Raw genomic sequence first — 57,671 nt, 5'->3', positions numbered from 1 at the left:
CAGTTGGTCGGACTCAAAGAGGCGGAGCTCATCGGCCTCACCCCCTGGGATGTCTATAGTCACCCTATTGCCGAACGCGTGGTGGAAACCGATCGGCAGGTCTTCGTCCAGGATAGTCACTACACCTATGAGCAGTGGATGGTCTACCCGGATGGCCATAAGGTCTGTTTCGAGATGCGCAAGGTGCCGCTCTACGATGGCCGCGGCAAGCGACTTGGCCTATTGGGCTTTGGTCGGGATGTGACTGAACGCAAGCGCTATCAGGAGCAGTTGGAGCAGGCGAGCCGGGATAAGACCACCTTCGTCTCGACCATCAGTCACGAGTTGCGCACCCCGCTCAATGGCATAGTGGGGCTGAGCCGCATACTGCTGGATACCCCCTTGAGTGGCGAACAGCGCCGCCAGCTCAATACCATTCACCTGAGTGCCGTCACGCTGGGCAACATCTTCAATGACATCATAGATCTGGACAAGCTGGACCGGCACAGATTGCAGATCGCCCCGGCGCGCCTGGATTTACCCGCCTTCTTGCATGATCTGGAGCTGTTGACTCGGCTGATGACAGAGCAGAAGGGTCTCTACTTCAACTACGATCTGGATGGTGAGCTGCCCCACTGGGTGCTGGCCGATGGTACTCGTCTGCGCCAGGTGTTGTGGAATCTGACCGGGAACGCCGTTAAGTTTACCGAAGAGGGCGGCATCAGCCTGCGGGTGTATGCCACAGAACTGGCGGAGCGGCAGTTGTTACTGCGCTTTGAGGTGGAGGATACCGGTATAGGTATTCCCGAGTCTGAACTGGAGAAGATCTTTGCCATGTATTACCAGGTGGGTGGTCAGAAGCATGCGGTCGGCACCGGCATTGGTCTGGCGGTTTCCCACCAATTGGTGGAGGCCATGGGGGGGTGCATGGAGGTGGACAGTGAAGAGGGACATGGCAGTTGTTTCACGCTCGAGCTGCAGGTGGAGCGGTTGGATGACATTCAAGAGGAGCCGCCTATGCCCATACCCTCATTACGCATTCTGATGGTGGAGGATGTGGAGCTCAATATCACGGTGGCGACGGCGCTGTTGGAAAAATTTGGTCATCAGGTGACGGTCGCTCGTAATGGGCAGGAGGCGTTGGCCCTGGCTAAGCCAGAGGAGTTTGATCTCTTCTTGCTGGATATCCAACTGCCGGATATGACCGGCTTTGATATTGCCGATACCCTGCTTGCGCGTTATGGCCGGGAGGCCTTGCCGCCCATGGTGGCCTTGACCGCTAATCTTATTCGCGACAAAACCGAATACTATGACCATGGTATGGTGGCGGTGATCGGTAAACCCCTGGCGGTGGACAATCTTAACGCTACCCTGCGCAGCCTCTTTGTCAGTTGTCCGCTGAATGGAACCCAAGAGCCGATGGTGGATGATGCCATACTGGAGCGAGCCTACATCGAAGAGTATGCCACCATGGTGGGCAAACCTGTGCTGCTGCAGGCCGTCGCCCTGTTTGAGCAGATGATGCCCGGTTACCTGGCGCTGCTGAATTCCAATCTGGTGGCCCGGGATCAGGCGGGCATCGCCAGCGAGGCCCATAAGATCAAAAGCGCGGCCGGGGCCATTGGCCTTAAACGTATTCACTTGCTGGCCAAGCAGGCCCAGAGCCCGGAACTGCCCGCCTGGTGGGAAAACATAGCCGACTGGATAGAGGGCATTCGCCACCACTACCCGGAAGACATAGCGCAGCTTAAGCTCCTGCTACAGGCGTGAGGGCTGTTGACACCTAGAATAAGGATACGAGCGCCATGGCAGAGCAGCCGCAGATGAGTTACCAGCAGCTACTGCAGGCCGAGCGTTATCGGGCTGTGAGTGGTGAGAGCCTGTTGGCCGCCACGGAGAGCGATCGGGCCCGGGTAGTGCAGAGCGCGCCGGTGCGTCGCCTGCAGCAGAAGACCCAGGTCTTTCCGTTGGATGTAAAGGCCTCGGTGCGCAGCCGACTGACCCATTCACTGGAGGTGCAGCAGGCGGGACGCGAGGTGATGTTGGCGCTGCTGCCGCGTCTGGGCGCCGAGTTACCCCAGGTGCCCCTGCTCAATTTGATGGAGATGGCTTGCCTGCTCCACGATGTGGGCAATCCCCCCTTTGGCCACTTCGGCGAGTCTGTGCTGCGGGATTGGTTGGCCAATCATCTACCGGCCCTCTATGGCCGAAGCCTGCAGCGCCCCCCCTCTGCTCAATGGCAGAACTTGCTGTTGCCGGACCTGCTGGCCTTCGATGGTAATGCCCAGAGCCTGCGCCTGGTGCACTCGTTACAACGACTCAACCTGACCTTCAGCCTGTTGGCTTCCCTCATCAAGGTGCCCATGGGGGTGATGGAGGTGGCGGCTGGCCAAGGGTCCATGCCAACCAAGGTGGGCTATTTCTTTAGCGAACGTCAGCTGGTGGCCGCCGTGCGCCAGACCCTGGGGTTGCCCGCCGGGGCGCGCTTCCCTCTGGTCTATGTGATGGAGGCAGCTGACGATCTCTGTTATTGCATCGCCGATCTGGAGGATGCCGTCGATCGCGGCTTGTTGACCCTGGAGCAGTTGCAGGCGCATCTGTTGGCGCAGTGGCGTGGGGAGGAGTATCTGGCAGGGCTGCTCGCGTTGGGTAATCAGAGTGAGGAGGGCTTCTTTCCGGCATTTCGTCGTCAACTGAGCCGGGATCTGGTGCAGGTACTGGCCGATGCGTACCAGCAGCAGGAGCCTAAGATACTGGCCGGGCAGTTTGCCTCGCCACTGCTGGCCGATCAGCATCCGGCCGTGGAGACGCTCTCTTTGTTGCGGCGCCTGGCCCGGGAGCAGATCTTCACCCGTCGTGAGGTGGAGGCCCTGGAGCTGGAGGGGTATGCCGCCCTGTGGGGCGTGCTGGAGCGCTATGCCCGTCTACTGGCCTTGCCGCGCCTTGACTTCAGCGAGCTGCTGGCAGGTAGGGGACTGGGTCGCCATCCCTTCGAGAGTCGGCTCTGCCATCGTCTGTCGCGCCGCCACATCGAGGCCTATCAGCAGGCCCTGCAGCAGGATGAGGCCGGCTTCGAGCGGGCCGACGAACATGAGTGGTACTACCGGGTACGACTGCTCATCGATTATATCAGCGGCATGACCGACACCTATGTGCTGGAGGAGTACCGCCTGCTCTCGGGGATCTGACTTATCCCGATATTTCCAGCCAATAAAAAGCGGGGCCATCAGGCCCCGCTCTGCTTTGAGTGCGGCTAGCGGTTGTTAGACGGCCTCTTCTGCCACCAGGGGTGGGGTGCGCTTGCCCAGATGGTAGCTGAGCAGCAGCAGGCCCATCAGCCCCACCAGTAACAGGCCGAAGGCAAACACCTCCTGAGCCGGATTGAGCCACTGGCTGGCCAGATAGTGCAGGCCGACGAAGGCGGCTATCAGCAGATTTTCACAGAAGTTCTGTACCGCTATGGCATGGCCAGCCCCGACGCTCACCTGGCCGCGAGTCTGCAGCAGCGCATTGAGGGGGACCACGAAGAAGCCTGCGGCGGCGCCTAGCCCCATGAGCATGGCCCCGGCATGCCATAGTTCACTGGCCCAGCCCATGAACAGCAGAGGGAGACCGATGCACAGCCCGGCCCACAAGGCCCGAGTCGCCTGCTCCAGCTTGATGCAGCAGGCGGCCAAACCGGCCCCCACTATGATACCCACGGATACCACACCGCCCAAGTTGGTGGCAGAGCTGGTTTCGGTGAGGCCCAGGGCAAAGGGAACCCAGGCAAACAGCACCAGGCGCAGGGTAGAACCTGAGCCCCAGAACATGCTGGTGCCCAACAGGGAGGTGCGGGCCTGACGATCCCGCAGTAGCGTGGTCACGGCTCCGGTAAAGTCGCCTATCATGACCCAGATCGACACCCGCTGATGAGGGTGAACTATGGGCAGGCGGGGGATGAGCAGGGAGAGCCCTACCGCCAAGCCATAGCAGGCGGTGATCACCGTCAGCAGGAGCACCAGCGACACATCGGCCAGCCAACCGCCGCAGACAAAGCCCAGCAGTATGGCCACTATGGTCGAGCCCTCCATCAAACCATTTGCCTGCACCAATTGCCGGGGAGCGCAGAGCTGGGTGAGGATGCCATATTTAGCCGGCGAGTAGACCGCGGCCCCTATGCCGGTCAGCACATAGGCGAGGATCACCCAGAGTACGGTACCTTGTGAGCCCTGCAGGGCGATGAGCAGCATGGCACAGCCCGAGGCCAGCTTGACGGCGTTGGCCAGCCACATCACTCGTCCCTTGGGTAGGGCATCCGCCAGCAAGCCAACAAAGGGGGCCAGCACTATATAGGGCAGCACAAAGCTGCCCTGCAGCAGGGCGTCCATCCCCTTTTGTTGCGATAGGGTGATCACCAGCTTGATGGCCCCCACCAATATGGCGTTGTCGGCAAAGGCCGAGAGAAACTGCGCTATGAGGACGGCGCTCATGCCGCGGGAGAAGAGCGGGGCATCCGGTTGGCCTGTGGCCAGGGTGTGTGCTTGTCGTTCCATGAGTAAGCTCCTTGTTTAGGCCGACTGGGCGGCCATGGCCTTGAGACTGACATAATCGGTTTTACCCGTGCCCAGCAGGGGCAGGGCAGTGACCAGGCGGATATCGCGGGGGATGGCCAGGGCGGGCAACCCTTGCTCCCGGGCCAGTTGGCCCAGCCGCTCGCCGTTGAGGGTGGGGTCCGTGGTGAAGAGCACCAAGGCTTCCCCCTTGCTCTCATCGGGTCGTGAGCTGGCGGCATGCTGTTGCTCCGGGGTGGCCTGGGTTGCCAGTTTTTCTACCACCTCCAGCGAGATCATCTCTCCGGCTATCTTGGCAAAGCGCTTGAGACGACCGGCAATCCTGACAAAGCCCTGCTCATCCACAGTCACTATGTCGCCTGTGTTATACCAGCCCGCCCCCAGCTCGGAGGCGGTTGGCTCCAGCACACCCGGCTGGGTATCTCGTAGATAACCCGCCATGACATTCGGCCCCTGCACATGGAGCAGGCCACCCTGATCTATGCCGGGAACGGGCTCCAGCTGCCACGCTATTCCCGGTAAAAACTGCCCGACTGTGCCGCTGCGGTAGGCCATGGGGGTGTTGACCGCCAGGACCGGGGCGGTTTCGGTGGCGCCATACCCCTCCAGGATGCGGATCCCAAACTTCTCGAACCAGAGTTCACGTACCGGTTGGGCCAGCTTCTCGGCACCGGCTATCACATAGCGCATGCGGAAGAAGTCATAGGGATGGGCGTGCTTGGCATAGTTGCCGAGAAAGGTACTGGTACCAAACAGCACAGAGCAGTTGCGATCGTAAACCACCTCGGGGATCACCTTGTAGTGCAGGGGGGAGGGGTAGAGGAACAACTTGGTCCCGGTGACGACGGGCAGCAGCGTCCCCGCAGTCAGGCCGAAAGCGTGAAAAATTGGCAGGGCGTTCATGAACTTGTCATCGACCGAAAAGTCGATCACCGCCTGGATCTGGGCCAGATTGGCCAGCAGTTGACGGTGGGTGAGCACCACGCCCTTGGGCACCCCCTCCGAGCCGGAGGTGAACAGGGTGACGGCCTCGTTATGGCTATTCTGGGCGGGAAGCAGGGCTCGGGGCAGACAGAGGGCGGCCAGCACCCAGAGCTTGTCTTGCCAGCTCATTTGGGCGCGCAGATCTTCCAGATAGACGATTTTCAGCGTCTCGGGCAGGGCTGCTACTACTTCGCCCAGGCGCGCCGTCTCGATAAAGGCTCGGGAGCTGATGAGTGTCCGGATGCCGGCGACCCGGCAAGCCGAGGTGATGCCCTGGCGACCGGCTGTGTAGTTGAGCATGGCCGGGACCCGAGCAAAGGCGCCTGAACCTATCATCAAGGCCAGGGTGGCGGTGAGGTTGGGCAGCAGCAGACCGATGCGCTCGCCGGGGGCGGCCAGGCGGGTGGTCATCCGTCCCAGCCCCAGCGTCATCTTCAGCAGGTCGCCGTAGCTGTGCTCCACTTGGCGCATATCTTCAATCAGACCATAGCGGCGGCCATACAAGGAGATGGCTCCCAGTAACGATTCATACAGCGTGCCCTGGGGGCGAGTGGCAAACAGCATGTGCTGCATGATGCGGCGTAGCGCCTCACCGGCCTTGGCGCGTCGTTCATGGCCACTGCAGGCCTCGGGCATGGCAATCCTCTGGCTGGGCATGATGGTGATACGCATCTTGGGCAACCAGCGGCGTGGATAGTGGCCACCCATGCGACTGAAGTAGGTACGGGCCGGGCCATCCAGATGCACCGGCAGCACAGTGGCGCCGGTCTTGGCGGCAATGAAGGCCGGGCCGTTGTAGATCTTCATCAGGGAGCCGGTGACGGTCAGGCGTCCCTCGGGAAAGATAACCACGGGGCGGCCGCGCTCGATAAGGCGGATCACCTGCTTCATGCCCATGGGGGCGGTAGGATCGACAGCCAGATGGTCGATGAGGCAGAGCAAGGGCTTGAATAGCCAGTGCTCGGCCACCCAGGTATGGACCACGAAGACGGGGTTGCCTGGCATGAACAGCGCCAGCAGCATGCCATCCAAAAAGGATTCGTGATTGGCCACGATCAGCAGCCGTTGCTCCTGCATGGCCTGCCAGTTGCCGCGCACCTCTACCCGGAACAGCAGGGTAAACAGCAGGCGCAGTAGAAGTTTGATGATGGGCATAGGTTCCTTCCTTGCGGGTAAATTCCAGTAGTGGGACGAGTGTTATGCCTCGTCCTGCAGATAGGTCTGCACACTTTGCAGGGCCTGGTTAAGAAAGGGCTTATCGATCCAGAAGTAGATCTCCTTGCCCTTTCGTTCATGTTGCAGTACCCCGGCTTGGCGCAAAATCGTCAGATGATGGGAGACGGTGGGGCGCGAAAGCGTCGATACCGCGGCCAGTTGGCCAGCGGTCAGCCGTTCACCCGGTTCGAAGGTGAGCAGGAGGCGCTGACGATGTTCATCCCCCAAGGCATTGAAGACCTTGGCGATCTGCTGCCAGGTAGCGGGTATGGCGCGAGAGTAGTCGTGATGCATGGACTCATTTCGACTTTATTAAACATGTCGACATGATAACCAATACTCAGGGCGTGTAAAGGGGGCTTTTTGTGCTCTAGCGCAAATTACTGCGACTCTCATGAGTCGTGTTGATGCGACGGGGTTGGCCACCTGGCAGAACAGTGAAGGGCGGGAAACAGGTTGAGTGTGACCTGTTTCCAAAGCGGAGGATTAGGACTGGATAGGGGAGAAGCTGCGGTTGTCGCAGGCGTGACGCACTTCGCTCTGCAGCATGTCCAGCAGCAGTATCGAGCGCTTATCGCCATCCGGCTCTTGGTAGATGGCTTCGAGTCCCTGGAAGGGGCCATCGTGGATCAGCACCTTGTCGCCACAGTTAGGCATCTTACTCAGCTTGCTGCGCAGTTCGTCTGAGTCTTCATGGCACATCAGGTTAAACACCAGCTCCTTGGGAATGGTGGTCCACTGGCCACCGAAACGGATGATGTGACGCAGGCCACGGGTGGAGTTCAGGCGAGTAGCCGGAAAGGTCTCCAGATCGACGTTGACGAAGAGATAAGAGGGAAACATGGGCTCCATGCGAGCAGTGCGCTTACCCTTAACGAGTCGGGTAACTTCAACCATGGGGTAATAACTCTCAACGCCTTGATTTTTAAGGTGTTGATAGGCGCGATCCTCTTCGCGAGGGCGGCAATAGGCTAGATACCAACTATTCATTATTAGTTCCGTGCTGCTTTTTAATGTAACGATAACCTCTGCATAGCAGAAAGGCCACGCAAACGTGGCCTTTCGATTATTGTCCCATACTGGGGCTAAATAGCCATCAGACGGAATTACCAGCCCTTAATCACTCCACCATTGAACAGATCGGCGGCGGCCTTGTAGACCTCCTCGCTCTGATAGGCCTGAACGAACTGCTTCACCTTCTGCGCATTCTGGTTATCTTCGCGGGCAACGATGAGATTCACATAGGGTGACTCTTTGTCTTCCACGAACAGACCGTCACGGTTGGGCAGCAGGTTGATTTGTGAAGCGTAGACAGTGTTGATGATGGCCAACTCTACATCTTCCAAAGAGCGGGGCAGTTGTGCCGCTTCCAACTCGACTATCTTCAGTTGCTTGGTGTTCTCGACTATGTCCAGCACGGTTGCATTCAGGCCTACGTCCGGCTTGAGCTTGATCAGCCCCTGCTTTTGCAGCAGCAGCAGGGAGCGACCCAGATTAGTCGGGTCATTGGGCACAGCCACTTGCGCACCGGCTTTCAGATCGCTCAGACTCTTGATCTTCTTCGAGTAACCGGCAATCGGGTAGACAAAGGTGTTACCGACAGAGACCAGCTTGAAGCCGCGATCCTTGATTTGAGAATCCAGATAGGGCTTGTGCTGGAAGGCGTTGACATCAATGCTGCCATCATTCAGCGCCACGTTGGGGGTGGCAAAATCGCTGAAGGTGACCACTTCAACTTCCAGGCCATATTTTTCTTTGGCGACTTTCTTGGCTACTTCGACCACCTGAGCCTCAGACCCGGCGATGGCGCCGACCTTGATGTGGTTGTCTTGTTCGCTCTTGCCGCAACCTGTGATGAGCAAGGCGGCGAGCAGCGCGGCGGCAGCGGATTGCAGGGATAACTTCATGAAAACCTCCTAGGGGTGAATGAGTTGGGATCAGCGATGGTCAACCTGTTTGACTAAGCGATCACCCAGGCTCTGAATGAGTTGTACCAGTATGACCAGGATGGCGACTGTGATGAGCATGACCAGGGGGTCAAATCGCTGGTAGCCATAACGTATTCCCACGTCACCCAGCCCGCCGCCGCCAATGGCACCCGCCATAGCCGAGTAGTTGACCAGGGTTACCAGGGTAATGGTCAGAGAGTTGAGAATGCCGGGCAGGGCCTCAGGCAGCAGCACCTTCTGGATGATCTGCAGGGGCTTGGCGCCCATGGCTTGGGCCGCCTCCACCAGACCTGATGGCACCTCGATCAGGGCTCCCTCTATGAGTCGAGCCACAAAGGGGATGGCCCCGACCGTGAGCGGCACTATGGCGGCGACGGTACCGATACTGGTGCCGACTATCAGTCGGGTCAGGGGGATGATGGCCACCAGCAGTATGATAAAAGGCACGGAGCGGCCCAGGTTGATGATGGCCCCCAATACCCGGTTCAGCACGGGATGCTGCAATATCTGCCCTGACTTGGTTACATGCAGGGCCACGCCTAACGGAATACCTATCAGGCCGCTGAACAGGGCTGAGGCCAGCACCATCAGCAGGGTTTCTCCCAGAGCCTGCAATAGCAGATTAATCATCGCTTCGGACATAGCCCAGCACCTCTACCTGTACATGATGGTCACGGAAAAACGCTATGGTTTGCGCCGAGGCTGCGCTGTCGGCGACCAGCTCGGCCAGCAGAAACCCAAATTTGACGCCGCCGGCATACTCCATGTCGGCACTAAGAATGCTGATATCGACCCCATAACGACGGCTCACCTCGGAGATGAGCGGCGTATCCACACTCTTGCCGGTAAAACCCAAGCGTAGCAGGGGCCAACTGCCGGCACTGGGCTCCTGGCTCAACCTGGCCTGGAACTCTTCGGGAATGGGCAGATGGATGGTGGAGTGGATAAATTCCCGCGCCAGTTCAGTCTGGGCATGGCTGAAGAACCAGGCGACTTCCCCCTGCTCTATCAGCTCACCCTGGTGGATGATGGCCACCTTGTGGCAGAGGCTCTTGACCACCTCCATCTCGTGGGTGATGAGCAGTATGGTCAGCCCCAGCTTGCGGTTGATCTCCTTGAGCAGGGCCAATATGGATTGGGTGGTGTTGGGATCCAGGGCCGAGGTGGCCTCGTCACACAACAGCACCTTGGGATCCGGTGCCAGCGCGCGGGCTATCGCGACCCGCTGCTTCTGTCCTCCTGAGAGTTCAGATGGATAGGCATGAGCCCGTTCGCTCAGCCCGACCAGGGCCAACAGACTGTTTACCTTCTGCTGGATCTGCGGGCGAGCCAGGCCGGCCAGCTCCAGCGGAAGCGCCACGTTTTCGAACACGGTGCGAGAGGAGAGCAGGTTGAAGTGCTGGAAGATCATACCGATCTTGCGGCGAGCCAGGGTGAGTTCGGCCTCGCTCAGGGCGGTGAGCTCCACGCCATCCACCTCGACACTCCCGGCCGTGGGATGTTCCAGCAGATTGACGCAGCGGATAAGGGTGCTCTTGCCCGCCCCCGAGGCGCCAATGACGCCAAAAATTTCGCCCGGAGCGACTTGCAGGTCCGTGGGCTGCAGGGCAACCACGGCCTGGGCGCCCTGACCATAGGTCTTGGATACTCGGCTTAGTTTAATCATGAGTGATTCCGCGGCAATGCCGATATTCTGGCTGCTGTAGTGGGTTAACGTCAGCGGTTACGGCTATCGTTTCCCCTGCTTGATGGTAAAAGATGCTAGGGGGCGGCGGCGGGGATGTCAATGGACTTGTCTATGTCTGGATGGCTAAATGGCTAATATCTTATGCCAGTTATTGTATAAGGGGGGCTGAGTAGTGTGGCGGCTGGCGGTAAGGAAGAAAGCAGTCGGGGCGCATGGCGCCCCGATTGAGATTAGAGTTTTCCGAAGGTGCCGCAGAAGCGGTATCCCTCGCCATGTATGGTGGCGATGATCTCCGGTGTATCGGGGAAGGACTCGAAATGCTTACGGATACGGCGAATGGTGACATCGACCGTCCTGTCATGGGGTTTGAGTTCTCGGCCTGTCATCTTCTGCAGCAGATCGGCGCGGGTCTGGATCTGGCCCGGATTCTCGCAAAAGTGTAGCAGGGCGCGAAATTCGGAGCGGGGCAGGCGGTAGCTCTCCCCTCTGGGGTTGATGAGGCTGCGACTATTGATGTCCAGGGTCCAGCCATTGAAGCTGTAGTTTTCCACCTGATCGTTCAGGAGTGAGCTTTCGTCGCGCATGGTGCGGTTGAGCAGGTTGCGGGCGCGGATGGTCAGCTCTCTGGGGTTAAAGGGTTTGGTGATGTAGTCATCGGCGCCAATCTCCAGCCCCAGTATCTTATCTACCTCATTGTCGCGACCGGTGAGAAACATCAGCCCAGTTTGTCCCTTCTCCCTGAGTTCCCGGGCCAGCAGCAGACCATTTTTGCCCGGCAGGTTGATGTCCATGATCACGAGGTCGACATCATTGTCGCAGAGCTGGTCGTGCATCTCATCGCCATTATTGGCTTCGAGCACGGCGTAGCCTTCGGCTTCGAAAATGCTCTTCAGAGAGTTGCGCGTCACTAGCTCGTCTTCGACGATCAATATTTGAGGTGTATGCATGACCAATACCCGAATGTTAACTAATTGTTTAAATTTATCGCCTAGCCCAGGCCGAAATGGAAGGGAGTTGCATGTTATTTTTTAATCTCGAGCAACAGCGGTGGGAGCTCTTTGACCCCAGTGCGCGAGTTAACAACTTGTTGTGGAAATCGTTTCGGACGAGGGGGCAATCTTGAGCATGGAATCTATCAAGTAACAGCGAGTTAACAATGGGGTGCTAACAAAAGGTTATGACTTTCTGGGGCTTGTTTGACATATGTCAACTTTAGTTTGCAGCCTGTGGGGGGATGTGAAAAAGCTGGGCCCGTTCGAGACAAACTGCACTCCCATGAGCCGGCATGCTTCTATCTGGCGGCTTACGCAGCAGCAGACGAGAGTAGCAGATTAGAAATGGTAGGAGACGCCCAGCTTGACGGCCTGTTGCTTCTCTTGGGAGAGGCCATATTCGGCCAGCATGGAGAGGCTGGGCAGTAGCTGATAAGCGGAGCTGAACTCCAGCTGGGTATCATGAAGTTCGGTATAGACCTGGCGTACCCGGCTGGTGAGCAATAAATTGCTCCATTGATAGCTAACCCCTGACACCAGTTGAACGGCCGAGCTGGGGAGTTGTGTCTGAGACTGCTCTGCGGCGGCGGCTCCGGCCTCCATGAAGGTGCGCCAGTTTTGCCACTGCTCCTGATAGCCGCCAGTAAACTGCCAGTCATAGACAGAGGATTGACGTTGCTGCTGATGTTGCTCCAGCAGGCTGGGATGATAGTTATGGGTATAGAAGTTTTCACCCAATGCGGTCTTGCCTGGCTCAAGCGGTGCGACGGCAGCCCAAGTCGAGCCGCACCCCAGCAGGGCAACCGACAATATGAGTGGCTTGAGCATGGTGAGACTCCTATCAATAACGTCTACCAAGCATGGCATAGCGGAGGGGTCTGTAAAGTGAGCCAGCTGCTCTTTTTTACACCACAAATACTGATTTTTGTCTGATGAGCCAAATGAACACATACCGGCTTCAGGCTGGAATTATGCCGATCGGACGGGTACATTGACCGCCCCAAATGCGTGGAGGTGAGGATGGATCTCTATTTTGTTCTGATGGCCCCGGCCAGAGCGGAAAATGTCGGTGCGGCGGCTCGGGCGCTGAAGACCATGGGGTTTTCTCATTTACGCATTGTGGCCAGCCAAGTGCACACCAAGGAGGAAGCCTCCTGGGTGGCGCATGGTGCTCAGGAGCTATTAACTGGCGCCGAGAGTTTCGACTCCCTGCCGGAGGCTCTGGCCGATCTGGATCTGGTGGTGGCGACCACGGCCCGGCAGCGGGGGCAGCATCAGTGCTATCTGACCCCAAGCGAAGTGCGCAGCCAGATCCGCAATAAAAGCGGGTTGGCCAAGGTGGGCATACTCTTCGGCTGCGAGGAGTCTGGGCTCTCCAATGCCCAGTTGGCACAAGCCGATCTGGTCAGTTACCTGCCCCTGCGGGTGGGGTATCCCTCTCTCAATCTGGGGCAGGCGGTGATGCTCTATGCTTATGAACTCACCTCCCTGCTCGATGAAGCCGAGTCCGAGGTTGCGGCGCAGGAAGTCGCGGTGGGTCAGGTTCGAGCCCTGCAAACCACATCAGCACAAATACTCGATAAAGTCGGAGTTGAACAGGATGAAAAGCTAAGAAAGTGGGTAAAGGATGGGGTGTCTATGCTGGGTCAGCGGGATCTTAACCTGTTGCATCTGCTGTGCAAGGACTTGGCCAGAGCGTTGGCCAACACAAGAATAGATTGACAGCCCTACCCTCAATCCGGTATTGCTAGGGCCGTTTATTCATTCAGGTTTGATTTCCAACATGTTGTCAGTGATCATCCGCACCATCACGATTACCATTACCGGCACCACCTTGGGTGGGTTCGGGGCGGGCTGCTGAGTGCACTGACAACATGTTCAGAAATTCCAAAGGCCCGTACCCACAAGGTACGGGCCTTTTCGTTACAGGGAGATGTGTATGCGTGTTTTGAAATTTGGCGGCTCCTCGCTGGCTGATGCCGAGCGTTTCTTGCGGGTGTCCGACATTGTGGTCAACAACCAGCAGCAAGCCCAAGTGGCGCTGGTGCTCTCGGCTCCCGCCAAGGTGACCAATCACCTGGTGGCGCTGGTGGAGCAGACCAGCCGTGGCCTGGATTCTAACGGTACGCTGGTTGAGATCGAGGCCATCTTTACTCGGCTCATCGCTGGGCTAAAGGCGAAATATCCAGCGCTGGATGATGCCAAGCTCAAGGTGCGCATGGAGCAGGAGTTCGGTGTGGTGCGTCGTCAGATGCAGGGCATCACGCTGCTGGGGCAGTGCCCGGACAATATTCAGGCGCAAATCTTGAGCCGCGGTGAAGCGCTCTCCATCGCCTGTATGCAAGAGTTGTTGATGGTTCGGGGTCATGAAGTCGTATTGATCGATCCGGTCAAGCTGCTGCTGGCCGAAGGGGGGTTCCTGGAATCCCACGTCAACATTGATGTCTCCCGTGCCCGCTTCCAATCCGAGCCTCTCAAGAGCGGTGCCATCTACCTGATGGCCGGCTTTACCGGCGGCAACGCCAAGGGCGAACTGGTCCTGCTGGGGCGCAACGGCTCCGACTACTCAGCGGCCTGTCTGGCGGCCTGTGTCAGTGCCGAGTGCTGCGAGATCTGGACCGACGTGGATGGGGTCTACAGTTGTGACCCGCGCCTGGTGCCAGATGCTGTGCTGCTCAAGCGCATGTCCTATAAAGAGGCGATGGAACTCTCCTATTTCGGCGCCAAGGTGCTGCATCCGCGCACCATAGCGCCTATCGCCCAGTTTCATATTCCCTGCCTCATTAAGAACAGTTTCAATCCTCAGGGCGAGGGCACCCTCATTGCCGAGCAGGGTGATGACGAACTGCCGGTGAAGGGGATCTCCGATCTGGCGGGCATCTCCATGATCAACGTCAGCGGGCCAGGGATGAAGGGGATGGTCGGCATGGCCGGACGTATCTTCACTGCCGTGTCGCGCGCCGGCGTCTCCATTACCCTCATTACCCAATCCTCCTCTGAATACAGCATCAGCTTCTGTATCCATACCTATGATGCGCAGAAGGCGCGCAATATCCTGGAAGAGGAGTTTGAACTGGAGCTCAAGGCCGGTCTGCTCGAAGAGATCGAGATGCGCCACGATCTGGCTATCATCTCGGTCGTTGGTGATGGCATGCGTACCAGCAAGGGCGTTGCCGCGCGCTTCTTCCTCTCTCTGGCGCAGGGCAACATCAATGTGGTGGCCATAGCTCAGGGCTCTAGCGAGCGCTCCATCTCGGCTGTGGTGCCCAAAGAGAAGGTGAATGAGGCCATCAAGGCGTGTCACCAGAACTTCTTTACCAGCATGCAGTTCATCGATCTCATCCTGGTCGGGCTGGGCGGTGTGGGCGGGGCTCTGCTGGAGCAGATCCGTCGTCAGCAGCCGGTATTGGCTGATCAGGGGATAGGTCTGCGTGTGGTTGGCCTGGCCAACTCCCGCAAGCTGGCTCTGAGCCGCGATGGTCTGGATCTGGCTAACTGGCAGGCAGAGCTCGACGCCGCGCAACAGGGCTTTAGCCTGGCGGCGGTGAAGACGCTGGTGGAGGAGAGTCACCTCATCAACCCTGTGATCGTCGATTGCACCTCGGACGAAAGCGTCGCCAACCAGTATGCCGACTTCCTGGCGGCGGGTTTCCATGTGGTCACCCCGAACAAGAAGGCCAACACCAGTTCACTGGATTACTACCGCGAGTTGCGCAAAACGGCGCAACTGACCCGTCGTAAGTTCCTGTACGAGACCAACGTGGGTGCCGGTCTGCCGGTGATTGAAAACTTGCAGAACCTGATCAAGGCGGGTGATAAACTGAAGGCCTTCGCCGGTATTCTCTCCGGCTCTCTCTCCTTCATCTTCGGTAAGCTGGATGAGGGGATGAGCTTCTCCGAGGCCACGCTGACCGCCAAGGCCAAGGGTTTCACCGAACCGGATCCGCGCGATGATCTGAGTGGCATGGATGTGGCGCGCAAGCTGCTGATCCTGGCCCGGGAAGCCGGTATGCCCCTCAATCTGGAAGATGTGCAGATTGAACAGGCGCTGCCCCCAGGCTTTGATGCCAGCGGCGATACCGAGAGCTTCATTCGTCGCTTGCCCGAGGCGGATGCCTGGTTTGCCGAGACAGTGGCCCAGGCCCGTGCCGAAGGCAAGGTGCTGCGCTATGTGGGCTCCATTCAGGATGGTAAGTGCCGGGTGGCGATCAAGGCGGTGGATGAGAATGATCCGCTCTACAAGGTGAAGGATGGCGAAAACGCGCTGGCCTTCTTCTCTACCTATTATCAACCCATACCGCTGGTGTTGCGCGGCTATGGGGCGGGAACTGAAGTGACTGCGGCCGGGGTATTTGCCGACCTGCTGCGGACTCTGAACTGGAAGCAGGAGGTTTAATATGGCGGTTGTTGCCTACGCACCCGCATCGATTGGGAATGTCAGTGTCGGTTTCGACGTACTCGGGGCGGCGCTCGCCCCGATTGACGGCAGCTTGTTGGGCGATCGGGTCGAGGTGCATGCCAGCACCCAAGCCTTCTCCCTGGAGTGCCGTGGTCGTTTTGCCCATAAGTTGCCGAGCGATCCGCAGAAGAATATCGTCTACGCCTGTTATCTGGGCTATGCCGAGGCGTTGAAGAAGAAGGGGAAGTCGATCCAGCCGCTGCACATGGTGCTGGAGAAGAACCTGCCTATCGGTTCAGGGTTGGGCTCCAGTGCGTCGAGCATAGTGGCCGCCTTGGAAGGGTTGAACGGTTTCCACGATTTTGCCCTGGATAAAGATGAGCAACTGCTGCTGATGGGGGAACTGGAGGGGAGCATTTCTGGTTCGGTCCATTTTGACAATGTGGCGCCCTGCTACCTGGGCGGCATCCAGCTGATGATCGAAGAGGCTGGCGTCATCAGCCAGTCGATCCCGGATTTCGAAAACTGGTACTGGGTCTCTTGCTACCCTGGCATCAGCATCAGCACCGCCGAGGCGCGGGCCATTCTGCCGGCCCAATACCGTCGCAGCGACTGTTTGACCTATGGTCGTCGTCTGGCCGCCTTCATCCATGCCAGCTATACAGGTCAGGAGCAGCTGGCCGCCAGTGTGCTCAAGGATGTGATCGCCGAGCCCTATCGTCAGGCCCTGATCCCCGGTTTCAACCAGGTGCGGCAGCATGCGGCGCTCTCTGGTGCCCTGGCCACCGGCATCTCAGGCTCTGGCCCCAGCGTGTTTGTGGTCATGACCGACAAGCAGCAGGCCCTGCGTATGCAGGAGTGGCTGGAAGCCAATTTTATTCAGAATCAGGACGGGTTCTGCCACGTGTGCCGCATCGATCGTGCCGGCACCACGGTCAACGTCATCGAGTAAGGGAAGCAGTAGCGTATGAAGCTTTACAATATCAAGGATCACAGTGAACAGGTCGATTTTGCCCAGGCAGTCAAGCAGGGGTTGGGTCGTGAACAGGGGCTCTTCTTCCCGGAGAGCATAGCGCCGCTGGCCGATGTGGATGGCCTGTTGGCCAAGCCGCTGGTAGAGCGTTCCGCCATTATCCTGCGTCATCTGCTGGGTGACGAGTTGCCTGAGCTGGCGCAACTTATTGCCAACGCTTTCACCTTTCCGGCACCGCTGGTCAAGGTGGGGGAGAACCAGTATGCCCTTGAGCTGTTCCATGGTCCGACCCTGGCCTTCAAGGATTTTGGTGGCCGCTTCATGGCCCAGTGCCTGACGGCTATTGCCGATGGTAATAAGATCACCATTCTGACCGCGACCTCTGGCGATACCGGGGCAGCGGTGGCGCACGCCTTCTATGGCTTGCCCAATATCGAGGTGGTGATCCTCTATCCCAAGGGCAAGATCAGCCCGCTGCAGGAGAAACTCTTCTGCACCCTGGGTGGCAATATCCGCACCATAGCCGTCAATGGCGCCTTCGATGATTGCCAGGCTCTGGTCAAGCAAGCTTTTGATGATGAAGAGCTGAAAAAAGCCATCGGCCTCAATTCAGCCAACTCCATCAACATCAGCCGCTTGCTGGCTCAGGTCTGCTACTACTTCGAAGCGCTCGCCCAGCTGCCTGCCCAGAAGCGTGCCGAGGCCGTCATAGCCGTGCCCTCTGGCAACTTCGGCAACCTGACTGCGGGCCTTATCGCCAAGGCGCTGGGTCTGCCGGTGAAGCGTTTCATGGTGGCCACCAATGCCAACGATACCGTGCCCCGTTACCTGCAAAACGGCAGCTGGGATCCGAAGGCTACCGTCGCAACCCTCTCCAATGCCATGGATGTGAGTCGTCCCAACAACTGGCCGCGGGTGGAAGAGCTGTTCAAGGTGAAGGGCTGGGATCTCAAGAGCCTGGCTTCCGGCTCGCGTAGCGATGCCCAGACGGAAGATGCGCTCAAGCGCCTCTATGCTCAGGGTTATCTGTGTGAGCCCCACGGTGCCATCGCCTGGGATCTGCTGCAAAGCGAACTGCAAGCGGGTGAAGCGGGGATCTTCCTCTGTACGGCTCATCCGGCCAAGTTCAAGGAGAGCGTCGAGTCGATCCTCAATATTGAGCTGACGCTGCCTGCTCCGCTGGCTGAGCGCGCCGATCTGGCCCTGCTCTCCGATGAGATGGATGCCGATTTTGCCGCCTTGCGCGCCTATCTGCTGAAGGCGTAACGTCGCCACTCTCTCGACTCACGGGCGGCCTAAGCTGCCCGTTTTTTATTTACGCCTCTCTTTGTGGTTTTTCAATCCACTACCGATCTGCTAGCCTTCGCTCCACATTCGTGGTTTGCGAGCAAGCATATGACTCAGGTACTCAATAATCTCCTCTCGCTACTGGCGCTAGAGCCTCTCGACGCGGGCCAATTTCGCGGTCAAAGCCAGGATCTGGGTTTTGGTGCCGTGTTTGGCGGTCAGGTGATGGGGCAGGCACTCTCGGCGGCGCAGCAGACGGTGGAGCCGGAGCGAATGGTGCACTCGCTGCACTGTTATTTTCTGCGCCCGGGGGATGTGACCTGCCCCATCCTCTATGAGGTGGAGCATATTCGCGATGGTAATACCGTCTCGACCCGGCGGGTGCAGGCCAGTCAGCATGGTAATGCCATCTTCTATCTAAATGCCTCCTTCCAGCTGGAAGAGCCGGGTCTTGAGCACCAGGATGTGATGCCCCAAGTGGCTGGGCCTGAAGGGCTCAAGAGTGAGCTAGCCTGGGCTGAGGAGCTCAAGGCGTTCATTCCGCCTGTGCTGCACGATAAGTTGTTGAGTGAAAAGCCCATCGAGATGCGGCCCGTCACCTTCGTCAATCCGCTGCGGGCTGAAGCCTGTGCACCGAAACGCTATGTCTGGTTCAAGGCGAATGGTCAGATGCCCGCCGAGCAGGCGATACACCGTTATCTGCTGGCCTATGCCTCGGATTTCAATTTTTTGCCCACCGCGCTACAACCTCATGGTGTCGCTTTCTTCGATCCAAACCTGCAGGTCGCCACCATAGATCACGCCATGTGGTTTCACCGGGAGTGTCGCTTCGATGAGTGGCTGCTCTATGTGGTGGAGAGCCCCAGTGCCTCGGGGGGGCGTGGTTTGGTGCGCGGCCAGTTCTTTAGTCGGGATGGCAAATTGGTGGCCAGCACAGTGCAAGAAGGGGTGATCCGTAAACGGGGTTGAGTCCGGATAAACCTGAGGCCTGTGGCTCGATTGGTTAATTTTTGTAAAGTTCAGCCGATCGTATGATGGTGGTAGTTGTTAAATTGGTGTTGAATTGTGACGCCAATCACATCGACCCAGGCAGGGATGCTAGCCATGTTAAAAAAACAGACTCTATTTATCGGATCAATCATGTTACTGGTCGCTAGCCATACTCAAGCGGCTGTGATTTCCCCCCTAACCGGTACCACTGAAACCAACCAGCTTAAGCTGGGGGAGTGGTTTTCCCGTTATTCTGATCTACTGACCACAGCTCAGTTGCAGGCGCTCAAGAGCGCTCCTGCTTCTAGCTCGTCTAGCGATCTGAAGGCGACGGCCAGCACCATGAAGGTCACTTACCTCGGTACGGGCGCTGCTCGCGATACCAATCTTTTCCTGGCCTCCGCTGGTACTGGTGCCTTCAACACCGCCAACTTTTGGAACCCCATCTATACCAGCGGCGGAACCAATAACCTGAATAAGTACAACCCGGTCAACAGCGCCAATACGCTGTTTGAGAGCCGGGCTGGTTGTAGTTATGCTCAGGCCAAGGCTGGCAACAGCTGTTTGGCGAGTCAATTGGGTCTAAGTCGTGAGGTCAGTGGGCTGACAGTAGGCGACAATCTGGTCTTTGGGCTCCAGGCGCTAAATCTGGTTTATGGTAAAGAGGTCAATCTACCCAATACCAATTACTTCTTCACCGGCTCTGTGGCGAACAACAGTGACAGCAAGGGGTGGGCCGACAAGACAGTGCATACCCATGTGCTGACGCTGGCTGATGGCTCATACATGGTCGGTTTTGAAGATACTTGGGCGGGTAAGAGTGACAGCGATTATAACGACATGGTGTTCCTGCTCTCTCCGGTTCCCGAGCCAGAAACCTATGTGATGATGCTCTCCGGTTTGGGCCTGCTGCTGGCGGGGGCGCGCAAGCGCCGCAATCAGAAGGTTGCCGTGCCAGCTTGAGTTCGATGAGTTGTTAGCAGAAAAGCACGAAAAAAAACCGGAGCCCAGGCTCCGGTTTTTTTATAGAAGAAGTAGAACTTACTTCTTGATACGCATCACGGCAGTTTCACCCACTGTGACACTACCCGTGAGCTTGATCAGCTCTTTGATGTCATCCATATTGGAGATAACAACGGGCGTCAGGGTAGACTTGGCCTTGGCTTCGAGTACCGCCAGGTCAAACTCTATGATGGTATCACCCTTCTTCACGCTTTGACCTTCAGCCGCAATGCGCTTGAAGCCTTCACCCTTCAGCTCAACGGTATCGATACCGAAGTGCACGAAGAGTTCGATGCCTGAGTCAGACTCGATAGAGAAGGCATGATTGGTTTCAAAGATCTTGCCAATGGTGCCATCACACGGTGCGACCATCTTGTTACCGGCTGGCTTGATGGCAATGCCATCACCAACGATTTTCTCGGCGAAAACCACATCCGGAACATCCTCGATCGGCACAATTTCGCCAGACAAGGGGGCAAAAATCTCGATGCCACTAGTATCAGAACTGTCGTCAGATACCAGCTTTTTCAGTTTGTCGAACAAACCCATAGCGTTAGCTCCTAAGAGTTATTTTCAGCTTTTAGCCAATGATATTAACAGACAGCCTGATGCTTAACAAAGTCATCTACAACGGCTTCTACTTCAGCGATGGTGGCGCTCTCCAGTGCCTTCTCGGCCATGGCTTTTACCGCCGTATAGTTGGCCGCCCGAACCAGTTGCTTGACGCGAGGTATGGACATGGCGCTCATGGAGAATTCATCCAGCCCCATACCCAACAGCAGCAGGGTGGCTCTATCATCGCCAGCCAGTTCACCGCACATCCCAGTCCACTTGCCCTCGGCATGGGACGCATCAATGACCTGCTTGATCAGGGTCAGAACGGACGGTGAGAGTGGATTGTAGAGGCCGGAGATCAGCTCGTTACCACGGTCAACGGCCAGGGTGTATTGGGTCAAGTCATTGGTGCCGATGGAGAAAAAGTCGGCTTCTTTGGCCAGGTGACGGGCGATGACGGCCGCGGCAGGCGTCTCTATCATTACACCCACTTCGATGCTCTCATCGAAGGCCAAGCCTTCTTGACGCAGTTCGGCCTTCAGATCGCTGATCTCTGCTTTCAGGGCGCGCAGCTCTTCCACAGAAATAATCATGGGGAACATGATGCGCAGCTTACCAAAGGCGGAGGCGCGCAGTATGGCGCGTAACTGGGTGTGCATGATGTCTTTGCGATCGAAGAAGATACGCACGGCACGCCAGCCCAGGAAGGGGTTCATCTCCTTGGGGAACTTCATGTAAGGAAGTTCCTTGTCGCCACCAATGTCCATGGTGCGGACTATGATTGGCTGATCCGGCATGGATTCGGCCACTTCCTTATAGGCTTGGTATTGCTCCTCTTCGGTGGGCAGGGCGTCGCGATCCATGAACAGGAATTCGGTACGATACAGACCCACGCCTTCGGCACCATTGCGATGGGCTCCATCCATGTCTTTGATTGTGCCTATGTTGGCGCACACTTCGACACGATGGCCATCGGTAGTGGTGGCGGGCAGTTCCTTGAGCTTGGCCAGTTCGGCCTTTTCAGCCAGGAACTTGGCCTGTGAATCTTTTAGCTGTTGTACTAGCTCAGCACTGGGATTGATCAACACCTGATTATGCAGCGCGTCCAACACCAGGAAATCCCCTGAGTTGACCTGTTTGGTGATGTCGTTAGTGCCGACTATGGCCGGCAGCTCCAGAGAGCGAGCCATGATGGAGGTGTGGGAGGTTCGGCCGCCGATGTCGGTGACGAAGCCTCGGACAAAGTTCAGATTGATCTGGGCCGTCTCTGATGGTGTCAGGTCATGAGCCACCAGGATGACTTCTTCATCTATGGTGCTCAGGTTGACAATTTCCATGCCTAGGGCGTTTTTCACCAGACGAGTACCGATATCGCGGAAGTCGGTAGCGCGCTCACGCAAGTAGGGATCGTCCAGCTCGGCCATCATGGAAGCATATTGTTCTATGGCATGGTGGATGGCTTTTTCTGCGCTGAAACGCTCTTCGCGGATCAGGGTAACAATGTCGCCTTCGAGCTCTTCATCTTCCAACAGCATGATATGCCCTTCGAAGATCGCCTCTTTTTCTTCACCAAAGGTGCGACCCGCCATCACCTTGATGGCTTCGAGTTGCACTGAGGATTTAGCGCGCGCGTCAAAGAAGCGAGCCACTTCGTTCTCGATGTTGGCTGGTGAAACTGATTCGTTGTTGATGACGATTTCGTCTTCTTTCAGCAGCAGAGCCTTAGCAAAAGCAATGCCCGGAGACGCCAAGATACCTGAGATCATAGCCGTACCTGTAATAAGAGAGTGGATACCAGATCGTTAAAGCGGTGTAAGCGTAATGGTCGCTGGAATTAAACCAGCTCGGCCATCAGGGCTACCAGCTTATCAACGGCCTTTTGTGCATCCGGGCCATCGGCCTGGATAGTCACAGTGGTTCCCTTGGTCAGGCCCAGGGTTTGCAATTTGAACAGACTCTTGGCACTGGCGCTCTTGCCACCGCTCACCACGTTAATGTCGCTTTGAAACTCTTTAGCTTCTTTGACGAATTGAGCAGCTGGACGAGTATGGAGACCATTTTCAGCGGTAATAACTACAGATTTCTCAAACATTTTTCACCCCAATGTTGTTGATTGTGGCTGTTGCTGGTGTTCAGCCGATAGCCTGTGTAGCGATAAAGTGGCGTCTGCAGTTCACGGTCTTGTAGTTGATACTTTATTAATTACCGAAACTGCATTGGCTCGGGATTATGCCTTGCTCTGGCCAGCGGCAAAAGGCCATACCCTTAAGGTGCAACAAAAAATATCTGTGCGTTACTTTTTGATACGTTGAGCTTGAAAACCCTTGCGCCAAGTCAAGGAACCTAAGATAAGCGTTTTTATGGCCAATAAATAGCCATGAATAGCGATCATATTTTATATAAAAAATTAAGTGGCGGAAAAAAGCTCCCTTTGAGTATAGCGTACAAAAAAAAACGCGCCGGTTATCCGGCGCGTTTTTATTAGAAATATAAGCAATATCAAGCTTGTAACTCTTGCTCGCCAAATTGCCCCTGAAACAGGACGCTGGAGAGATAACGCTCACCTGAACTGGGCAGTATGACCACTATCGTCTTACCTGCAAACTCGGGCAGGGCGGCAATGCGATTGGCGGCCACGACGGCGGCGCCTGAGCTGATCCCGGCCAGAATGCCCTCTTCTTGCATTAGACGGCGGGCCATCTCTACGGCCTCATCGCTGGTGACCTGTTCGACGCGATCCAGCAGGCTCAAATCCAGGTTGCCAGGAATGAAACCAGCACCAATGCCCTGGATCTTGTGGGGGCCTGGCTTAATCTCTTCTCCGGCCAGCTTCTGGCTGATGACGGGCGACTCCTTGGGTTCTACCGCCACGCTGGTGATAGCCTTACCCTTGATCTGTTTCAGGTAGCGAGAGATACCTGTGATGGTGCCACCGGTACCGACCCCGGCGACAACGACATCGACTTCGCCATCGGTCGCATCCCAAATTTCTGGGCCTGTGGTCTGGACGTGAATTTCCGGGTTAGCCGGGTTTTCAAATTGTTGCAGCAGCAGATATTTTTCAGGATCCGAGTCGCGGATCTCTTCGGCCTTGGCGACGGCACCCTTCATGCCCAGCGGGCCTTCGGTGAGTACCAGGTTGGCGCCCAGTGCCTTGAGCAACTTGCGGCGCTCGAGACTCATGGTGGCAGGCATGGTCAGGGTGATGGCATAGCCGCGAGAGGCTGCGACAAATGCCAGCGCGATACCTGTGTTGCCACTGGTGGGTTCGATGATCTCCTTGCCTGGGCCGAGCAAGCCCTTTTTCTCGGCATCCCAAATCATGTTGGCACCGATGCGGCATTTAACGCTGAAGCTGGGGTTGCGACTTTCCACTTTGGCCAGGACTCGGCCAGTACTGACGCGGTTAAGTTTAACCAGCGGAGTATTACCTATCGTAAGAGAGTTATCTTCGTATACCTTGCCCATGGCGGGTTTCCTATTATGTAGTGTCAGCAGTTAGGATTTAGCTTAATCATAAAAATATCTATGGGAAGTGATGTTTAGTTATAACTATATGTTCTGGATAACTATACGCCATGCCCGCCCGTAGGGTATGGCAATATGGTGGCGATCACATCAGGCTGAGGAAATGCGTATGTACCAGGTGGTGTTAACGGGAAGTGGCTTTCATGTTCCGCCTTATGAAGTAACCAATCAGCAGTTGGCCGACGTCTACAACCGCTATGTTTCCCAGTTTAATCAGGAGAATGGTTCCGCGATCGAGGCCGGGCAGATTGCGCCCCTCAAGGAGAGCAGCCCTGACTTCATCGAGGCGCTATCGGGTATTCATAGCCGTTACTTCCTGACTCGTGACGGCATTCTGGATCCCGATATCATGCAGCCCTTGCTGCCTGCAACCGGGTTGGAGCGTCCCTCGTTCCAGTTGCAGTTGGCGGTGCCTGCCATTCAGCAGGCGCTAGATGAGGCGGGGGTGCGGCCTGAGCAGATTGATGCGCTCTATCTTGCCTCCAGCCTGTGCGAACGGACCTTTCCCTCGGTAGCCATCGAGCTGCAGGCCTTCCTCGGGGCCCAGGGAATGGCGAGTGCCATCCATATGGCCGCCAGCAGCGCCCTTTATGCCTTGCAACAGGCCCATCTGCTGCTGCAGACCGGGGCGGCACAACGCGCCTTGATCGTGGTGCCCGAGATCAACTCTGCCCAACTCGATTTTCGGGATCGCTTCTCTCACTTTCTGTTTGGGGATGGTTGCGCTGTCTTGTTGCTGGAACGCGAGGACGTGGCCGTCGGTAAAGCCGGATTTGTGGTGCACTCCTGTCAGGTGGCGAGTCACTACAGCACCCAGATCCACAATTTGAATGGCGATCTATTGCGCACCCATCCAGAGAGTCGTTATCTGCTGGAGCGGCTCTATCGTCAGTCGGGGCCTAGCGTAGGAGAAACCTTGTTGCCGCTGGTGTGCGCGCACATTCAGCAGCATCTGGATAGTGCCGGCCTAGCCGTTGGGAATATCACCCAGTTCTGGCTGCATCAGGCTAACCAGCACTTTCAGTCGGCCATCGCCGCTAGCCTAGGATTAGCGCCGGAGCGATTGCCCAGCCTGCTGCAGCAGTATGGCAATTTGGCAGCAGCCGGAGCACCTGCTTGCTTTCACCACTTTAAACATATACTGGCGTCAGGTGAACATGGCATCATGGCTGCGTATGGTGCAGGTTATGCGATGGGGAGCGTTCTGTTAACTCGTCGAGATGGGTATGATAGCGCCTTTAGCAAAGAGTGATTCAAGGCTGACTCGTCTCTTAGGCTGCTCATAGGCCGCTGCAAGGATGGCGAGGCGGGAGCAATAATAATGGGGCAAGCGGTGTTTCCAGCAGGAGGCGGGATGTTCGGCAAAGTAGTCAAGGTTACCATGCTCTCATTACTGGGAGTCAGTCTGTCGGGTACGGCCATAGCCGTTGGGGAATCATTGGCTCAGACCTCGTCTGCTGCCAGCATGGTGACGGTGCAATCTTTGCCTCTACCCAGTGAGGCGATTCGCATCGAATTAGCTCAGCAACTGCTGGAGCTGGCCTTAGCGGATGTTCATCCCGCCATCAATCAACTCTGGCTCGCCTTGAGCAAGAGCCGCGATCCTCATGAGCAGAGCCTGCTGTTTGCCGAAACGTTTATCTTGCTCAAGCAATTCCGCACCCAGTGGCACCAGTTAAGCCTGGATGATCGGGAACGGATCCAGCTTAAAAGCATCAAGTTTTCCTCCTCACCTCAACTGCTGCAGGAGTATGCCCAAGCACTGCAAGGGGGCACCCTGGCTCAGGATGTGGCGCAACTACAACCTGCCATGGGGGATTATCAGGCTCTGCGTCATCAACTCTCCCTACTGCTGGATATGGCCAGAGAGGGGGAGTGGGGTGAGCTAGGCACTTTCGTCCAGCATCCAGGTGAGAGTCATCCGCAGCTACCCCAGGTTAAACAACTGCTGATGCGGTTGAAGCTATCAACTGAACCGCTATTGGCCGATGAATTGTATGACCCGTTGACTGTGGCGGCGGTGGAGCAGTTTCAGCGGCTCCATGGTTTGAACCCTGATGGGGTGATAGGGCCTAGAACCCTGGCTTGGATGCGCATTACGCCTGCCCAGAAAGCCGTCATTCTTGCCCGAAGCTTGTTGCGTGGGGATGTGAACGACCGCCTGGATCAGCGTCGTCTGGTGGTCGTCAATATTCCGGAATATCAACTCAGGGTGTTGGAAGGACAGCAGCAGATCTTCTCCAGCCGCGTGATAGTCGGCAAATTGAAACGGCAGACGCCAATCCTGGCCAGCGAGATTGCCAGCATAGTGCTCAATCCAGCCTGGCATGTGCCAACCTCTATCTTGACGCAGGATATAGTGCCCAAGCTGGCGCGGGATCCGCAATATTTGGCTAAGGAGCGGTTTGATATCTATGACTACTCTGGGGCTAAGATTGATCCTAGTACGATCGCGTGGCAGCAGGCGCTGGATGCCGGTTTTCCCTACAAGCTGAAGCAACAACCGGGGGATCATAATGCCCTGGGGCGCTATAAATTCTACCTGCCCAATGATGAATCCATCTATCTGCACTCCACGGCTAATCCGCGTCTGTTCAAACTAGATCAGCGCGCCATGAGCTCAGGTTGTGTGCGGGTGGAGATGGCGGCTGATTTTGCCAACCTGTTACTGCAAGGCTCCAGTTGGACTGCGGAGAAGGTGAATAAGACCTTGGCTGCGGCAGAGACCAAATGGGTGCGCCTCACGGCTCCGGTCCCGGTCTTTACCGTCTACTGGCGTAGCTGGTTGGATGATAAGGGTCAGTTACAATTCCGGGATGATATTTACGGTTTTGATGCCAAGTCTCAATCGAGCAATAGTGCCGTACTAAACAGCGTGTTACAGGTCAGAAAGTCCTAAGTCTTATCGGAAAGTTCCGTAAAACGCTCCTTCGGGAGCGTTTTTTGTTAGATAGCTGACTGAGGTCAAATATTCGTCAATTCGGTGTTCATTTTGGTATTCATTGAAATCCTTATATTGAACCCTTGTTTGACACAGGGTGTTGTCAGTCGTTATCTTCTACTGGTTTTAGTGAGCCTCGCCTTGCCATTCATTTGGCGTGGTGGTTTCGGATGGCAACCAAGCTAGGAGATCATGATGCTGGATGTGGAGATCAGCCGTCGGCGTTTACTCTTGGGCGGCGCCTGTCTGATGGCGACAAGTTTACTGCCTGATGTGGCCTTGGCCAGCCCGACTGCGCCGGCCCGTTTGCTGCGTTTTTATAATCCCAACACAGGCGAGCGCGCCAGTGCCTGCTACTGGGAAAAGGGTCGTTACGTGCGGGATGGCCTGTTGGAGTTTAGTTGGTTGTTTCGAGACTATCGGGCCGATGATGCCCAGATCCTGATCGATGCCAAGTTATTTGATCAGTTGTTTGAGTTGCAGCGAAAACTGGGTAGCCAAAAAGAGATCCATGTGGTGTGCGGTTATCGCTCCGAGCAGACCAATGCCATGTTGCGGAAGAAGAATCGGGCTGTGGCCAAGCAGAGTCTGCACATGTCTGGGCAGGCCGTCGATATTCGCATTCAGGGTGTCGAGGTTAGTCGTATCCGTAAGGCAGCTTTGGCTCTCAATGCCGGTGGCGTTGGTTACTATCCTCGTGCCAACTTCGTGCATATGGATACGGGTCCTAAGCGTCACTGGTAGCCCAGTGGCAGCCAGAGCCCCGCTGGGGGCTTTTTAGGTTGCTAAGCGTCACTCTCCGGCCATAAAAAATGCCTCCCATTGGGAGGCATTTTGCATTCAGAGCGTCAGCGGGAGGGCTTACAGGCTCTGAGTGAAAGTCCGGGTGATTACGTCGCGCTGTTGCTCTGGGGTCAGGGCATTGAAACGTACCGCATAGCCAGAAACACGAATGGTCAGCTGTGGGTATTTCTCAGGGTTTGCCACGGCATCTTCCAGAGTCTCACGGCGCAGCACGTTGACGTTCAGGTGTTGACCACCTTCAACGATCGGCTCCAGCTTGACCGGGATTTCGCGATATTCAATTTGACCCAGAGTGGCCATGGCCACGGTTTGGTCTTCTATATACTCGCCTTTGGCACACAGGCAACGCGCTTCCTGCTTGTCATCGTCCAGCAACCAGAAAGAGTTGAGCAGTCCGTCATTTGCTGCCTTGGTGATTTGGATACCCTTAACCATGCTTGATCTCCTATTGGATGATGCGGGGAGCGCGGTCCGACAGTCGCCATCCCCAATTCAACAAGCTACGACGCTTTGCTTCGCAGCTGCACTTAATCATGTATCGTGATTACAACATTAGTAAATTTACCAACTTCGATCAAGCGGAAAATCCCTACAAGGGGTGGGTGATGGGGTTATTTTATTGATATAAATCAACAAATGCGCATTTTTGTAAAATTGAAGGTTATCCTGTTACTGGATATTTATCACTTCGTTGTAAATTTACTACAAAAATACAAGCCTGTGCGGCTGTGCTTGCCCTGGCGCGGTGAGCTGTTTATGCTCTTTTCTTTGATTTCCTTGGTGAATTTTAAAAATGGCTACCTGGACTGACGTCATAGGCGAAGAGAAAGAGCAAGAGTATTTCAAACAGACCCTGGCCTATGTGCGTCAGGCTCGGGAAGCGGGCAAGGTTATCTACCCGCCGGCGGCCGATGTATTCAATGCCTTCAAGTACACCGAGTTTGACCAGGTCAAGGTGGTGATCCTGGGGCAAGACCCCTACCATGGCCCGAGCCAGGCCCATGGCCTCTGCTTCTCCGTGCTACCCGGGGTCAAGGTGCCGCCGTCGCTGGTCAACATCTACAAGGAGTTGGCGCGGGATATCCCCGGCTTTGTCATTCCCCCTCATGGCTATCTGGTCTCTTGGGCGGAGCAGGGGGTGCTGCTGCTCAATACCGTGCTGACGGTGGAGGCGGGTCAGGCTCACTCTCACGCCAATCTGGGTTGGGAGCGTTTCACCGATCAGGTGATAGCTCGCCTTAACTGCGAGCGGCAAGGGGTGGTGTTCTTGCTCTGGGGCAGTCACGCCCAGAAGAAGGGGGCCATCATAGACAGAGAGCGTCACCATGTGCTGACGGCCCCCCATCCCAGCCCACTCTCCGCTCATCGGGGTTTTTTAGGCTGTGGTCATTTTTCCCAGACCAACCAGTTATTGAGTCAGCAAGGCAGCACGCCGGTGAACTGGCAACTACCTGCCGGGTGTCCCTTGCCGTGAGCCAGCTCGCTAAAACTGGCCATTTTTACACCCGTTGCGCGATCAGGGCGTAGCATGGCTATACTTAGGGTTCATTCTCGATCCTGTTTTCGGAAGGTTAGGTCATGCTGGATGCACTTCATCAGGAACATCTGAATATCGCTAAGCTGCTGGATGTATTACGGCAGAAGCTGTTTGCCATTCGCGGTGAGCAGCCGGTGCAATACCGGCTGCTGAATGATGTGCTCTGTTATCTGAGTGAGGTGTCGGATCAACAACACCACCCTCAGGAAGACCTCATCTATGACTACTATCTCAAGTATCGTTGTCAGGATGAACAGCTCTCCCGGCGCCTACAGCAGGAACATGAACGGGTGGTGGCATCCGGCAAGGAGTTGCGCGAGATGGTGGAGATGATCCTCATGGATGCCGTGATCCCGCTGGATACCCTGGTGGCCAAGCTGGAGGCCTTTATTGTGCTGCAGCAGCAACACATGGATTTCGAAGAGGGTGAACTCTTTCCTGAGCTGCGCAAGAGCCTGACCGAAGATGATTGGCGTAACCTGGAGCAGCAGTGGCAATTCAAGATCGCCGATGATCCGCTGTTCGGGCGGCAGGTGGCTGAGCGCTATCGGGATCTCTTCAGCCGGTTGCGTCTGGCGCGCAGTTGAGCGTAAGCAAGGTGGAAACAAAAAGCGGGCTCAAGCCCGCTTTTGCCGTTATGGGGAGAGCGTTGTAATTAGAAATCTAATTCGGCGACATCATCATAGGCGACGTCGATCGATGCCAACTCCTTCTGCAGGCGATACTTCTCTTTCAGGGCCTCTATTTCGCGCCATTTGCGTTTCTTGGCGGCGCTTCGAGAGTTACGTGTTTCCGCGTCTACCACGATCAGATCATCGACTTCCAGATTGAACCTTTCCATGGTTCCTCCTTAAATACAGCAACGTCTTCGTCATTGGGTATATCACAGTGATCTGCAAAATAAAATCTTGAGATGACGCAGAAATGACAGTTTGATAACGAAAGTGTGAATCGCGTATGAGTCGCTCATTGGGTTGCCCAATCCTGGGGCTTAATTGCCCTGAAATCAGGCACTTCAAGGCTATTAACTCAGTCGGTTGACCCACCCGGTTCTAGGTCATTGTGCGGCTTGATTTAGCCGGGGCAACAAGAGGTTTTCCAGTTTTACCTGGTCGATGGCGAAGTTACGGATCCCCTCGGCCAGCTTGTCGCAGGCCATGGCATCTTCATTATGCTGCCAGCGAAATTGTGCCTCGCTCATGGGGTGGGGGCGGGGTTCACTACCGCTGCTGGCGACGAGTTTTGGTACTACCGGGCCTTGCAGCAAGGAGAGCTCTTCCAGCAGGGCCGGGCTTATGGTTAGTCGATCACAGCCTGCCAGCTCAATGATTTCCCCCACAGAGCGGAAGCTGGCCCCCATCACTATGGTGGGGTAGCCGTGACTCTTGTAATAGTGATAGATGCGTTTGACCGAGAGCACACCGGGATCCTCACTGGCCGGGTACTCCTGCTGGGTGCGGCTCTTGTACCAGTCGAGGATGCGCCCGACGAAGGGGGAGATGAGATAGACGCCGGCCTCGGCGCAGGCGCGGGCCTGGGCGAAGCTAAAGAGCAGGGTCAGGTTGCACTGGATCCCTTCACGCTCCAGCAGCTCGGCCGCCTGGATCCCCTCCCAGGTGGCGGCCAGTTTGATGAGGACACGCTCCTTGCCTATGCCTGCCTGGTTGTAGAGTGAGATAAGCCGGCGGGCGCGGGCTATGCTCGCCTGGGTGTCGAAGGAGAGCCGGGCATCCACCTCGGTAGAGACGCGACCCGGTACCAGCTGCAATATCTCGCAGCCAATGCTCACCGCCAGCTTGTCGGCGGCATCCAGCAGTTGTTGGGCCTGTTCGCGGCTCTGCGCTTGAGCCCAGGTTATCGCCTCGCGCACCAGGGGGGCATAGCGAGGCAGTTCGGCGGCCTTGAGCAGCAAGGAGGGGTTGGTGGTGGCATCCTGGGGGTGATAATGGCGCATGGCCTCGATATCACCGGTATCGGCCACCACTGTGGTCAGGCGCTTGAGTTGTTCGAGTTGATTAGTCATAAGCGGGCAGATCTCAATAAGGCGTAGTCGGAGAAAGGCAGTGGCACCCTAGGGCTCAGCCGCTGCCTCTATGCAGTAAACGAGGGATGCTGCAGCAGCGCAAGCTAAATGCTAACAAATTGTGAAAACCAGGCCTGGCTGTCGTGGTCCAGGGTGGCATGAGCGCAAGTTGGGGACGAAAAAAAAGCCGCAGTAAGCGGCTTTCTGACTGGGGGCTAGGCTCAGGCCTCTTGCTTGGCAAAGTAGTGGCGCAGACGCCAGCCCAGGTAGCCAAAACCGGCGGCCCAGAGGGCGAACCAGAACCAGCGGAAGAGGCTGAAGGTCGAGGCATCCGGCTCCACCACATCGATCTTGGTGACATTGGGGAACCAGGAGAGCATGTTGATGCGCCAGCCATAGGAGGTGAGGCGGGCTGTCTTCTTCTCGTACTCCAGGGTCTTGGCCTTGGCCTGAACATCGGCGGCATCAAACTTGAAGTAGAAGGGCCAGCTCCAGCGGGTATCTTCGTTGCGGAAGACCCGGACCTGGTCGTTCTGCAGTGAGGTGTAGATGTAGTAGACATCCATGGTTGGACCATCGGCGGGGTTTTCCTTGCCGATAGGGCCATCCTTGTCCACCCGTTTTACCTCGACACCTGTGATGGTGGTGATGCTCTTCTCCGGCAGATAGAAGTCGAGCCAGAGTGCCGAGAGCACGGCCGCCAGGCCCAGGGCGGAGAAGGCGATTTTTTTCATGGTTAAACTCATGGTCACTCCTGAAAAGTGGGTGCTGATTGGTACACCTTCATCACATACTAGCCTGCCTTGGCGGCGGCGTCAGCTGTGGCGGGTCGATCTGTGTCGATGTCGGAGGTTGCTAGTTACTGGCCGTATTGGGCTTCCATCCAGGATTCCAGGATCAGCAGGGCCGAGATACCATCCACCATCCCCTTCTCCAGCGCCCGGTAGCCGCCGCGCTCGAACAAGCGCGCCCGGGCATCCGTAGTGGTGAGCCGCTCATCCTGCAGCTCCATGGCGACGCCAAAGCGACCATGAATGCGGTTGGCAAACTTGCGGGCCCGCAGCGTCAGGGGCTGCTCTGTGCCATCCATGTTCAGCGGCAGGCCGACTATCACCAGATCCGGTTGCCACTCCTTGAGCAACTTCTCTATCTCATCCCAATTGGGCACCCCATCGTTGGCTTTCAGGGCGCGCAGGGGTTGGGCTGAGCCTGTGATCTCCTGGCCTATGGCCACGCCGATACTGCGGGTGCCGAAGTCGAACCCCAACAGGGTACGTTGTCCACTCTCTTTCATGATTAGCCCTCAAGCTTGGTTGGTCAGGCGTGTCCGGCCTGGGGGGCGACGCGCCAGATATCCAGCCCCATGGCCTGAGTGGCGGCCAGCCATCGCTCGCTCCAGGGGACGTTGAAGATGAGCTCGGGGGTGGCGGGCAGGGTGAGCCAGCTGTTATCCAGCAGCTCCTGCTCCAACTGCCCGGCGTCCCAACCGGCATAGCCCAGGGTGATGATAAATCGCTCCGGAGCCTGCTCGGTACCCAGGGTGTGCAACACATCCAGGGAGGTGGTGATCATCAGCTCATCGGTCAATTGCAGCGAGCTGTGAAGGCCGGGTTTGGGGGAGTGCAGCACAAAGCCGCGGTCTGTGTTCACCGGGCCACCGGCCAGTACGGGCAGCTCTCTAAGCTCGGGGCTGACATCAGTCAGCTCCATCTTGGTCAGCAACTCGTAGAGATCCATGTCCAGCGGCACTGTCAGGGTGAGGCCCATGGCTCCCTTGGCATTGTGCTCGCACAGGTAGATGACAGAGCGGGAGAAAAAGCCATCTTCCATGGTGGGCATGGCGATCAAAAAGTGGTTTTGCAGGTATGACATCCGATTGTGGTACTCCAATGGCCGGCCCCGGCATCTCGGCAACAGGGCAGGCGATGGCTGAAGATCAGGGAGTGAGGCGACGCTCGATGGCATCCATCAGCATACCGGTAATGTTCACCGGAAAGGCGGCCTCTATCTCCCGAATACAGGTGGGGCTGGTGACGTTAATCTCGGTCAACCGGTCGCCTATGATATCCAGGCCGACGAAGATGAGCCCCTTCTGTTTGAGCGTCGGGCCGACGGCGCGGGCTATGGCCCAGTCGCTGTCGGTCAGGGGGCGAGGCTCGCCCCGGCCACCGGCTGCCAGGTTGCCCCGGGTTTCACCCTGGGCTGGAATGCGCGCCAGGCAGTAGGGAACCGGCTCGCCGTCTATGACCAGCACCCGCTTGTCCCCCTCCTTGATGGCGGGCAGATAGGTCTGGGCCATGCAGTAGCGGTGACCGTGTTCGGTCAGCGTCTCTATGATGACGCCCACATTGGGATCATCGCTCTTCAAGCGGAAGATGGACGCGCCGCCCATGCCATCCAGCGGCTTCAAGATCACATCCTGATGCTCGGCATGGAAGGCACGCAGCTTGGCGGCAGAGCGGGTCACCAGTGTGGTCGGCGTGTGCTCGGCAAACCAGGCGGTGAAGAGTTTCTCGTTGGCGTCGCGCAGGCTCTGGGGCTTGTTGACGATCAGCACCCCCTGCTCTTCGGCCCGCTCCAGCATATAGGTGGCGTAGATAAATTCGGTGTCGAAGGGGGGATCCTTGCGCATCAGGATCACATCCAGCTCGGCCAGGGGCTGATCCTGCACCTCGCCCAGTTCAAACCAGGAACCGGCATCATCCCAGACGCTCAAGGGGCGCATGGTGGCGAAGGCTTCGCCCTGCAGCAGGTAGAGATCCTGCATCTCCATGTAATAGAGCTCGTAGCCCCGGCGCTGGGCCTCCAGCAGCATGGCAAAGCTGGAGTCCTTCTTGATCTTGATGGTGTTGATAGGATCCATAACGATGCCGAGTTTGATGGCCATCTGATGTTCTCTCCTTATGCCAGGTCGCCGAAGCGACATTGCAGGGCGGTAATGGCGGTCATGGCCGCCGTCTCGGTACGCAGTACTCTTGGTCCCAGCAGCATATCAGCAAAGCCATGGTCGCGGGCAAGGGCTATCTCCTCATCGGAGAGCCCTCCTTCCGGGCCTATCAGCAGGCGGATGCCCTGAGTGGGCTCGGGCAGGGTATTGATGCTGTAGGGCGCCCGGGGGTGCAGGTTGAGTTTGAGCTCGGCCGTCTCTTCGGCGAGCCAGGCCGAGAGCTCCATGGCCGGGCGGACCAGCGGTACCTGGTTGCGGCCGCACTGCTCGCAGGCGCTGATGACAATCTTCTGCCACTGCTCCAGCTTCTTCTCCAGCCGCTCGCCATTAAGCTTGACGCCACAGCGATCGGAGAAGAGGGGCGTAATGACATTCACCCCCAGCTCCACCGACTTCTGGATGGTGAACTCCATCTTGTCGCCCCGGCTGATCACCTGGCCCAGATGCAGTGGCAGCGGTGACTCGACCTCATGTCGCTCCTGCTCACCCAGGGTGACCAGCACCTGCTTCTTGCCCACTTCGCTCAGGGTGGCCGGGTAGTGGCCGCCTCGGCCATCGAACAGTACCAGGGCTTGACCGGGCTGCATGCGCAACACCCGACCCACATGGTTGGCGCCATCTTCACTCAAGGCCAGAGTCTGGCCACTGCCCAGGGGGGTGGGCTCATAAATACGGGGGATACGCATCAGTGACACTGCTCCTCTACGAAGGGGTTGTGGTTGCCCTGGACCTTGGCAATGAGTTCATCCCGGCGGCACTCCCACGCCGAGACCGGGTACTGTTTATGCCAGGCGGCAAAGAGTTTCTGCTGGGCCGGGGCCAGGCGCAACTGATAGTGCTCAGCCATATAGAGATAGGTGCGGGCTATGGCGCCCCGGCTGCGGGTCGGGGGTTGGGCGCGGTTACCAGCAAAATCGATCACCATCTCACAGCGCCCATACTGGGTTGGCTGGCCATTCCACTCCGAGAAGCGGAAGTTGGCGCGATCCCCATTCACCTCACCGATGGCGGGTACCAGGTTATGCATGTCCCCCTCCATCTGGGCAAAGATTGGGTCGGTTTTCACGCAATTCTTGCGGCCGCCCTGTTGCCAGCACTGACGCTGCTGGCCCAACTCCCAGGCCGACACTATGTGCTCCCACTCGATACGGCTGGCGCGTTCGGGCTGCTTGCGCACTTCATAGCCGCAACTGGCCAGATCCGGCACCATCTTCTTGCCCTGATAACGGATATCACAGCCGCAATAGAAGCTCTGTTGCTCGGGATTAGCGCGATAGATCTGCTGCAGTTCCTTCTTGGCTTGCACGAAGGTCAGCGCCTGGGCTGAGCCAGTGAGGACCAGCAGAAACGAGAGGGGGAAAACTAACGTGAACAGAGAGTGCTTAAGCCGCATGACAACCTACATATGGGACGACAACTGAACTGTCACAGTCGACAGGGGGCTTAGAATATCATCCAGGTGACAGAAGAAAAGGGTTGTGCGGTTGACGACCGGGCCCTAATCGCTAGACTCGCTCTGGTATTGGTAATATGAAGCCTCTGCAAGGCAAGGAGCAGCAATGACGTACAGTGCCGTGATCGGTCTGGGTGTGGCCGGAAATTTTGCCGGCCATCTGGAGCAAGCCGGGGAGGCCCGTGATTTTGTCGCCGTCAAGGTCAAGGAGGCCATAGCCCCCAAGGCCATTTTCCCCTTCTATCTGCCCAAGAGCCGTACTTTTCTCGGCACCTATCCCTTGAGCCATAGCCAGATCCGCTTTCCTCAGGGAGGCGATAACCTGCAGATCGAGCCCGAGGTGGGCTTGCTGTGCGACATCGACTACCGTGACGGCCAGGTGGTTGCCCTGACTCCCAAGGCATTTGGCGCCTACAACGACTGCTCCATTCGTAAAGAGGGCGCCCGCAAGATCAGCGAGAAGAAGAACTGGGGCCCGGCCAGCAAGGGAGTCGCCGAGCAACTGCTGCCGCTGGATCACCTGCAGCCGGGCGGGGTACTGGATGGCTATCGCATCGCCAGCTTCCTGCTGCGTGATGGCCAGGTACACCCCTATGGCCTCGACAGCCCTGTGGTGGAGTACAGCTACTTCCACCAGACCCTGCTCGACTGGATAGTGGAGAAGATGAATGAGCAGTTGGATGAGGGGCCGGCCGAGCATATCGCCAGCTTGCTGGCGGCAGCCGACTACCCGGCTCAGGCACTGATCAGCATAGGCGCCACCCGTTACACCCCCTTTGGAGAGAGTCACTTCCTGCAAGTGGGAGACCGCAGCCTGGTGCTGCTCTATCCGGCGGCGGGCTATACGCCAGCAGAGATCCTGGCCAGGGTCGAGGCGGGTGAATATCAGGGCGCGGGGATCTCGGCCCTGCTGCAACAGGTGGTGTGAGCGACTCTGCTTGGTTAACGCACAAGGGCCCCTGGGCCCTTGTTGCTTTTAGGGCCCTGTTGGCTTGCCCTTACTCTGGCTCCTCGGCATCATAATGGCTGGCTTACCCCTTAACCTTCTGCCCTGGCTCATGACCCTGTTATCAGATTTGAAACGTCGATTACTCGCTGCAACCGCGCTGGGGTCGCAAGCCGTGGTGGCGCCCGCCCCACGCCCGCGGCGCCGTCGGGAGCCTGAGCTGGACTCGGCCTTGCGCGCCGCCTGTGAGCAGGCGCTGGATGAGCGCCTGGCCCAGGCCACCCAGCGTCTCAAGCAGAGCTGGCCCCGGCCCACCCTGCGCTTTACCCAGAGGGGCAAGGCGGCGGGCACGGCCCACTTGCAAACATGGGAGATCCGCTTAAACCCGCAGCTGCTGGTGGATAATCGGCAGAGTTTTCTCCATGAGGTGATCCCCCATGAGCTGGCGCACCTGCTGGTTTTTGCCCTGCATGGCCGCTGTGCCCCGCACGGTCGGGAGTGGAAACGCATGATGCAGCAGGTGTTCGAGTTGCCGGGCAGGGTGACCCACCAGCTCGATATCAGCAAGGTAGAGGGCCCGCAGTTCAGTTACCGTTGTGCCTGTCGCGACCATAGCCTGAGTCTGCGCCGCCATAATGCACTGCAGCGTGGTAAGAGCCGCTACCTCTGCCGCCACTGTGGTGTGCCCCTGCAAGCCGTTTGCTAAATCGGTCTATTTTTTCATTGCAGTCTGCCGTGACGTGATTATTGCACCTGTCGCTCTCAAAGATCGGTTTTGTGGTGAATTGGCTGGCGGAATTAATAGCGAGGCGACTCACTGCCATATAATAAAGGCACCGGCCTGAGTCGGTGCCTTTGGCATGATTGGGTAATCGTCGAATTTATCTGAATGACGTTGCTAAGTATTCATTAAATAGTTATAGATCATTAGTTGTTGTGATTGTGTTTGGCCCGGGCGCACTCATCTTTATTGCCATTGGCCGCATTGCTGCAATGCATAACGTCATTGCGATGGTTGACATTAACTTTGGCGCGAACGCATTCATCTCTATTTTGGTTCTTCGCGTTGCTGCAATCAACCACATCATTTTCGGTGTTGATGTTTACTTTAGCGCGGACGCATTCATCTCTATTTTGGTTCTTTGCGTTGCTGCAATCAACAACATCGTTTTCGGTGTTGATGTTTACTTTAGCGCGGATACATTCATCCCTGTTTTGGTTCTGGGCATTGCTGCAGTCTATAACATTATTGGCCATGGCTAGGCCAGTCATACCAAAACTTAATAGAGAAGCCAGAACTAAGGATTTAATATTTGACATGGTAGACCCCGGATTAGAATTTATTTATCTATACCAATAGCGAGAGTGGTTACTCTCTCGGTGCGATGACAGGGCTATAGTTGCATAGGCTCTGTTTTATCTTCAATCGGGATTTAATGCTGTTTGATTCGTGTTGCTGTTTCGTTCAGCTAGCCTAAATGCAGATAAAAATTAAGTATATAAAGGCTAATGTCATCATCCAAACAGATATATATATTTTGCGTAAGCGCAAACAGACTCACTATTTCCAGGGCTGGATTGAACTTTTTGTTTAATGTGTATCTATTATCTATTTAATTCCCATGGTCGATGTTCTTGGGGCACTATCTTGGGCTGACGCCTCTCCTGCTATGCGAGAGCCTGCACGCTATTCCCATCCTCTATCCCGACCTGTAGCATGTTTTGGTGTGTTAAGTTGGGCTCGGTCGGCATAAGCCCAAGCAAGGGCAACTGGGTCACAATCAGAGAGGTCATGATGATAGAGCACGAAGAGATAGCAGGTGTACTGGCCGAGCTGGGTAACCATGCGCTCCCGGCCGTGAAGATCACTCCCCATAAGGCCAAACCGGCGGCACTCTGGAGCAGCAAGTTCGGCGGTCAGCCCTACTGGCCCCGGGGTATGACTTATCCGCATAGTCAGAGCGGGGCGCCGCTCTATCTGCTGGCCCAGTTAAACTTTGCCGAGCTACCGGCACTCAGCGGCTATCCGACCAAGGGGCTGCTGCAGTTCTTTATCGCCAATGACCCGAGTTATGGTCTCGAATTTGACCAGCCGCTGGATCGGCAGCTCGCCGCGCCGGATGGTTATCGCATCGTCTACCACGCCGATGTGAATACCGATGTGGCAGGCCTGGTGACCGATCTGCCCGCAGCGGCGGCGGAGTGCTTTCTGCCGCTGACCGAGGAGTATGCGCTGAGCTTTACCCTGGTGCAGGATCTGCCCGCGCCGAGCGATTATCGCTTCGAGGCCATCGCCCGCAACATAGCGGCAATCGACGAGAGCATGGTGGATGCGCTGTATGACAGGGAGCTAGGCACGGGTAGCAAGCTCGGCGGTTATGCCTATTTTACCCAGGAGGATCCGCGCCCCTATGAGAAATCGGCTGAGGAGTGGCTGCTCTTATTTCAGATGGACACGGCCGATGATGACGATGGCGTCGCTATCATGTGGGGCGACTGTGGGGTGGGTAATTTCTTTATCCAGCCCGATGCCTTGGCCAAACTGGACTTCTCCCGGGTCTGGTATAGCTGGGATTGCTGCTAGCCAGTGCGCTTACCGGCACGGCGCCAGCGCAGTTACTTAACCCAGCCTAGTTACTTAACAGAGGGGGGCTCTCTATGGATCGAAACCCGATAGGGCTAACTGGGTTGGCTATCAGCTTGCTGCTGCTCAGTGGCTGTGGCCAAGCCGTTGCGCCCGCACCCAAGATCGGCATGGCCAACCCGGCCAGCGTCTACTGTGCCCAGCAGGGCGGCAAGAGCGAGTGGGTCACCACAGCGGCCGGGCAAAGCAGCAATTGCCACCTGCCCGATGGGCGCGTGGTGGAGGAGTGGGCGCTCTATCGCGCCACTCATGCCGCTGATGCCACCGCATCCGCAGCTGATGCCACTGCATCTGCCGCTAACGCCCACTAACCCCACCGCACTCTTCTCCCTCTTCTTCCTCTTGGCCTGGTTCCCCCCGCAAGGGGCCACCCGGCCAAGCCCTCTGTGCTGCGAAATCCGCTTTTTACATAAAAATTAGGGATTAATGACCGCGCCTGATTGGGTCTGGTCATCGAGTGCGCTAGCATCAAAGCCACCATGGGCTCGCCCGTGACCGGATTTGACAGGCTGTGCCGGAGCCGAGTGCATAGTGGCGGTGATAGCCAAGGGCGGTAGCGTCGCATTTTTTCGCTGTGGCTTAGGCCCTGTCTCTTCTACACATAGTTGGCCGATGGGTGAGATAAATGCTGAGGAGTGCCTCGAACAGCGCCTCCCTCAGTCAAGGGGGAGGTTGGGAGGGGGGTTGGCTTTTGATGTTTCATAAGCCAAAAAGCAAACCCCACCCCAGCCCTCCCCTTGAAAAAAGGGGAGGGAGCCTCTGCTCCCCGGATCTCTCATTAATGGGGTGGGCGTTGTGTATAAGGATCAGCCCCCCTTCACACCGAGGCCCTATGGATAAGCCAACCCGTAACCGATATCTGCGCCGCGCCGCCATCGTCGTCGGTTTTGGCATCTACTTTATTGCCAATTCTATTTAAAAGTTATGGTGCTATTTTTGTAAGGGTGGGGGTTTGTATGAGGCTGCTCTGGCTTGTGGTGTTTAGCTTTATTTCATCATGTGGTGATCCACTTTGTGAAAACACCCTGATTTCTGATGCGTTGTCATCTGATGGGCGATATACCGCATCCGTGTTTGAAAGAAATTGTGGTGCAACTACTTCTAGTGTGTTTGTTGTTAGTTTGCGACGTGCTGAGGATGAATTTAACCCTTTGGGTGATGACTGGATATTTACAGTTCATGATAAAACACCAATTTATATTAAATGGCATGATGCTTCATTGCACGTTGACTATGTTCAGGTATTTGATAAACCTACGAAAGTAAACAAATGGAAAGACATCTCTATTAAGTATGTGTTGTATTCTCCTGAGCTGCCTGCACAACGCTGAAATATATAAACAATCCATAGGTTTATTAGCGTGGCGTAATCGTACGCATTGTTTTTATTTGTAATGGAGTAATTTAGCTGTGTTAAATGAAATATATAAATATACCGCATTCGGAGTCAAATTTTGCAGTAATAAAAAACTGTCATTAACGCCTGCGGATAAACTTAACGATCCATTTGAATTGTTTCCATCGATAGAGTTTATTAATCAATTTGAAAAAATAGGTGGTAGGAGTGTCACAATTGAACATACATCCTTCATGGCAAAAATTGGCCGAACGGCACTTCAAAGCCGATTAAAGGCATATGGTCTTGTGTGTTTTACTGAAACTCCTGATAATTTATTAATGTGGTCACATTATGCTAATCAACATCAAGGATTGGTAATAGGGTTTGATCCTACCCATCAATGGTTTCATGTGGGTAATGTTGAAGACGCTCATGTCGGTATATTATCTCGTGTGTTCTATCGAAAAAAACGACTTGAGGAATTAGATGAGTTAGGTAGTACTTTAAATGAGGTTTTTTTTCATAAATCAGATGAATGGATGTATGAAAAAGAACATCGAATGGTGTTTCGTCTAAATGATCACCAGAATGGTGATGTTACTAAAAAAGAGCCAAAAAACATGGTCGCTATGCCGAGTGATTCTATCAAATCTATTACTTTTGGTTGTCGGATGACTGTGGGCGATGTCGATAAGATAGTAAAATTATTATCAAAAGATCCAAGCTTGGGTCATGTGCAACTTTTTTATTCATGCTTGTCTAATGCCGGTTATGAAATTGAGCGCAAGGTATTTGAATGGATGGCTTTTTCTAGGAAAATAAAAGGGTTAAAGAAAGTGTATCGAAATCATTCTATTGATAGCTTTATGGACCGCTTGAATCTAACGATTCCTGATGACCGCTAATTATTCAAGACCGTAGGGCGTAATAGCGTAGCGTATTGCGCCGAACGCATAATAGATAAACCGATAACCAAGCATAAAATACTATGGATTATCGATGCATCTGGAAATCTGATGGCACCTATTTTTTACCGTTAATCTTTGCGACAAAATAATAATGCCTTGCTGGTCGAGTAAATTTAATTGCGGCGCTATGCCATGTTGATGGTTAAATTTGGCGCAATACGCTTGGCTATTGCGCCCTACGAACTGGATATTGTTATGTTGAAAATTAATGAGAGTAAAGGATATTCACAAGTTGAATATGAAAACAAAACATCAACTCATGGCTGCGTTTATTCCGATATGTCTGTTGGTGAATTTTTTTGTGCTTTGAATATGCCCTCTGGATTTGTTTTTTCGGAATGTTTTAAACGACGTTTGCATAAATTAAGTATTGATGGTGTTGTCAGGCCAAATGGTCTTTGTGCAGAGTTAAAGAGAGAGGTTTCAGGGGGGAAGACAAGACTTAAAAAGCGAGGATGTTTAAAATGCCTTAAGCCATTCAAAATAAAGCATGATCATATTGACGCATACGAAGAACAATTTATTCATAATTTCAATAACCACCTTAAAATACATAAAATCAAACTTAGCTCATGCGTGAGTAGTCTTGATTCCGTGATGCGTGAATTTATGGAAAAATATGGGCAGAGTCGAACTGGTCACTGGGTAATATATTTGGAGACTGATAATAAAAAGATTTTTCTAGATGTATGCAGGCATGGTGATGATGAATACCTGTGTAAAGATGGATTAAGTGCCTATAAAAATGAATTTCCAGATCTTTTTATATAGATTTATTCTGGTGTAAAACATCTTCGCAATATGAGCTACAACCTGCCAAGCAAATAGTTACTCAAAAAATTTTATTTCGTTAAACAAAGGAGGCTTTCGCCTCCTTTTTTATTGCTCTTAACACCACTTAGTCTTATTTCAACCCGGCGGCGTCGCGCAGCAGGGCGGCCTTGTCGGTCTTTTCCCAGGGGAACTCTTCGCGGCCAAAGTGGCCGTAGGCGGCGGTGGCCTGGTAGATGGGGCGCTTGAGATCCAGCATCTCGATCAGGCCATAGGGGCGCAGATCGAAGAACTGGCGCACCAGTTTGATGAGGTGGCTCTCGTCCAGCTTGCCAGTGCCGAAGGTTTCGACGCTGATGGAGGTGGGCTCGGCTACGCCGATGGCGTAGGAAACCTGGATTTCACAGCGTTCGGCCAGGCCGGCGGCGACGATATTCTTGGCCACATAGCGGGCGGCGTAGGCGGCGGAGCGGTCTACCTTGGAAGGGTCTTTACCGGAGAAGGCGCCGCCACCGTGACGGGCCATGCCGCCGTAGGTGTCCACTATGATCTTGCGACCGGTCAGACCGCAATCGCCCATGGGGCCGCCGATAACGAAACGGCCAGTGGGGTTGATAAAGTACTTGGTCTGGTGAGTCAGCCACTCCTTGGGCAGTACCGGCTTGATGATCTCTTCTTGCACCGCTTCCACCAGATCGTCATGGCTGATGTCTTCTCTGTGCTGGGTAGAGAGCACCACGGCATCGATACCCTGGATCTTGCCATTGCTGTCATAGGCGAAGGTGATCTGGCTCTTGGCATCCGGACGCAGCCAGGGCAGCACGCCACTCTTGCGCACTTCGGACTGGCGCTTGACCAGCAGGTGGGCATAGGTGATGGGGGCGGGCATCAGCACGTCGGTTTCGTTGCTGGCATAGCCGAACATCAACCCCTGGTCACCGGCACCCAGCTCTTTGGGGTCTTTACGGTCGACGCCGCGGTTGATATCCGGGGATTGCTTGCCAATGGCGCTGAGTACGGCGCAGGAGTTGGCATCGAAGCCCATGTCGGAGTGGACATAGCCGATGTCGCGCACGGTCTGGCGTACCAGCTCTTCGATATCGACCCAGGCGGAGGTGGTGATTTCGCCACCGACCAGCACCATACCTGTCTTGACGAAGCTCTCGCAGGCGACGCGGGCCATGGGATCCTGGGCCAGAATGGCATCCAGAACCGCATCGGAGATTTGATCGGCGATCTTGTCGGGATGTCCTTCAGAGACGGACTCGGAGGTGAACAGTCTGGCCATGGTTCTCTCTTCTTAATGCAATGGTGCTTGATGGGGCAACCGCAGCGAGGTGCGGCTATCAGCGGCAGTTGTCGGCCGCGAACGTACGGCAGTGGATGGATGTATCCACATCTGGACGTCTATTCTATTTTTGCCGCGCCGGCATTACCAGTAAAAATTTGGTACCCAGGTCAGGCTCAGGCCACGGAGCGCAGAAATACCCTTATAAAAGAAAGGGAGAGCGGTGGGGCCACAGCGGCTGATCGGCCTGGCGGCGGGCGGTGGCGGCCATTTTGCCGCTCGCTGTTGAGCGGTATGTTGAGGCTCGATGTTGAGCATAGTGCGGCTTGGGTGATAACGCCGGGCGCGCAGTGTAAAAAACAGCCGTTGAGATAGTATTTGCGCAGCCAAGGGGTGTTTGGGAGAATACGCCTCCCAAACGGGCACAGAGCAATAGAGCAATTTAGACCCAGGAGTTACAGATGCCATCTCGTAAAGAGTTAGCCAATGCCATTCGTGCGTTAAGTATGGATGCCGTGCAAAAAGCCAATTCCGGCCACCCAGGTGCCCCCATGGGGATGGCGGATATCGCCGAGGTGTTGTGGCGGGATTACCTCAAGCATAACCCGACCAACCCGAAGTGGGCGGATCGCGACCGTTTCATTCTCTCCAACGGTCATGGCTCCATGCTGCTCTACTCCCTGTTGCACCTCACAGGTTACGATCTCTCTATTGACGATCTGAAGAACTTCCGTCAGTTGCACAGCCGCACGCCGGGCCACCCCGAGTATGGTTATGCGCCGGGCGTAGAAACCACCACGGGCCCGCTGGGTCAGGGCATCACCAACGGTGTGGGCATGGCGCTGGCCGAGAAGATCCTGGCCGCCCAGTTCAACCGTCCTGGTCACGACGTGGTCGATCACCACACCTATGTCTTCATGGGTGATGGTTGCATGATGGAAGGGATCTCCCACGAAGCCTGCTCCCTGGCCGGTACCCTGAAGCTGGGTAAGCTGGTCGCCTTCTGGGATGACAATGGCATCTCCATCGACGGTCATGTGGAAGGGTGGTTCACCGATGACACCGCCGCCCGCTTTGAATCTTACGGCTGGCATGTGGTGCGCGGTGTTGATGGTCATGACGCCGAGGCGATCAAGGCCGCCATCGATGCGGCTCGTGCCGTGACCGACAAGCCGTCACTGCTCTGCTGCAAGACGGTGATCGGCTTTGGTTCACCGAACAAGTCCGGCTCTCACGATTGCCACGGCTCGCCGCTGGGCGCTGCCGAAATCGCCGCCACCCGCGAATTCCTGGGTTGGAACCATGGTCCGTTTGAAATCCCGGCTGATTATTACGAGCAGTGGGATGCCAAGACCGATGGTCAAGTGCTGGAGCGTGAGTGGAGCGAGCGTCTGGCCTCCTACCGCGCCGCCCACCCTGAGCTGGCCGCCGAGTTCGAGCGTCGCATGGCTGGCGAGCTGCCTGCCAACTGGGCGGCAGATTCAGCCAAGTTCATCACCGATCTGCAGGCCAACCCGGCCAAGATCGCCACCCGTAAGGCGAGCCAGAATGCGCTGGATGCTTTTGGTGCCCTGCTGCCGGAACTGCTGGGCGGCTCCGCCGATCTGGCGCCGAGCAACCTGACCATCCACAAGAGCTCCAAGTCCATCACGCCGACCGATGCCTCCGGCAACTATATGCACTACGGGGTGCGTGAGTTTGGTATGTCCGCCATCATGAACGGCGCGACCCTGCACGGTGGCCTCATTCCTTACGGCGCGACCTTCCTGATGTTTATGGAGTACGCCCGTAATGCGGTGCGGATGGCGGCCCTGATGAAACAGCGCTCCATCTTCGTCTATACCCACGACTCTATCGGTCTGGGTGAAGATGGCCCGACGCACCAGCCGGTGGAGCAGATCGCCTCCCTGCGTCTGACCCCCAACATGAGCACCTGGCGCCCCTGTGACCAGGTTGAGTCTGCCGTAGCCTGGAAGTACGCCATTGAGCGTAAAGATGGCCCGACTGCACTCATCTTCTCTCGCCAGAACCTGGCGCAGATGGAGCGGACTCCTGAGCAACTGGCCAATGTGGCCAAGGGCGGCTACGTGTTGAAAGACGCGGCGGGTACCCCGGATCTGCTGCTCATCGCCACCGGCTCCGAAGTGGAGCTGGCCATGGCCGCCGCCACCGAGCTGGAAGCCAAGGGTCGTAAGGTGCGTGTGGTCTCCATCCCTGCTACCGATCTGTTCGATGCCCAGAGCAGCGACTACAAGGAGTCTGTGCTGCCGTCAGCCGTGACTCGTCGTGTGGCCGTGGAAGCGGGTATCGCCGACTACTGGTACAAGTATGTGGGTCTGAACGGCAAGATTGTCGGTATGCATACCTTCGGGGAATCTGCGCCAGCGGAACTGCTGTTCAAGGAGTTTGGCTTCACCGTCGAGAACGTGGTAGCCCAGGCCGAATCCCTGTTCTAAGTTACATTCCTGATACAAAAATGGGAGCTTAGGCTCCCGTTTTTTTTGCATAAATTCCCCTCTGCCTATCGCCTTTGCCGCCCAAGCACAGTAAACTCTTTGCGCCTGGAGCCGCATTCACTTGCGTCTGTGACGTGAGTAGAAAATCGTTTATGCCAATGTGGTTGTCGATCACATTTCATCAAGGGCATGATTTTTCGCTCCTGGCCTGATATGCGTCAAGACGCAATGGCAGCTCCACCGGCTAGAATGCCGCGCTGTCGACGAGAGACGGCGTTGCTCTCCTCCCTCTTTTTACCGTGGTGTCACTCTAGTGTTGACACGGCGGTTGGCCAGCAAACCTTGGCGGGATGCCAGGTTGTGATAAAAGTGGCCACCCGGGCAAGCCAAGGCAACTCGGGAAAAACAGGCTCATTGTTTTGTCTGAAAATCCATAGAGGACTGAATATGTCTGTGATCAAAATGACCGACCTGGACCTGGCTGGTAAGCGCGTACTGATTCGTGCTGACCTGAACGTACCTGTTAAGGATGGTAAAGTTACCTCCGATGCGCGTATCGTAGCCACTCTGCCCACCATCAAGCTGGCCCTGGAAAAGGGTGCCAAGTTGATGATCACCTCCCACCTGGGTCGTCCGACCGAAGGCGAGTACAACGAAGAGTTCTCTCTGCTGCCGGTTGTCAACTATCTGAAAGACGCTCTGTCCTGCCCGGTTCGTCTGGCCAAGGATTACCTGGATGGCGTTGAAGTCGCTGCCGGTGAACTGGTTGTGCTGGAAAACTGCCGTTTCAACAAGGGCGAGAAGAAGAACACCGAAGAGCTGGCCAAGAAGTATGCCGCTCTGTGTGACGTCTTCGTAATGGACGCTTTCGGTACTGCTCACCGCGCCGAAGGTTCTACCCACGGTGTGGCTCAGTACGCGCCGATCGCCTGTGCCGGCCCGCTGCTGGCTGGTGAACTGGATGCCCTGGGCAAGGCCATGCTGAAGCCTGAGCGTCCTATGGTTGCCATCGTTGGTGGCTCCAAGGTTTCTACCAAGCTGACCGTTCTGGAATCTCTCTCCAAGATCGCTGACCAACTGGTTGTGGGTGGTGGTATCGCCAACACCTTCATCGCCGCTGCTGGCCACAATGTTGGTAAGTCTCTGTGCGAACACGACTTGCTCGACACTGCCAAGAAGCTGGCTGCCGAGACCAACATTCCGGTTACTACCGATGTGGTCGTTGGTAAGGAATTCTCCGAAACCACTCCGGCTACCGTTAAGTCTGTTGCCGATGTGTCTGATGACGACATGATTTTCGACATCGGCCCGGATTCTGCCAAGGCTCTGGCTGACATCATCATGAACGCCAAGACCATTCTGTGGAACGGCCCGGTTGGTGTGTTCGAATTCGACCAGTTCGCTGAAGGCACCAAGATCATCGCCGAAGCGATCGCTGCCTCTCCGGCCTTCTCTATCGCTGGCGGTGGTGACACCCTGGCTGCTATCGACAAGTTCGGTATCGCTGACAAGGTTTCCTACATCTCCACTGGCGGCGGCGCCTTCCTGGAGTTCGTAGAAGGCAAGGTTCTGCCAGCGGTTGCTATCCTGGAAGAACGCGCTAAGGGCTAAGCCCAATAAACGGGAGGCACTACCTCCCGTTTCTTCGTTCCTTATGTTCCACAGGGACGTAAAAACCTCTTTGAAACTTCTTCGGTGACCTGGTGACCGGCACCGAAAACTCGATAGGACCATAGAAATGTCTAAGATTTTCGATTTTGTTAAACCAGGCGTGATCACTGGCGACGACGTACAAAAAGTATTTGAAATTGCCAAGGCTAATCAGTTCGCTCTGCCAGCCGTAAACGTGGTGAGCTCTGACTCCATCAACGCCGTTCTGGAAGCTGCTGCCAACGCCAAGGCTCCGGTTGTCGTTCAGTTCTCTAACGGTGGTGCTGCTTTCATGGCCGGTAAGGGTCTGAAGCTGGAAGGTCAACAAGCCGCTATCCTGGGTGCCATCTCTGGTGCCAAGCACGTTCACGCTGTTGCCGAATACTACGGTGTTCCGGTGATCCTGCACACTGACCACGCGGCCAAGAAGCTGCTGCCGTGGATCGACGGTCTGCTGGATGCGGGTGAAAAGCATTTTGCTGAAACTGGCAAGCCGCTGTTCTCCTCCCACATGCTGGATCTGTCCGAAGAGTCTCTGGAAGAGAACATCGACATCTGCTGTGCTTACCTGACTCGCATGGCCAAGATGGGCATGACTCTGGAGCTCGAACTGGGCTGCACCGGCGGTGAAGAAGATGGCGTGGATAACAGCCACATGGACCAATCTGCTCTGTACACCCAGCCTGAAGATGTGGCTTACGCTTACGAGCGTCTGCTGAAGATCAGCCCGCGTTTCACCATCGCTGCCTCTTTCGGTAACGTACACGGCGTCTACAAGCCAGGTAACGTCAAGCTGACTCCGTCCATCCTCGACGCTTCCCAGAAGTTTGTTTCCGAGAAGTACGGTGTGCCTGCCAAGACTCTGAACTTTGTATTCCACGGTGGCTCAGGCTCTACCGCTCAGGAAATCAAGGATTCTGTCAGCTACGGCGTGGTGAAGATGAACATCGACACCGACACCCAGTGGGCAACTTGGGAAGGTCTGCTGAACTACTACAAGGCTAACGAAGGTTACCTGCAGGGTCAGCTGGGCAACCCAGAAGGTGCCGACAAGCCGAACAAGAAGTACTACGATCCGCGCGTATGGCTGCGTAAGGGCCAAGAGTCCATGATCGCCCGTCTGCAACTGGCTTTCAAAGAACTGAACGCCATCGACGTACTGTAATCTCAACATGGCTACCCTTAGGGGTAGTTTGAGATGCTAAAAAACACCGACAGCTTGCTGTCGGTGTTTTTTTATCTGTATTTCATGGGGCTAAACCGTCGATATTTGTGGATGTTAGTGAAATGTTACTTAAACAAAGGTGGCAACTGACTCTCAGCTGGCTTTTTGATATAGTGTTCTTGTTTGTTTGGCAGGTGCTAAACTATTGTTCTAGAAATGGATTTATTGCTTTTTTCTCAGCTTGCTGTCAGTCGTCGCCAGAGCCAAGATGGAGTTGTAGTCGTAATGGATGTCTCTCAGGACAAAACAGATCAATTGCTCGAGTGTCTGGTATTTCTGTCCAAATATTATGCTGTGCCTAATAGTCGAGAAGCCTTGACCGCCGGTTTGCCGCTGACTGATGGCATTTTGACGCCCTCCCTGTTTCCCCGGGCGGCTGAACGGGCTGGTTTCACGGCCAAGGCCCAGAGCATGGCGCTGCCGACTATATCGCCGCTACTCTTGCCCTGCATCCTGTTGCAAAAAGAGGGGGGGGCGTGTGTGCTGCTGGCGCTGGATGTGGCCAAGGATGAGGCTTGTGTCATGTTGCCCTTGCTGGGCAGTGAGCAACAGACCATTTCGGTAGCGCAACTGACGGAGCTGTACACTGGCACCACGCTGCTACTCAAGAAACAGTTTCGCTATGATGCCCGCTCGCCCAAGGTATTGGAAACCCGCGCTGGCCATTGGTTCTGGAGCACCTTGCTGGAGTCGACTCCCATCTATCGTGATGTGTTGGTAGCCTCGATCCTGATCAATCTATTCGCTGTGGTCAGCCCCCTGTTCACCATGAATGTCTACGACAAGATAGTGCCTAATCTGGCATTTGATTCTCTCTGGGTGCTGGCGATCGGTGTCTCTATTGTCTGTGTTTTTGATTTTGCCATGCGACAGCTTCGCAGTTATTTTATTGATATTGCTGGAAAAAAATCTGACGTCCTGCTCTCTGCCAAAATCTTCTCCAAAGTGATGGGTATTCGCATGGAGGCCAGGCCCGCGTCCACCGGGGCGTTTGCCAAACAGCTGCAAGAGTTCGAGTCGATCCGCGAGTTTTTTACCTCGGCGACCGTCTCAGCCCTGATCGATCTGCCCTTTGCCTTCTTCTTCCTGTTTATCATCTGGATCTTCTCCGGTCCCATGGTGCTGGTGCCTCTGGTCGCTATCCTGATCCTGACGGCTTACAGCCTCTACATCCAGGAGCCGTTGCGGACCAGCATTGAAGAGGGGTCGCGGCTAGCCTCGCAGAAGTATGCCAACCTGATCGAGGGGATCGCTGGCTTGGAGGCAGTGAAAATTTTCGGGGCTGAAAGCAACTTCCAGCATAGATGGGAGCAGGCGGTCAGCCACATGTCCACTTGGGGGATTGAAACTCGGCGCATTACCAATCGGGTCGCCACCCTGGCCAGCTTTGCCCAGCAGATGGCCACTGTAGCCCTGGTGGTGTTGGGGGTTTACCTCATCTCTGAGGGCAGCATCACCATGGGGGGCATGATAGCCGCCGTGATGCTCTCCAGTCGTGCCATCTCGCCGCTGGTGCAGCTCTCGGTACTCTCTACCCGCTATAACCAGGCCAAGTCGGCCATGATGCTCATCGGCAAGATCATGGATAGCCCCAGTGAGCAGGAGGATAGCCGCCAGTATATTCAGCACTCGGTATTCAATGGCCATATTGAGTTTGAAGGGGTGACCTTCAACTATCCAGAGTCTGAGCAAGCGTCGCTGCACAATATTAATCTGGTGATCCGGCCCGGTGAGAAGGTCGCCATCATAGGGCGAGTTGGGGCGGGCAAGACCACGCTCGAGAAGCTGTTGCTGGGACTCTATCGCCCTCAGAGCGGTTCCATTCGGCTGGATGGTTACGATCTGGCCCAGATCCACCCTGCGGTCTTGCGGCGCAACATAGGTTGTGTACCTCAGGATATCACCCTGTTTTTTGGCACGATCAGAGACAACATCATAGTCGGTCACCCGCTGGTTGATGATATGCGGGTATTACGCGCAGCTCGCCGTGGCGGGGTGACCGAGTTTACCAGTCGTGACCCTAACGGTCTGGAGCGTCAAGTTGGGGAGGCGGGGCGTCTGCTCTCCGGTGGCCAGCGGCAAGCGATTGCGCTGGCCCGGGCGCTGTTGACCGATCCGCCCATACTGCTCCTGGATGAGCCGACCTCCAACATGGATAACCGCTCTGAGAGCCTGGTGAAGGAGGAGCTGGCACGACTGGACAAACATACCACCCTCATTCTCATCACCCATAGAACCACTATGCTGGATGCGGTGGATCGGCTGGTTGTGATGGATCACGGCACCATAGTGGCCGATGGTCCACGGCTTGAGGTGTTGCAGATGCTGAAAGAGGGGCGGATCCGGGTGAGAGAGGCTAGCGATGAATAAACCGACATTACCACGACATGAGCAATTGGAGTTTGTCGATGACGGTACGGCTGCTGTCTTGCTCAACACCCCGACTCGCGCGCGGATCCTGCTATGGAGCTGCTTTGCCTTTTTCATTGTGGCCATTATCTGGGCGGCCTGGGCGCAGTTGGATGAGGTGACATCGGGGCAGGGCAAGGTGATCCCTTCGCGTCAGTTGCAGGTGGTGCAGAACCTAGAGGGCGGTATTGTCAAAGAGGTCTTTGTCCACGAGGGGGACATAGTGCAGATTGGCCAGGAGTTGATGCGTATCGATGATACCCGCTTCCGCTCCGACTTTCGTGAACGTGAGCAAGAGCTGGTCAGCCTCAAGGGGGATGTGGCGCGTCTGATGGCTGAGATGGCTAGCGTCAAGGTGTTGGCCGAGAGCAAGCGCCCCTGGCGTGAACAGATCGCTATTACTGTGCAGCCGATAGTATTCCCTGAGGGTTACGCCCAAGTTTTTCCCGAGTATGCCAGACGGCAAACCAGTGCTCGGGATGAGAGCCTCAACAATTTGCGGAACCAGCTCTTCATCATGACTCAGCAGATAGAGCAGAAGGAGAGCGAGATCATCGAGATCAACGCCAAGATCCGCACCCTGAGTCGCAGCGTCGATTTGGCTAGCCAAGAGCTGAGCCTGAACCGTCCGTTAGCCAAGGAGGGGATTGTGCCCCAGGTCGAACTCATCAAGCTGGAGCGTCAGGTAAATGATATGCGTGGTGAGCTGGAAAATACCCGTTTGTTACTGCCCAAGCAGGATCTGTTTCTCAAAGAGGCGATCCTCAAGCGGGTGGATATCGCCTTGAAGTTTCGGGTGGATAGCCAAAATGAGTTGGAAGATAAGCAAAATAAACTGGAACAACTGACAGAGGGGCAAGTCGGCTTAAAAGACCGCGTAGCCAGGACCAGCGTGCTCTCGCCGGTGAAAGGCACCATCAAAACCATCAAGGTCAATACGGTGGGGGGGGTTGTGCAACCGGGTATGGATTTGGTAGAAGTGGTTCCGCTTGAGGATAACCTGTTAGTCGAGGCTCGAGTATTACCCAAAGACATTGCCTTCCTCCGGCCTGGGTTACCCGCCGTAGTTAAGATAACAGCCTATGATTTTGCCATCTATGGTGGCTTGAAAGGAACGCTGGAGCATATCAGTGCTGACACTATCCAGGATGAAAAAGGGAATGCTTTCTATCTGGTTCGAGTCAGAACGGATAAGAGTTTCTTGGGGGATGCAAGTAAACCACTGCCTATCATTCCGGGCATGATGGCCAATGTGGACATCATTACTGGGAAAAAGAGCGTACTGGATTACATTTTGAAACCTATACTGAGAGCTAGGTACACAGCTCTGCGTGAAAGATAAAGATGGGGGTTTAAGGAATGAACAAGAAAACAGTAATAGCGCTCGTGATCGGTTGCATGACGCAGTTTGCTAATGCCCAGAGCCTAGAGCAGGCGGTATCGCAGACTTTGCAAAGTAACCCGAAGATCAAGGAAGCTTACGATCTCTATCTCTCCCGTCAGCATCAGATTGATGAGGCCAAGGCGGGGTATATGCCCAAGCTAGATGCAGTTGCAGGTATTGGGCCTGAGCGCATCACTCCCGCTGGTTCAGATGATACCAGCTCGCTCACGCGCAAAGACTTATCGCTAAGTTTGCGGCAGATGTTGTTTGATGGTTTTGATACCAGTAGCAATGTGGACCGGACCGATGCCGAGGCTAAGGCTCAGCGCCTCTCCGTGCTCTCGACCGCGGAAAATACTGCTCTGCGTGTGGCAGAAGTCTATTTGGCCATGCTGAAACAGGAAGAGATCTACGCCCTCTCCAAGGATAACTTGGCGACTCACGAACAGATATTGAGTGACATCTCCAAACGTACGACCTCAGGCGTAGGGTCAACGGCCGATTTGACCCAGATCCAGGGGCGTGTGGCTCAAGCCTATTCCAATATGGCGGCTGCGCAAAATAATCTGGATGATGCTCGGGCTCAATTTATTCGAGTCGTCAATTCAGAGCCGGAGAATTTGGTACAACCCGTGCCTGATGCCACCACAATTCCAGCCAATCTGGATGAGGCCATAAAGAAAGCGACCAGTGATAACCCGGTGCTGCTCTCTGCGTTGCAAGATATTGAGGCGGCCAATTATCAGCACGAGGGCGCCAAGGCTAATTACTATCCGAAAGTATCGATTGAGGCAGGTCAAAGCTGGTATGACGATGCCAATGGTGCAGAGGGGAACAGTGACGAGCTGAGTGCCATGTTGCGTGTGCGCTATAACCTGTTCAATGGTGGCGCGGATGATGCCCGTTCTGCTTCTACTGCAGCCTTGGCTTCTCAGGCTAAAGACATTCATATGAATGCCTATCGTGAGGTGGAAGAGGGTACTCGGTTGGCTTGGCAGGCTCGAGAATCACTGAAGCAACAAAAAGGCTACATGCAACAACATGTTGAGTCTAGCAACCAGACGGTTAAAGCCTACAAACAGCAATTTACCCTGGGCCAACGCACCTTGTTGGATGTGTTGAATACCGAAAATGAATTGTTTGAAGCCAGAAAGAATTATATCGGGGCTGACTACGATGAACTGCAAGCTCAGTACCGGATCCTGAATGCGACCGGTAAATTGCTGGATAGTTTACGTGTGGTGAAACCCGATAACTGGCAAGAGCAGAAAAAATAAGGAGGAATTGCTATGAATCGTTACGCTACGGTTGCTTTATGCATCTTAATGTTAGCTGGCTGTTCCTCTGTAGTAGATGAGGGGCACTATAAGGTAAATCAGGTTGCCGATCTGAAAGACCAGGACAGTGATGGCGTCATCAATGCGCGTGATAAATGTGCTGACACTGAGTTAGGTAGCTTGGTGGATAATGATGGTTGCCCGACTCAGTCGGCCCTAGATACGGTGCAAGATCTGCATGTGTTGTTTGATCATGACAAAGATGTGGTGAAACCGGAGTTTTTCCCCAACATTGCCAGCATGGCGACCTTTATGCGCAGCCATACCGATATGACGCTGGTGATGGAAGGCCATGCCAGTCAAGTGGGGACGGACGAACATAATCAAGCCTTGTCTCTACGTCGTGCCGCTGCGGTCAAACACATTATGGTCTCTGAGCATGGCATTGCCGCCGACCGAGTGATTTTGAAGCCTTTTGCGGCCACACATCCCGCTGTGCTGGGGCAAGATGAACAGGCTCATAGTGCCAATCGACGCGTAGTGGGCTCACTGGCTGCAACCAACTCAGAGTTAGTAAGGAAATGGACCGTGTTTAGCGTATCGAAAGGTTTCTAATCTTATGCGTGGCTGGTTCGGTCTGATAAGTATGGGGGTCATTTTGATCCCCATGCTTATTGCGGCTGAACCGCATTCTGCAGCAGATGAACAAACGATAGCTGCAGCCAGGCACAGCTACGGTGTCAGAGCTGGAGTACGTACCACCAATTGGCGTGACTTAGTGGCTAGGGGCAAGCGTGAATCTTGGCATGAGTCGCAAGCCCTGGCTGAAGTAAATCGTTTTTTCAATAGGCTACAATTTATTGATGATTATAGCCTCTGGGGTATGAATGATTACTGGGCCGTTCCCTTAGAGTTTTTGGGGGCAGCAGCAGGTGATTGTGAAGATTACAGTATTGCCAAGTATTTTACCTTGCTTGAACTGGGCATTCCGGATGCAAAAATGCGAATGGTCTACGTTAAGGCGCTAAGCTATCAACAATTTCATATGGTTGTCGCATATTACCCCTCTCCTGCTGCCGTTCCGCTTATCCTTGATAATATCGATGGTGTCATCAAACCTGCGACCAAGCGCAGGGATTTGGTGCCAGTCTTCAGTTTTAACGGCTCTCACCTCTGGTTAATGAAAGCGCGAGGGCAAGGTCAGTTGGCTGGCAGCTCATCCCGGTTAAAATTATGGACAGATCTGCAGAGCCGCTTTTCAGGACAAAAACTTAAGCAGCCTAAATTACATCTGGATGATTAATATATGACTCTATACAGACAACTATTGGCAACCATGTTGGCACTGTTCGCCATCTTGTTTGTCGCTGCCTATTTGGTGCAATTTAACTCTACCAGGAGTTATTTGGCCCAGCAGTTAAGCCTCTCTGTGACCAGTACGGCAAATAGTGTTGGTCTGGCTCTTACGCCCTATCTGGAAACGGCGGATAAGGTCGGCGCAGAATCCGTGATAAATGCGGCATTTGATGGTGGCTTCTATCAGCGATTCCGACTGAAAATGCTGGCTGATAATAGCGAGATTGTGAAAGAAAACACCTCGAAGATTGAGGGGGTTCCAGATTGGTTTATTAACTTAAAGCTGTTTGAACCTGTTAAATTTGAATCAATTTTAACTTCAGGCTGGTTGCAATTAGGTCAACTGGATGTGGAAGGTAATCCAGGTCAGGCCTATTACGAGTTATGGCGTGGCATGCGAGAGCTGTTGATCTCGTTTTTTACTGCCTTCCTCGTTACTACCTTGCTGTTGATGCAAGCATTACGTTATCTGTTGAAACCGCTCGAGCAGATCTCTACCCAAGCGGTAGAAATTGAACAACACCACTTTGGTCATGCTATTCCACTCCCCAAAACGACTGAGCTAAAAAAAGTAGTTTTATCTATCAATACGTTAACCGCCAAACTAGCCAACCAGTTCAAAGAGCAGGCCGAGGCTACCGAGCATCTACGCGAGCGTGTTTACCGTGATGCGGTTTCAGGCCTGGGTAACCGAGCTCACTTCATGGGGCAGGTCAATGCCTGGATCGCCGAGTCGGGGCAGGGTGGCGTGATGTTGGTAGCGGTAGATGTTCTGGATGATATTTATCGGGATGACGGCTTTGGTGCGCGCGATAATATGGTCAAATCAGTCGCCGTTACCTTAGCTGACGTGCTGCGGCCCTATGAGGGGCATGCCTTGGCTCGCATCTCAGCTACTGAGTATGCCCTCTTACTGCCTGGTATTGAAAACGCAGAGCTTAACGATATTGGTCAGCAGGTTAACCGGGCCATTGCGGAGTTGGTGGTTAATCCGATAGAGCAGGAGCATCCCATCTCTGTGGTGGGGATTGCCGAGCGGGCGGCAGATGACGATTTATCTTCGCTGCTAACGAAAGCCGATAGTGCTCTTCGACGTGCTCGCAGTGAGCGCCAGGGGGCCGTTGTGATGGCTCGCCATGATAAGAGTGATGGCTTGGGGCGGATAGCATGGCGTAATTTATTGGAGCTAGCCTTGCAGCAGAATTTGTTCCGCTTCAAGAGCCAGCCTGCGATTATGCTGGCCACAGGTCAGCAATACCATGCCGAATTGTTCACGTCGATCCATAAAGATGGTGAAGACTATTTTGCCGGGCAATTCATGTCGGCATTGGAGCAGTTCAAGCTGGGTGCCGAGTTCGATAAGCATGTGCTGCACTCTGTTTCTGAGCGGCTTACGGCAAACCGAAAACTCAAATTAGCCATCAATCTGACGTTGACCTCTATCTCTTCGACCCAGTTTGTCGCCTGGTTGGATGACTATCTAGCCAATCATCTGCAGTTGGCCGAACAACTGTTTTTTGAGTTGCCTGAGTCGGCCATAGTTCACTCCCGCCAGCAAGTTGAGCTGCTGTTAGCGGTACTCAGACGGCATGACTTCTCATGGGGGGTTGATCAGTATGGCCGGAATTTCCAGTCGTTAGATTATTTGGAAACGCTACGACCCTCTTATGTAAAGGTCGATCACGGTTATACCAGCATGGTTCTCAAGGACGAGGGCGATCAGGCCTTTCTTTCGGCCGTGTGCCGGACGGCGCACCATGCAGGGGTGGTGACCATTGCAACTCGCGTAGAAAATCAGGAACAGGTTCAAGCGCTATCCAAATTATTTGTCGATGGATATCAAGGCTTTATTTCTCCTCCCACTACTCTTATCTAATACTATACCCTACGAATAGGCCACTTTCGGGTGGCCTATTTCTTTCCCTTTCTGCAATGCCTTTTCTTGTCGTCATATCAGAAGTAATGGACTCGTTGATGGGCTTGCAATCGTCAGTTTGTGCGCTAGCGCCCCTAGTCATTACGCACTAACAAAGGAAATGTTAACCATACGTTTCTATTTGTTGCGATCGTTGGCGATGTTTTGATGAAACCGTCGTTCATTTTTGATACGGAACTCTTGCTTATCCCTGTCTACGCTTAAATGAGCGATTTTGGGGTGGC

The 57,671-nt window shown here is 55.3% G+C and carries 53 protein-coding genes (1 of these 53 running past the window's edge); 30 read left to right on the top strand and 23 right to left on the bottom strand.

Features of this window, described 5'->3' with window-relative positions:
• Together arcB and dgt are read left to right on the top strand one after the other, a co-directional pair.
• Positions 1–1,749: the 3' portion of an aerobic respiration two-component sensor histidine kinase ArcB gene (gene arcB / locus ACZYTD_RS15575; RefSeq protein WP_463893413.1), read on the top strand. 555 nt of this gene lie to the left of the window's left edge; only the last 1,749 of its 2,304 coding nucleotides appear in the window; its start codon lies beyond the left edge, outside the window; its stop codon occupies positions 1,747–1,749.
• Positions 1,750–1,784: 35 nt separating this feature from the next.
• Entirely contained in the window at positions 1,785–3,167 is a 1,383-nt protein-coding gene (dgt, locus tag ACZYTD_RS15570; RefSeq protein WP_463893412.1) for a dGTPase, read from the top strand.
• A 75-nt stretch (positions 3,168–3,242) separates the two neighbouring features.
• Here dgt and lplT read toward each other — a convergent pair whose 3' ends face one another.
• The 9 genes from lplT to ACZYTD_RS15525 all read right to left on the bottom strand — a co-directional run bounded on the left by lplT (position 3,243) and on the right by ACZYTD_RS15525 (position 12,187).
• Positions 3,243–4,514, bottom strand: a complete 1,272-nt coding sequence (lplT, locus tag ACZYTD_RS15565; protein WP_463893411.1) for a lysophospholipid transporter LplT — start codon at positions 4,512–4,514, stop codon at positions 3,243–3,245.
• 15 nt (positions 4,515–4,529) lie between these two features.
• Positions 4,530–6,671: a bifunctional acyl-ACP--phospholipid O-acyltransferase/long-chain-fatty-acid--ACP ligase gene (gene aas / locus ACZYTD_RS15560; protein ID WP_463893409.1), complete on the bottom strand. Its 2,142-nt coding sequence runs from the start codon at positions 6,669–6,671 to the stop codon at positions 4,530–4,532.
• A 42-nt stretch (positions 6,672–6,713) separates the two neighbouring features.
• Positions 6,714–7,025, bottom strand: a complete 312-nt coding sequence (locus ACZYTD_RS15555; RefSeq protein ID WP_463893408.1) for an ArsR/SmtB family transcription factor — start codon at positions 7,023–7,025, stop codon at positions 6,714–6,716.
• A 192-nt stretch (positions 7,026–7,217) separates the two neighbouring features.
• Positions 7,218–7,721: a transcription/translation regulatory transformer protein RfaH gene (rfaH, locus tag ACZYTD_RS15550; protein WP_463893407.1), complete on the bottom strand. Its 504-nt coding sequence runs from the start codon at positions 7,719–7,721 to the stop codon at positions 7,218–7,220.
• 116 nt (positions 7,722–7,837) lie between these two features.
• Entirely contained in the window at positions 7,838–8,638 is an 801-nt protein-coding gene (metQ, locus tag ACZYTD_RS15545; protein WP_463893406.1) for a methionine ABC transporter substrate-binding lipoprotein MetQ, read from the bottom strand.
• Between the two features lie 30 nt (positions 8,639–8,668).
• Positions 8,669–9,322, bottom strand: coding sequence for a methionine ABC transporter permease (locus ACZYTD_RS15540; RefSeq protein ID WP_463893405.1), 654 nt, complete (start codon positions 9,320–9,322; stop codon positions 8,669–8,671).
• Positions 9,303–10,346, bottom strand: coding sequence for a methionine ABC transporter ATP-binding protein MetN (metN, locus tag ACZYTD_RS15535; RefSeq protein ID WP_463893403.1), 1,044 nt, complete (start codon positions 10,344–10,346; stop codon positions 9,303–9,305). Before metN ends, ACZYTD_RS15540 begins: the two co-directional genes overlap by 20 nt.
• Before the next feature lie 251 nt (positions 10,347–10,597).
• The gene (arcA, locus tag ACZYTD_RS15530) at positions 10,598–11,314 is read right to left on the bottom strand and encodes a two-component system response regulator ArcA (protein WP_463893401.1); all 717 of its coding nucleotides are present in this window, start codon (positions 11,312–11,314) and stop codon (positions 10,598–10,600) included.
• 384 nt (positions 11,315–11,698) lie between these two features.
• Complete coding sequence (locus ACZYTD_RS15525) at positions 11,699–12,187, bottom strand: hypothetical protein (protein ID WP_463893399.1); 489 nt, start codon at positions 12,185–12,187, stop codon at positions 11,699–11,701.
• Between the two features lie 192 nt (positions 12,188–12,379).
• Here ACZYTD_RS15525 and ACZYTD_RS15520 point away from each other — a divergent pair, with 192 nt between their 5' ends.
• From ACZYTD_RS15520 to ACZYTD_RS15495, 6 genes are all read left to right on the top strand, one after another.
• Complete coding sequence (locus ACZYTD_RS15520) at positions 12,380–13,081, top strand: tRNA/rRNA methyltransferase (RefSeq protein WP_463893397.1); 702 nt, start codon at positions 12,380–12,382, stop codon at positions 13,079–13,081.
• A gap of 217 nt (positions 13,082–13,298) precedes the next feature.
• Positions 13,299–15,755, top strand: coding sequence for a bifunctional aspartate kinase/homoserine dehydrogenase I (thrA, locus tag ACZYTD_RS15515; RefSeq protein WP_463893396.1), 2,457 nt, complete (start codon positions 13,299–13,301; stop codon positions 15,753–15,755).
• Position 15,756: 1 nt separating this feature from the next.
• A complete protein-coding gene (gene thrB, locus ACZYTD_RS15510; protein WP_463893395.1) occupies positions 15,757–16,710 on the top strand; it encodes a homoserine kinase in 954 nt (317 codons plus the stop codon).
• Positions 16,711–16,725: 15 nt separating this feature from the next.
• Positions 16,726–17,997, top strand: coding sequence for a threonine synthase (thrC, locus tag ACZYTD_RS15505; protein WP_463893393.1), 1,272 nt, complete (start codon positions 16,726–16,728; stop codon positions 17,995–17,997).
• Between the two features lie 129 nt (positions 17,998–18,126).
• Entirely contained in the window at positions 18,127–18,987 is an 861-nt protein-coding gene (gene tesB / locus ACZYTD_RS15500) for an acyl-CoA thioesterase II (RefSeq protein WP_463893392.1), read from the top strand.
• Positions 18,988–19,158: 171 nt separating this feature from the next.
• On the top strand, positions 19,159–19,971 hold the full coding sequence (locus ACZYTD_RS15495; protein WP_463893390.1) for a DUF4114 domain-containing protein: 813 nt from the start codon (positions 19,159–19,161) through the stop codon (positions 19,969–19,971).
• A 78-nt stretch (positions 19,972–20,049) separates the two neighbouring features.
• On the opposite strand, the gene crr is transcribed toward ACZYTD_RS15495, so the two are convergent.
• From crr to cysK, 4 genes are all read right to left on the bottom strand, one after another.
• On the bottom strand, positions 20,050–20,559 hold the full coding sequence (gene crr, locus ACZYTD_RS15490; protein WP_463893389.1) for a PTS glucose transporter subunit IIA: 510 nt from the start codon (positions 20,557–20,559) through the stop codon (positions 20,050–20,052).
• Positions 20,560–20,603: 44 nt separating this feature from the next.
• Positions 20,604–22,331, bottom strand: coding sequence for a phosphoenolpyruvate-protein phosphotransferase PtsI (gene ptsI / locus ACZYTD_RS15485; RefSeq protein ID WP_463893388.1), 1,728 nt, complete (start codon positions 22,329–22,331; stop codon positions 20,604–20,606).
• A 68-nt stretch (positions 22,332–22,399) separates the two neighbouring features.
• Positions 22,400–22,657 carry an HPr family phosphocarrier protein gene (locus ACZYTD_RS15480; RefSeq protein ID WP_463893387.1) on the bottom strand — a complete coding sequence of 86 codons (258 nt, stop codon included), beginning with the start codon at positions 22,655–22,657 and terminating at the stop codon, positions 22,400–22,402.
• Between the two features lie 407 nt (positions 22,658–23,064).
• Positions 23,065–24,033 carry a cysteine synthase A gene (gene cysK / locus ACZYTD_RS15475; RefSeq protein ID WP_463893386.1) on the bottom strand — a complete coding sequence of 323 codons (969 nt, stop codon included), beginning with the start codon at positions 24,031–24,033 and terminating at the stop codon, positions 23,065–23,067.
• A gap of 169 nt (positions 24,034–24,202) precedes the next feature.
• On the opposite strand from cysK, the gene ACZYTD_RS15470 reads away from it, so the two are divergent.
• The 3 genes from ACZYTD_RS15470 (at position 24,203) to ACZYTD_RS15460 (ending at position 27,778) form a co-directional block, all read left to right on the top strand.
• Entirely contained in the window at positions 24,203–25,345 is a 1,143-nt protein-coding gene (locus tag ACZYTD_RS15470) for a beta-ketoacyl-ACP synthase III (RefSeq protein ID WP_463893385.1), read from the top strand.
• A gap of 102 nt (positions 25,346–25,447) precedes the next feature.
• Positions 25,448–26,992 (top strand): L,D-transpeptidase family protein, encoded by a 1,545-nt coding sequence (locus ACZYTD_RS15465; RefSeq protein ID WP_463893383.1) that lies wholly within the window; start codon positions 25,448–25,450, stop codon positions 26,990–26,992.
• A gap of 237 nt (positions 26,993–27,229) precedes the next feature.
• The gene (locus ACZYTD_RS15460) at positions 27,230–27,778 is read left to right on the top strand and encodes a peptidoglycan L,D-endopeptidase MepK (RefSeq protein WP_463893437.1); all 549 of its coding nucleotides are present in this window, start codon (positions 27,230–27,232) and stop codon (positions 27,776–27,778) included.
• A 117-nt stretch (positions 27,779–27,895) separates the two neighbouring features.
• Here the strand turns inward: ACZYTD_RS15460 and grcA are convergent, their stop codons facing one another.
• A complete protein-coding gene (gene grcA, locus ACZYTD_RS15455; protein ID WP_463893382.1) occupies positions 27,896–28,273 on the bottom strand; it encodes an autonomous glycyl radical cofactor GrcA in 378 nt (125 codons plus the stop codon).
• Positions 28,274–28,631: 358 nt separating this feature from the next.
• On the opposite strand from grcA, the gene ung reads away from it, so the two are divergent.
• Both ung and ACZYTD_RS15445 read left to right on the top strand, forming a co-directional pair.
• A complete protein-coding gene (gene ung, locus ACZYTD_RS15450; RefSeq protein WP_463893380.1) occupies positions 28,632–29,312 on the top strand; it encodes a uracil-DNA glycosylase in 681 nt (226 codons plus the stop codon).
• 104 nt (positions 29,313–29,416) lie between these two features.
• Complete coding sequence (locus ACZYTD_RS15445; protein WP_463893378.1) at positions 29,417–29,962, top strand: hemerythrin domain-containing protein; 546 nt, start codon at positions 29,417–29,419, stop codon at positions 29,960–29,962.
• Between the two features lie 68 nt (positions 29,963–30,030).
• Here ACZYTD_RS15445 and ACZYTD_RS15440 read toward each other — a convergent pair whose 3' ends face one another.
• The 8 genes from ACZYTD_RS15440 to ACZYTD_RS15405 form a co-directional block, all read right to left on the bottom strand.
• Positions 30,031–30,216: a DUF3545 family protein gene (locus tag ACZYTD_RS15440; protein WP_463893377.1), complete on the bottom strand. Its 186-nt coding sequence runs from the start codon at positions 30,214–30,216 to the stop codon at positions 30,031–30,033.
• A 216-nt stretch (positions 30,217–30,432) separates the two neighbouring features.
• Positions 30,433–31,398 carry a transaldolase gene (gene tal / locus ACZYTD_RS15435; protein ID WP_463893375.1) on the bottom strand — a complete coding sequence of 322 codons (966 nt, stop codon included), beginning with the start codon at positions 31,396–31,398 and terminating at the stop codon, positions 30,433–30,435.
• Positions 31,399–31,619: 221 nt separating this feature from the next.
• On the bottom strand, positions 31,620–32,144 hold the full coding sequence (locus ACZYTD_RS15430) for a DUF1523 family protein (RefSeq protein ID WP_463893373.1): 525 nt from the start codon (positions 32,142–32,144) through the stop codon (positions 31,620–31,622).
• 113 nt (positions 32,145–32,257) lie between these two features.
• On the bottom strand, positions 32,258–32,692 hold the full coding sequence (gene ruvX, locus ACZYTD_RS15425; protein WP_463893372.1) for a Holliday junction resolvase RuvX: 435 nt from the start codon (positions 32,690–32,692) through the stop codon (positions 32,258–32,260).
• A 23-nt stretch (positions 32,693–32,715) separates the two neighbouring features.
• Positions 32,716–33,270: a YqgE/AlgH family protein gene (locus ACZYTD_RS15420; protein WP_463893370.1), complete on the bottom strand. Its 555-nt coding sequence runs from the start codon at positions 33,268–33,270 to the stop codon at positions 32,716–32,718.
• A gap of 64 nt (positions 33,271–33,334) precedes the next feature.
• The gene (gene gshB / locus ACZYTD_RS15415; RefSeq protein ID WP_463893369.1) at positions 33,335–34,285 is read right to left on the bottom strand and encodes a glutathione synthase; all 951 of its coding nucleotides are present in this window, start codon (positions 34,283–34,285) and stop codon (positions 33,335–33,337) included.
• A 14-nt stretch (positions 34,286–34,299) separates the two neighbouring features.
• Positions 34,300–35,031 (bottom strand): 16S rRNA (uracil(1498)-N(3))-methyltransferase, encoded by a 732-nt coding sequence (gene rsmE, locus ACZYTD_RS15410; RefSeq protein ID WP_463893367.1) that lies wholly within the window; start codon positions 35,029–35,031, stop codon positions 34,300–34,302.
• Entirely contained in the window at positions 35,031–35,738 is a 708-nt protein-coding gene (locus tag ACZYTD_RS15405; RefSeq protein ID WP_463893365.1) for an endonuclease, read from the bottom strand. Before ACZYTD_RS15405 ends, rsmE begins: the two co-directional genes overlap by 1 nt.
• Positions 35,739–35,904: 166 nt before the next feature.
• Here ACZYTD_RS15405 and ACZYTD_RS15400 point away from each other — a divergent pair, with 166 nt between their 5' ends.
• The 8 genes from ACZYTD_RS15400 to ACZYTD_RS15365 all read left to right on the top strand — a co-directional run bounded on the left by ACZYTD_RS15400 (position 35,905) and on the right by ACZYTD_RS15365 (position 42,466).
• Positions 35,905–36,726 (top strand): DUF5718 family protein, encoded by an 822-nt coding sequence (locus ACZYTD_RS15400; protein WP_463893363.1) that lies wholly within the window; start codon positions 35,905–35,907, stop codon positions 36,724–36,726.
• 148 nt (positions 36,727–36,874) lie between these two features.
• A complete protein-coding gene (locus ACZYTD_RS15395) occupies positions 36,875–37,450 on the top strand; it encodes a SprT family zinc-dependent metalloprotease (RefSeq protein WP_463893362.1) in 576 nt (191 codons plus the stop codon).
• 158 nt (positions 37,451–37,608) lie between these two features.
• Positions 37,609–38,007 carry a hypothetical protein gene (locus tag ACZYTD_RS15390; RefSeq protein WP_463893360.1) on the top strand — a complete coding sequence of 133 codons (399 nt, stop codon included), beginning with the start codon at positions 37,609–37,611 and terminating at the stop codon, positions 38,005–38,007.
• Between the two features lie 529 nt (positions 38,008–38,536).
• Positions 38,537–39,328, top strand: a complete 792-nt coding sequence (locus ACZYTD_RS15385) for a YwqG family protein (protein WP_463893358.1) — start codon at positions 38,537–38,539, stop codon at positions 39,326–39,328.
• A 74-nt stretch (positions 39,329–39,402) separates the two neighbouring features.
• The gene (locus tag ACZYTD_RS15380) at positions 39,403–39,699 is read left to right on the top strand and encodes a putative hemolysin (protein WP_463893357.1); all 297 of its coding nucleotides are present in this window, start codon (positions 39,403–39,405) and stop codon (positions 39,697–39,699) included.
• A 645-nt stretch (positions 39,700–40,344) separates the two neighbouring features.
• On the top strand, positions 40,345–40,719 hold the full coding sequence (locus tag ACZYTD_RS15375; RefSeq protein WP_463893355.1) for a hypothetical protein: 375 nt from the start codon (positions 40,345–40,347) through the stop codon (positions 40,717–40,719).
• A gap of 79 nt (positions 40,720–40,798) precedes the next feature.
• Positions 40,799–41,632, top strand: coding sequence for a DUF2971 domain-containing protein (locus ACZYTD_RS15370; RefSeq protein ID WP_463893353.1), 834 nt, complete (start codon positions 40,799–40,801; stop codon positions 41,630–41,632).
• Positions 41,633–41,827: 195 nt separating this feature from the next.
• The gene (locus tag ACZYTD_RS15365; protein WP_463893351.1) at positions 41,828–42,466 is read left to right on the top strand and encodes a hypothetical protein; all 639 of its coding nucleotides are present in this window, start codon (positions 41,828–41,830) and stop codon (positions 42,464–42,466) included.
• 133 nt (positions 42,467–42,599) lie between these two features.
• Here ACZYTD_RS15365 and metK read toward each other — a convergent pair whose 3' ends face one another.
• Complete coding sequence (gene metK / locus ACZYTD_RS15360) at positions 42,600–43,754, bottom strand: methionine adenosyltransferase (protein ID WP_463893350.1); 1,155 nt, start codon at positions 43,752–43,754, stop codon at positions 42,600–42,602.
• 461 nt (positions 43,755–44,215) lie between these two features.
• Here metK and tkt point away from each other — a divergent pair, with 461 nt between their 5' ends.
• The 9 genes from tkt (at position 44,216) to ACZYTD_RS15315 (ending at position 57,387) form a co-directional block, all read left to right on the top strand.
• The gene (gene tkt, locus ACZYTD_RS15355) at positions 44,216–46,210 is read left to right on the top strand and encodes a transketolase (RefSeq protein WP_463893349.1); all 1,995 of its coding nucleotides are present in this window, start codon (positions 44,216–44,218) and stop codon (positions 46,208–46,210) included.
• Positions 46,211–46,657: 447 nt separating this feature from the next.
• Positions 46,658–47,821 (top strand): phosphoglycerate kinase, encoded by a 1,164-nt coding sequence (locus tag ACZYTD_RS15350; RefSeq protein WP_463893347.1) that lies wholly within the window; start codon positions 46,658–46,660, stop codon positions 47,819–47,821.
• 127 nt (positions 47,822–47,948) lie between these two features.
• Positions 47,949–49,025: a class II fructose-bisphosphate aldolase gene (fbaA, locus tag ACZYTD_RS15345; RefSeq protein WP_463893345.1), complete on the top strand. Its 1,077-nt coding sequence runs from the start codon at positions 47,949–47,951 to the stop codon at positions 49,023–49,025.
• A gap of 285 nt (positions 49,026–49,310) precedes the next feature.
• On the top strand, positions 49,311–51,455 hold the full coding sequence (locus ACZYTD_RS15340; RefSeq protein ID WP_463893342.1) for a type I secretion system permease/ATPase: 2,145 nt from the start codon (positions 49,311–49,313) through the stop codon (positions 51,453–51,455).
• Positions 51,448–52,836: an HlyD family type I secretion periplasmic adaptor subunit gene (locus ACZYTD_RS15335; protein ID WP_463893340.1), complete on the top strand. Its 1,389-nt coding sequence runs from the start codon at positions 51,448–51,450 to the stop codon at positions 52,834–52,836. The genes ACZYTD_RS15340 and ACZYTD_RS15335 overlap by 8 nt, the downstream gene beginning before the upstream one ends.
• 56 nt (positions 52,837–52,892) lie before the next feature.
• Positions 52,893–54,155, top strand: coding sequence for a TolC family outer membrane protein (locus ACZYTD_RS15330; protein WP_463893338.1), 1,263 nt, complete (start codon positions 52,893–52,895; stop codon positions 54,153–54,155).
• Between the two features lie 12 nt (positions 54,156–54,167).
• Positions 54,168–54,770: an OmpA family protein gene (locus ACZYTD_RS15325; protein ID WP_463893336.1), complete on the top strand. Its 603-nt coding sequence runs from the start codon at positions 54,168–54,170 to the stop codon at positions 54,768–54,770.
• 4 nt (positions 54,771–54,774) lie between these two features.
• A complete protein-coding gene (locus ACZYTD_RS15320; protein WP_463893334.1) occupies positions 54,775–55,458 on the top strand; it encodes a transglutaminase-like cysteine peptidase in 684 nt (227 codons plus the stop codon).
• 3 nt (positions 55,459–55,461) lie between these two features.
• Positions 55,462–57,387, top strand: coding sequence for a bifunctional diguanylate cyclase/phosphodiesterase (locus ACZYTD_RS15315; RefSeq protein WP_463893331.1), 1,926 nt, complete (start codon positions 55,462–55,464; stop codon positions 57,385–57,387).
• Positions 57,388–57,671 lie beyond the last annotated feature (284 nt).

Source organism: Pseudaeromonas sp. HNCC25DJ180, from assembly GCF_055413345.1.
The sequence above is the reverse complement of the archived record's forward strand: the minus strand, read 5'-3'. Positions and strand labels throughout refer to the sequence as shown.

Bases quoted from the DNA above. Each gene is read 5' to 3' on its own strand.
- dgt (WP_463893412.1), top strand. From the start codon at position 1,785: ATGGCAGAGCAGCCGCAGATGAGTTACCAGCAGCTACTGCAGGCCGAG.
- lplT (WP_463893411.1), bottom strand. From the start codon at position 4,514: ATGGAACGACAAGCACACACCCTGGCCACAGGCCAACCGGATGCCCCG.
- aas (WP_463893409.1), bottom strand. From the start codon at position 6,671: ATGCCCATCATCAAACTTCTACTGCGCCTGCTGTTTACCCTGCTGTTC.
- ACZYTD_RS15555 (WP_463893408.1), bottom strand. From the start codon at position 7,025: ATGCATCACGACTACTCTCGCGCCATACCCGCTACCTGGCAGCAGATC.
- rfaH (WP_463893407.1), bottom strand. From the start codon at position 7,721: ATGAATAGTTGGTATCTAGCCTATTGCCGCCCTCGCGAAGAGGATCGC.
- metQ (WP_463893406.1), bottom strand. From the start codon at position 8,638: ATGAAGTTATCCCTGCAATCCGCTGCCGCCGCGCTGCTCGCCGCCTTG.
- ACZYTD_RS15540 (WP_463893405.1), bottom strand. From the start codon at position 9,322: ATGTCCGAAGCGATGATTAATCTGCTATTGCAGGCTCTGGGAGAAACC.
- metN (WP_463893403.1), bottom strand. From the start codon at position 10,346: ATGATTAAACTAAGCCGAGTATCCAAGACCTATGGTCAGGGCGCCCAG.
- arcA (WP_463893401.1), bottom strand. From the start codon at position 11,314: ATGCATACACCTCAAATATTGATCGTCGAAGACGAGCTAGTGACGCGC.
- ACZYTD_RS15525 (WP_463893399.1), bottom strand. From the start codon at position 12,187: ATGCTCAAGCCACTCATATTGTCGGTTGCCCTGCTGGGGTGCGGCTCG.
- ACZYTD_RS15520 (WP_463893397.1), top strand. From the start codon at position 12,380: ATGGATCTCTATTTTGTTCTGATGGCCCCGGCCAGAGCGGAAAATGTC.
- thrA (WP_463893396.1), top strand. From the start codon at position 13,299: ATGCGTGTTTTGAAATTTGGCGGCTCCTCGCTGGCTGATGCCGAGCGT.
- thrB (WP_463893395.1), top strand. From the start codon at position 15,757: ATGGCGGTTGTTGCCTACGCACCCGCATCGATTGGGAATGTCAGTGTC.
- thrC (WP_463893393.1), top strand. From the start codon at position 16,726: ATGAAGCTTTACAATATCAAGGATCACAGTGAACAGGTCGATTTTGCC.
- tesB (WP_463893392.1), top strand. From the start codon at position 18,127: ATGACTCAGGTACTCAATAATCTCCTCTCGCTACTGGCGCTAGAGCCT.
- ACZYTD_RS15495 (WP_463893390.1), top strand. From the start codon at position 19,159: ATGTTACTGGTCGCTAGCCATACTCAAGCGGCTGTGATTTCCCCCCTA.
- crr (WP_463893389.1), bottom strand. From the start codon at position 20,559: ATGGGTTTGTTCGACAAACTGAAAAAGCTGGTATCTGACGACAGTTCT.
- ptsI (WP_463893388.1), bottom strand. From the start codon at position 22,331: ATGATCTCAGGTATCTTGGCGTCTCCGGGCATTGCTTTTGCTAAGGCT.
- ACZYTD_RS15480 (WP_463893387.1), bottom strand. From the start codon at position 22,657: ATGTTTGAGAAATCTGTAGTTATTACCGCTGAAAATGGTCTCCATACT.
- cysK (WP_463893386.1), bottom strand. From the start codon at position 24,033: ATGGGCAAGGTATACGAAGATAACTCTCTTACGATAGGTAATACTCCG.
- ACZYTD_RS15470 (WP_463893385.1), top strand. From the start codon at position 24,203: ATGTACCAGGTGGTGTTAACGGGAAGTGGCTTTCATGTTCCGCCTTAT.
- ACZYTD_RS15465 (WP_463893383.1), top strand. From the start codon at position 25,448: ATGTTCGGCAAAGTAGTCAAGGTTACCATGCTCTCATTACTGGGAGTC.
- ACZYTD_RS15460 (WP_463893437.1), top strand. From the start codon at position 27,230: ATGCTGGATGTGGAGATCAGCCGTCGGCGTTTACTCTTGGGCGGCGCC.
- grcA (WP_463893382.1), bottom strand. From the start codon at position 28,273: ATGGTTAAGGGTATCCAAATCACCAAGGCAGCAAATGACGGACTGCTC.
- ung (WP_463893380.1), top strand. From the start codon at position 28,632: ATGGCTACCTGGACTGACGTCATAGGCGAAGAGAAAGAGCAAGAGTAT.
- ACZYTD_RS15445 (WP_463893378.1), top strand. From the start codon at position 29,417: ATGCTGGATGCACTTCATCAGGAACATCTGAATATCGCTAAGCTGCTG.
- ACZYTD_RS15440 (WP_463893377.1), bottom strand. From the start codon at position 30,216: ATGGAAAGGTTCAATCTGGAAGTCGATGATCTGATCGTGGTAGACGCG.
- tal (WP_463893375.1), bottom strand. From the start codon at position 31,398: ATGACTAATCAACTCGAACAACTCAAGCGCCTGACCACAGTGGTGGCC.
- ACZYTD_RS15430 (WP_463893373.1), bottom strand. From the start codon at position 32,144: ATGAGTTTAACCATGAAAAAAATCGCCTTCTCCGCCCTGGGCCTGGCG.
- ruvX (WP_463893372.1), bottom strand. From the start codon at position 32,692: ATGAAAGAGAGTGGACAACGTACCCTGTTGGGGTTCGACTTCGGCACC.
- ACZYTD_RS15420 (WP_463893370.1), bottom strand. From the start codon at position 33,270: ATGTCATACCTGCAAAACCACTTTTTGATCGCCATGCCCACCATGGAA.
- gshB (WP_463893369.1), bottom strand. From the start codon at position 34,285: ATGGCCATCAAACTCGGCATCGTTATGGATCCTATCAACACCATCAAG.
- rsmE (WP_463893367.1), bottom strand. From the start codon at position 35,031: ATGCGTATCCCCCGTATTTATGAGCCCACCCCCCTGGGCAGTGGCCAG.
- ACZYTD_RS15405 (WP_463893365.1), bottom strand. From the start codon at position 35,738: ATGCGGCTTAAGCACTCTCTGTTCACGTTAGTTTTCCCCCTCTCGTTT.
- ACZYTD_RS15400 (WP_463893363.1), top strand. From the start codon at position 35,905: ATGACGTACAGTGCCGTGATCGGTCTGGGTGTGGCCGGAAATTTTGCC.
- ACZYTD_RS15385 (WP_463893358.1), top strand. From the start codon at position 38,537: ATGATGATAGAGCACGAAGAGATAGCAGGTGTACTGGCCGAGCTGGGT.
- ACZYTD_RS15380 (WP_463893357.1), top strand. From the start codon at position 39,403: ATGGATCGAAACCCGATAGGGCTAACTGGGTTGGCTATCAGCTTGCTG.
- ACZYTD_RS15375 (WP_463893355.1), top strand. From the start codon at position 40,345: ATGAGGCTGCTCTGGCTTGTGGTGTTTAGCTTTATTTCATCATGTGGT.
- ACZYTD_RS15365 (WP_463893351.1), top strand. From the start codon at position 41,828: ATGTTGATGGTTAAATTTGGCGCAATACGCTTGGCTATTGCGCCCTAC.
- metK (WP_463893350.1), bottom strand. From the start codon at position 43,754: ATGGCCAGACTGTTCACCTCCGAGTCCGTCTCTGAAGGACATCCCGAC.
- tkt (WP_463893349.1), top strand. From the start codon at position 44,216: ATGCCATCTCGTAAAGAGTTAGCCAATGCCATTCGTGCGTTAAGTATG.
- ACZYTD_RS15350 (WP_463893347.1), top strand. From the start codon at position 46,658: ATGTCTGTGATCAAAATGACCGACCTGGACCTGGCTGGTAAGCGCGTA.
- fbaA (WP_463893345.1), top strand. From the start codon at position 47,949: ATGTCTAAGATTTTCGATTTTGTTAAACCAGGCGTGATCACTGGCGAC.
- ACZYTD_RS15340 (WP_463893342.1), top strand. From the start codon at position 49,311: ATGGATGTCTCTCAGGACAAAACAGATCAATTGCTCGAGTGTCTGGTA.
- ACZYTD_RS15335 (WP_463893340.1), top strand. From the start codon at position 51,448: ATGAATAAACCGACATTACCACGACATGAGCAATTGGAGTTTGTCGAT.
- ACZYTD_RS15330 (WP_463893338.1), top strand. From the start codon at position 52,893: ATGACGCAGTTTGCTAATGCCCAGAGCCTAGAGCAGGCGGTATCGCAG.
- ACZYTD_RS15325 (WP_463893336.1), top strand. From the start codon at position 54,168: ATGAATCGTTACGCTACGGTTGCTTTATGCATCTTAATGTTAGCTGGC.
- ACZYTD_RS15320 (WP_463893334.1), top strand. From the start codon at position 54,775: ATGCGTGGCTGGTTCGGTCTGATAAGTATGGGGGTCATTTTGATCCCC.
- ACZYTD_RS15315 (WP_463893331.1), top strand. From the start codon at position 55,462: ATGACTCTATACAGACAACTATTGGCAACCATGTTGGCACTGTTCGCC.